Source organism: Pseudoalteromonas sp. Scap06, from assembly GCF_013394165.1.
GTDB lineage: Bacteria > Pseudomonadota > Gammaproteobacteria > Enterobacterales > Alteromonadaceae > Pseudoalteromonas.
The window spans coordinates 2,847,071-2,904,741 of sequence record NZ_CP041330.1; the positions used below are offsets into that span (position 1 = coordinate 2,847,071).

Below are 57,671 nucleotides of genomic sequence, written 5' to 3' on the forward strand. Positions count from 1 at the left end.
GTTGCCCAAAATGCTTTTTCTATTTTTTGGTTGTTTTGAAACTTTTCTTTTAGTTCACCGTCTTCAAAAGCTTTTTCATCTTTTACCGAATAGACCACAGGCTTGCGATAAATGGTATCGCAAACAAAATCACTAGTTACTACCGTCGCAACATTGTCGCTGTAGGGGTACGTCGGATGTCTTAAACCTAGCTCTTTCGCGATAAATTGAGTTTTTTCTACCTCAAGTAAAGGGTATTGCTCTTTGATTGAGGTAATACGAGAATCAAACAATAGAATAAGGTAATAAAAGCTTTCATTAAGCGATAGAAAATTTCTATCCTTATGCGGATTCTCAAAATCTGGTGAACGATTTTTGGAGCCTTCAGATTTTACATCTTGTGTTGTAAGGAAAGAGTAATATCCATTTCCCTGTGCATTTTTTTTCTTCCATTGGTCTACCCATCCATCTCTAATTTTTTCGGTTATTTCATTTCGCTTTTTCATTGCTTAGTCATCTCTAAAATTCGTTTATTTTTTAGAAATAGCAGTTAAACATGTGGTTTGCAATTAGGATTCTTAAATATAAACTATTGGTTTTTATATATATTTTTATGTTTATTAATTAATCAGTAGAGATTTCATCAACTGTAAAAAACATATAGTTTTAAATTTTTCAATGACATAAATAAGCATAATTAATATAACTAAAAATATCTATACTAGGTTTAGTATACAATAATTAGTTATATGCAAACCCAGTTATGTAACAAACAAATCTAAGCCAAAAGACGCACTGTCAGGCAAATACCCTTGCTTATTTATCTAATTTATATAAATTAGATAAATCACCATTAAAAGAAGAATAGTCTTATGAACGAGCAAGCGATCTTCGACCATATCAAACAAGCATTAGATGATGCGCCACGCAACCAGTACACCACTGAGTTGCATCTGCAAATGATCAAATACGCAGATAGCTTAAAAAGCATGACGGCAAAAGAGTTTTGCGAAGGCGTTAGCCTTAAGCCCAGCTTTGGCACTGAATTTTCTAAAATGCGTAATCTCACACACCGTTTAAAAGCCGCAGGCTTAAACACCGACTTGCTCTAACTTCACAAGCACAAGGATTTAAAGGAACAAACATGGCAATTAAAAAGACAGAACTTTATTCATCATTATGGGCAAGTTGTGACGAACTACGTGGTGGTATGGATGCCAGCCAATATAAAGACTACGTACTGACTATGCTTTTCATGAAGTACGTCAGTGATAAGTACAAAGGCGACCCATACGGCATGATTGTCGTGCCAGAAGGTGCTAGCTATGACGACATGATAGCCGCCAAAGGCGATAAGGAAATTGGCGATAAAATTAATAAGATCATCGCTGCGCTTGCAGAAGAAAACGACCTTAAAAGCGTGATAGACGTCGCCGACTTCAATAACGAAGATATGCTGGGTAAAGGTCAAGACATGGTAGACCGCCTCACTAAATTAGTCGGTATATTTCAAGACTTAGACTTATCTTCTAACCATGCTGGCGGTGACGATTTATTAGGTGATGCTTATGAATATTTGATGCGTCATTTCGCTACTGAATCTGGTAAATCAAAAGGCCAGTTCTACACGCCATCTGAGGTTTCTCAAATACTCGCTAAAGTGGTGGGCATTAAAGAAGATACGCCACAAGATGCAACTGCGTACGACCCTACCTGTGGTTCAGGTTCATTGTTATTAAAAGCCAGCGACCAAGCAGAGCGAGGTTTAACCCTTTACGGGCAAGAAAACGACAAGGCCACTAGCGCACTTGCCCGTATGAACATGATCTTGCATAACAACACCACTGCCAAAATATGGAAAGGCAACACACTTGCCAACCCACAGTGGAAAGATGCCCCTAACCAATTAAAAACTTTTGATTTTTCGGTTGCCAACCCTCCATTTTCAAATAAAAACTGGACCAGTGGCTTAACCCCAGAAAACGATTTATATAACCGTTTTACATGGGGCATTCCGCCTGAGAAAAATGGTGACTACACCTTCTTACTGCACATTATCAAAAGCTTAAAAAGCACAGGTAAAGGCGCGGTGATCTTACCGCACGGTGTATTATTCCGTGGTAATGCAGAAGCTACTATTCGTGAAAATCTCATCAAACAAGGTTATATCAAAGGCATTATTGGCCTACCCGCAAACTTGTTTTACGGAACTGGTATTCCTGCCTGTATTATCGTGATTGATAAAGAGCACGCGCAAAAAGCGGTGACGAGCTTCAACGAGGTTGATGCTGAGTTACCAACCGTATCAGGTCGCCCCATCTTTATGATTGATGCCAGCAAAGGCTTCATCAAAGATGGCAATAAAAACCGCCTGCGCAGCCAAGACATTCATAAAATTGTTGATGTGTTTAACAAAGGCATAGAGTTAGAGCGTTTTAGCCGTTTAGTGCCCATTGATGAAATTGCCGCTAACGACTACAACCTTAACATCCCGCGTTATATCGACTCATCTGAGCCAGAAGATTTACACGATTTAAGCGCTCACCTGCAAGGTGGCATTCCAAACCGTGACATTGATGCCCTTGAGCATTACTGGCAGGTATTCCCAAGCATTCGCGCTACCTTGTTCACTCATTTGCGTGACGGATACAGCCATGCACTGGTTGAAGCAAGCCAAGTAAAAAGCACTATTTTAGCACACCAAGAATTTAAAGACTTTGCTGCCCGTAGCCTATTGCCATTCAAACAGTGGATACCTGAAGCTAAGCTTAAAGAAATCAAAGTAGGCGATAACCCGAAAAACTTTATCTTTAACATTTCAGAGAACTTGTTAAATAGCTATGCCAATAGCGACCTATTAAGCAAATACGATATTTACCAAATCCTAATGGATTACTGGGCTGATACCATGCAAGACGATGTGTATGTACTGGTACAGGACGATTGGCAAGCAGGTAAAACCCTTCGTGAGTTAGTGGCTGCCAAGGGCGAAAAACTCAAAGAAACGCCAGATTTAATCATCAACAAGAAAAAGTACAAAGCCGAGCTTATTCCACCTAGCTTAATTGTTGCCCGTTATTTTGCAGATGAAAAAGCGCAAGTTGATGCCCTGCAAGCTAAACAAGACGAAGCTACTCAAACACTTGAAAGCTACCTAGAAGAACATGGTGGTGAAGATGGCTTATTGGTTGAGGCCCTCAACGATAAAGACAAAATCACCAAAGCCAGCGTTGCCGCTAGAACAAAGCTTGCTACTGATGCTGATGAAGTGAAAGCACTGAAACAAGCAACTAAATTGTTTAATGCCGAAGCGGCTGCGAAAAAAGCAGTGAAAGAAGCCCAAGAAGCGCTCGATTTAGCCGTATTCAATCAATATCCAAAACTCACGATTGATGAAATCAAAACCCTGATTGTCGATGACAAATGGCTAGCCACACTGCAAGCCAATATCATTGCTGAAATTGAGCGCGTTACCCAACAAATGGCAAACCGGGTTAAGCAACTGGAAGAGCGCTACAGCGCACCACTACCAACCCTTTCTAAATCGGTTGATGACCTTAACGATAAAGTCGCAGGCCATTTAAAAGCGATGGGCTTGGAGTGGTCGCTATGAGCGTAATAGATCAGAATATTCCCAAAGGATTTAAACAGACTGAGGTGGGTATTCTTCCTCAAGAATGGCAGATTTTAACTATTGATGAAGCAATATCATCTAAAATGATTCTTGATCAAATGGATGGCAATCATGGAGAACTTTACCCCAAAAGCCATGAATTTAAAGATGACGGTATTCCATACGTTGGTGCGACAGACTTTTACTCAGGTAAAATTGATTATAAACACTGCAAAAGACTTCCTATAAAAAGGGCTAAGTTATTTAAGAAAGGAGTGGCAAAGGATGGTGACGTTTTATTCGCTCACAATGCCACTGTAGGACCATCATCTTTAGTAGAAACGTATGAAGACTTCATAATTATTAGTACTACAGCCACTTATTATCGCTGTAACGGTGAAGAAATTAAAAATACGTATTTATTAAACTTTTTTAGGTCTAAGCTGTTTGAAAGTCAATATTCTTCCGTGATGTCGCAGTCTACGCGCAATCAAGTACCCATTCTGGCACAACGAAAGTTTTATTTGGCACTTCCTCACATAAAAGAACAAACCGCTATTGCCAATGCGTTGTCCGATGTCGATGCGCTATTAACGGAATTGGAAAAACTGATCGCGAAAAAACAAGCGATTAAAACCGCCACCATGCAGCAATTGCTGACAGGCAAAACCCGTTTACCTCAGTTCGCCACTTTCACCGAAGGCGAAAAACAGGGTCAACCAAAAGGCACAAAACCCAGCGAACTAGGCGAAATCCCTGAGGATTGGGAAGACTTAGCTCTGGGTGATGTTGTATGTTTTGTTGGTGGTGCGCAGCCAGAAAAAAATACATTTTCATATAAAGAACAAGAAGGCTATGTAAGATTAATACAGATTAGGGATTACAAGTCCGATAAACATAAAGTATACATCCCATCATCTTTAGCAAAGAAAACATGTAGTGCTGATGACATCATGATTGGTCGATATGGGCCTCCAATTTTTCAAATACTACGAGGAATTGAAGGGGCCTATAATGTTGCCTTAATCAAAGCGATTCCAAATGAAAAAATTCATAAAGAGTTTTTATATCATTTCTTAAAAAGTGATTCTTTATTTGAGTTGATGGACAACCTTTCACAAAGATCATCTGGGCAAACTGGTGTTGAGCTTTCCGCTTTAAAAGCTTACCCAATAGGTTTACCAAATATAGAAGAACAAGCTGCAATCGCCACCATCCTCTCGGATATGAATAACGAAATCCAAACCCTTAAACAGCGCTTAGCGAAAACCCGCCAAATCAAACAAGGTATGATGCAAGAGCTACTTACAGGCCGCACTCGTTTACCATTTGATAAAGAACAATAAGGAACATGGATGTCTGAATGTAACGAATTAGAATTAAAGCCCATTAACGATTTATTGGAACTGTCGTTTTTCATTCCCGCCTACCAACGTGGTTATCGTTGGTCTAAAAGGCAGGTTACTGAACTGCTCGATGACATTAAAGAGTTTCAGCAGCAAGCAGAAAATAGCAATAAGAACGCTTTTTATTGCTTACAGCCTATTGTGGTAAAAAAACATAATAGCGATTGGGAATTAGTCGATGGTCAACAGCGACTGACCACCATATATATCATTCTAACGTATTTAAAAGACATCCTAGCCTTACTTGGTAAATCTCGTTATCAATTGAGCTATGAAACACGAGAAGAAAGTGCTGAGTTTCTTCAGGATATTAATGAAGATCGTGGCGAAGAAAACATCGACTTCTTCCATATTGTACAAGCTAAAAAAGCAGTAGAAGAATGGTTTGATGCACAAGATGGCACATATAAAGTTAACTTCATTCAGACATTACTAGGCCCCCACGACTCAAAGAAAAGTGTTCAAGTCATATGGTATCAAATTGACGAAACTGAAAATGTAACCGAGGTGTTTACTCGGCTGAACATGGGTAAAATCCCACTAGTAAATGCCGAGCTTGTAAAAGCGCTATTTTTAAAGTCGAGTAACTTTGCCCTAGATGTCAATGATTCCGATATAAAAAAACCAATTCAAGATCTTCAGCAATTAAGAATTTCTCAAGAGTGGGATGCCATTGAAAAACGCTTACAAGATGACGCATTTTGGTATTTCATTAGCAACAAATCTATTACCACCAATCGTATCGAGTTTGTGCTGGATTTGGCATCTAGAAACCTTAATGATGAAGGCATTCTAGACACTGACAAGTTGAAAATATTTCTGACGTTCAACCGACTGCTTTCGAATAGCGGTGATAAAGATAAACCTGTCGATGTTGCTCGTGAATGGCTAAAGGTAAAGCAATGCTTTATGACGCTAGAAGAGTGGTATAACGACCGTGCTTTATTTCACTTGATTGGCTATTTAGTCTCGCAGAAAGTTTCTATCTCCCATATTTTCGAATTACATCAAGAGGCCCTCACAAAGTATGATTTTCGACAGTCATTGTTAAAGTTAGTCTTCAGTAAGACCTTTAACGGTAGAGAAATAGATACGTTATCTCAAGAATGGCTAGATGAGAGACTAAACTCACTCACTTATGAATCTGGAGCGCATAAACTCAGACCAATACTATTGCTATTCAACGTAGCTAGCTTACTTGCCAACCCTGCGACCAATGCGCGTTTTCAATTTGATAAATATAAATTAGACAGTTGGGATATTGAACATATCCGCTCAGTGGCATCCGATATGCCAAATAGTAAAGACAAGCAAAAGGCATGGCTTGAAAACGTTGTTGCATATATTTCCAGCGATGAATCCATAGAAGTTGAGGAGTCTGACACTGATGCAAATAATGAAGAGCTATCTATCAAGCTTGAAGCAAAAGAGTTACTGCTAGCAACCAACTTCAATAATGATCATTTTGAAGCTGTGTACGACAAGGTACGAGCGCATTACGACCCTGATGGTAATGAAGATGTAGATAACTCAATTGGCAATCTAACCTTGCTAGATAGCAGAACTAACCGTAGCTATCAAAATGCGGTATTTCCGATTAAACGAGCGAGGATTATCGCACTAGATAAAAAGGCAACCTTTGTTCCGCTATGCACTAAGAATGCGTTTCTTAAGTATTACAGCAAACAGGTAGATAAGATGCTGTATTGGGAAGCGAAAGATAGCGAGGATCATCAAAGGGCTATGGTAGAAATGTTACTCGGTTTCTTTCAAGGAGTAGGTGTTCATCAAAAGGAGTTAGGACATGAATAAGGGAAAAAGCTTAACATTTTACGGTCTATTTGATGTTGTTGAAGCGATAGAAATTCCAATATTACAGCGTGATTATGCACAGGGTCGAAAAGAAGAAGATGAAGTTAGAACACTGTTTTTAAATTCATTATACCAAGCGCTAAATAACAAAGATGACTCACGCCAGCCTTTAGATTTGGACTTTGTTTACGGAAATTTTGAAGAGGGACAAAGTAAGGCTTTCTCTGTTCTTGACGGGCAGCAGCGCTTAACGACTCTATTTTTATTGCATTGGTACTTAGCAATACAACATGGTCATATTGCAGAATTCAGAGAACGGTTTGTCACTGATGAACAACGATCTCGCTTTACTTATAAGACACGTCCAAGCACAACCGAGTTTTTTGATGCATTAACCTCCAAAGATATTGAAATATCGAATGCAACAATAAGTAAGCAGATTAAAAATAGTCAGTGGTTTTATTTATCGTGGCAACAAGATCCAACCGTACAAGCTTGTTTGAATATGCTTGATGCAATTCAAGCATTGTTTTCTCAAAGTGATGTCAATTTGTACGAACGAATCACCAATACAACTGAACCTTACATTACCTTTCAGTTTTTAGACCTTCATTATTTTGGTTTGTCAGATGAGCTTTATATAAAAATGAATGCTCGTGGTAAGCCGCTTACAATATTTGAAAATTTTAAAGCCAAGTTAGAACAAAAGATAAAGTCTTTTGAGAGTGATTGGCCTGAGTACACATTGCCTTTTCAAGACAGTGTTAGCGGTTATAATTACTTCATACATAAGATAGATACCGACTGGGCCGATTTGTTCTGGCCCTATAGAAATTTTTTCTCAATTGACGATACCTTTGATGATGAATTGATGAATTTCATTCGACTCGTTATCGCCTATCAATACCTTGTTGATCATAAAGATTCCCCTATGGACCTTCATGTAAATAGTGGCGAACTCTTTGGTCGAAACGGGAGATTAGAACCCCTTACACTGTCCCAATATGAAGAGTTAGGTTGTTTAAATAAAAAGTTCATTATCCGGCTAATTAGTTTCCTTGATCTCATCTATAGAGGTGGATTGGTCGAGAATAAAATAAACAGCTACTTAGACACTGATAACTACTACAACGAACACAAAACATTCAAGAACGTATTGAAAAACGATGCTAGCTACGATGATAAACTCAGATTTTATGCGTTTTACAACTATGTGGCAAAATCACCCACTGATGAAGAGTTGAAGGAATGGTTAAGAGTAATCTTTAATTTAACCGACAACACCATTATCAATACCGCAGATGAGTTTAATAAAGCACTGTTTGCAATAGACAACCTTTGCCAGCACGATAGCCCTATATTAGAAACACTAGCTAATGATGTTGAAATATCAGGTTTTACAGGTGCTCAGATAGTCGAAGAGAAGATCAAGGCTCATCTGCTGCTAAGGTCTAGTGAATGGAGAGAAGCAATTACCAGTGCAGAGCAACATTCATTTCTGACAGGCCAGATTGGCTGTATTTTAAATTTTGCTGAAATCCTAAGTTATTACCGTGAACACAATCATTGCAACTGGAGCGCTGAAGAAAATGTCGAGTATTTAAGTAGCTTCACACGATATTCTAATGCGATTCAACGTGTATTTGATCGAATTGAAAGCAGCTCAGCACCAATTGATTATTTGTGGGAAAGGTCGGTATTAAGTAAAGGTGAATACTTCACCGATAAACGAGGCGACAAATACAATATGCTGTCTTCTCGCGATACTAGAAACAATATTCCTCGTGATCATAGTTGGAAAAGGTTACTACGGTTCGGCACAGCTTCAATTGAGCAAAAACAAAGTTACGTTAAAGCAGTGCTAGATGACCCGTTATTTAATGTTGAAGAAATACAAACATCACTTTCTACTATTTGTTCCATTGCTATTAAGTCTGAAGAAATTGAGCCTTGGAGAAAAGCATTAATTCAACATAAAGAGTTACTCGCGTATTGCCAGCAAGGCTTTATTGAGAAAAATAACTCTGAATTTGTATTACTTGGACAATCACAGCGAAATCATACGCATATTGAACTTTTCACTAAAGTACTAGAACTAGAGCTATCTCAAGACAATAGCTTGATAGCACCTTTTTCATTGTTAAGGTACGAGCCAGTTAAGTCGCGTGAAGAAAGTGCGCATTTGAAATTAACCGGTTTTGTTCATAATGAACAGCGATATCAAATAGAGATCCATAAAACAGGTAGCTGCTTCGATATTAGAGTCAAAGGTGGTGAAATCGAAAATGCACCAGAGACTTTAATGGATTTACTAGAGAGTGAAGGATTTGAATTGAGTGGCAGGGCATTGCCTAGCCTCGACTTTTACAAATACTACAGTGATAAAAATCAGAAAAGTATTGAAGATGTAAAATTAAAGATTCAAAAACTATGCGCAAGTTTAAAGGATTTAGACGATGAGTAATGTTGGTCAATTAGAACGTAAAACCCAAAACCGCGTAGTTAAGTTTTTTAAAGAACAACTTGATTACGATTACCTAGGTAATTGGGAGTACCGTGAAGGTAACAGCAATATAGAAAAAGACTTGCTGACTAAATGGCTCAAAGGTCGCGGAACTTCTGATGCTCTGATTACCCGCACATTACGCCAACTTGATACTGCCGCAGCCCTCGGTGAAGGTAAAAAGCTCTTTGATGCGAACAAAGATGTTTATCGCCTTCTGCGTTATGGCGTAAAAGAAAAAGAAGGTACAGGTGAGCAAAACCAAACTGTTTGGCTAATAGACTGGAAAAACCCAGAAGCTAACGACTTTGCTATTGCTGAAGAAGTGACCGTAAAAGGTGAGCAGATCTCTCCTAAAACCAAGCGCCCTGATATCGTGATTTATGTTAATGGCATCGCGCTGGGCGTGATTGAATTAAAACGCTCTTCAGTGTCAGTTAGTGAGGGCATTCGCCAGAACTTAGACAACCAAAAGAAAGCGTTTATTCGTAACTTCTTTACCACTATGCAGCTAGTAATGGCAGGCAATGACACCCAAGGTGTCCGCTATGGTACGATTGAAACATCTGAAAAATACTATCTTGAATGGAAGGAACCGGAAGGCGCTGTTTGCTTGCCACTTGCGCAGGTAGCAACAGAAACACCGTTAGATAAACATGTCGCGCAGCTATGTGATAAAAAACGCTTCTTACAGCTTATTCACGATTTTATTGTTTTTGATGCAGGGGTGAAGAAGACCTGCCGACACAATCAATTCTTTGGTATTCAAGCCGCTAAAAAGCACGTTAAATCAAAACAAGACGGGATTATTTGGCATACCCAAGGCTCAGGCAAAAGCCTAACGATGGTGTGGTTAGCTAAATGGATTCGCGAGAACGTTACTGATTCTCGTGTGCTAATTATTACTGATAGAACAGAGTTAGACGAACAAATAGAAAAAGTATTCTCAGGTGTTGATGAAGAGATCTATCGCACAAAAAGCGGACGGGATTTAGTTGCCACGCTTAATCAACCGAACCCTTGGCTATTCTGCTCACTCGTGCATAAGTTTGGTCGAAATGGCGAAGCGCTAAGTGATAAAGAAAGTGAAGAAGACGATAATAAAGCGACAAAACACTATCTTGAAGCATTAACCAAAAACCTGCCAACTGAATTTGCAGCAAAAGGTAACTTGTTTGTGTTTGTTGATGAGTGTCATCGAACTCAATCAGGCAAGCTGCACGAAGCGATGAAAGCCATTTTACCAGAGGCCATGTTTGTTGGTTTTACTGGTACGCCATTAATGAAAAAAGATAAGAAAAAGTCCTTGGAGGTCTTTGGTCCATATATCCACACCTACAAGTTTGATGAAGCCGTTAGTGACGGTGTGGTACTCGATCTGCGTTATGAAGCAAGAGATATTGATCAACATTTAACTTCAGAGAAAGGCGTTGATACTTGGTTTGATGCAAATACTCAAGGCTTATCTAACCTAGCCAAAATGCAGCTCAAACAAAAATGGGGAACCATGCAAAAAGTACTCTCCAGTAAGTCTCGACTAGAACGCATTGTGATGGATATATGGCTGGATATGAAAAGAAAGCCTGCACTAATGTCTGGTAGAGGCAACGCTATGTTGGTGTGTGCCAGTGTCCATCAAGCCTGCATGGTTTATGAGATGTTTTCTAAAACAGATCTTGCTGGTAAATGTGCGGTAGTGACCAGTTATCAACCTGCTGCAAGTTCGATAAAAGGTGAAGAATCTGGTGAAGGGTTAACCGAAAAACTGTTTAAGTATGAAACTTATCGCAAGATGTTAGCTGATTACTTTGAGCAAAGTGAAGATGAGGCCGCTAAGCGTGTGGAGGAGTTTGAAAAAGCGGTTAAAAAGCGCTTTATCGAAGAACCGGGGCAAATGCGCCTACTCATTGTGGTCGATAAACTGCTAACTGGCTTTGATGCCCCCTCTGCCACTTACCTTTATATCGATAAAAAGATGACTGACCACAACCTATTTCAAGCAATCTGCCGTGTAAACCGTCTAGACGGTGAAGATAAAGACTACGGTTACGTTATCGACTACAAAGACTTATTCCGTTCACTTGATAAAGCCATTAAAGATTACACAGCCGAAGCGTTTGATGGCTACGATGCTGACGATGTTAAAGGGCTTTTAAAAGATCGATTGCAAGAATCTCGTACTGATTTAGATAATGCGCTGGAAGCAGTACGAGCGTTATGCGAGCCAGTAAAAGCACCAAGAGACATCAAAGACTTCCAACATTATTTTTGTGGTGAGTCTGGTGTTGAATCAAAGGATGAAAATGAGCGCACAGAAAAAGAAGCACTACGTTTAACTCTATATCAATCAGTAGCTAAGCTCATCCGAGCTTACACTAACCTTGCAAATGAAATGGAGCAAGCTGGTTACACCTTTGAAGAGGCTGAAAATATTAAGAAAGAAGTCGCGTACTTCGAGAAGGTTCGTGACGAAGTTAAGCTTTCCAGTGGCGACTTACTCGAAATGAAGCGGTTTGAGCCTGCTATGCGTCAGTTACTTGATATGTATATTCGAGCTGATGACAGTGAATTACTGATGGATTTTGAAGAGTTCGGCTTGATTGATCTAGTGGTAAACAACAACGGTAAAGACTTAGAAGATTTACCTGAAGGCTTGCGTAACAATGAAGATGCAATGGCAGAAGCCATTGAAAACAATGTTAGAAAAACCATCGTTGATGAAAATCCAGTAAACCCTAAATACTTTGACAGCATGGCAACCTTGCTGGATGAGTTAATTAAGCAGCGAAGAGAGCAAGCTATTAGCTATCAAGAGTATCTTGAACAGATACGAGCACTCGCTAAGAAAGTGGTAAACCCAACTGAAAATAGCAATCAAAGCTATCCCACTTCTGTTGATACACCAGCCAAACAAGCAATTTACAACAACTTCGGTAATGATGAAGTACTTACTACTAAAATTGATACTGCTGTTCGTTATACCAAGAAAGCTGATTGGCTTGGGGATCGATTTAAAGAGCGTGAGATAGCCAACGCGGTGCGAGAAGAGGCAGCAGGTTATGACATCAATATTATTGATATCATGAAGCTAATTAAAGCTCAGAAGGAATACCATTAGTGCGTCATACCAAAAGCAATGCAGAGAGTATTGAAGTAGTTCGTATTGGCGACATTGATGTAGAGCTAAACCGCAGAGCTATTAAAAACATTCACCTAAGTGTACTGCCGCCTAATGGCAAAGTGCGCTTGTCGATCCCTAATGATACGAGTGAACAAAAGGTAAGGCTGGCAATCGTAAATAAGCTTGCTTGGATTAAAAAACAGCAAGCTGACTTTGCAGGACAAGAGCGCCAATCTGTACGTGAAATGGTCAATGGTGAATGCCACTATTTATGGGGTAATAAATACCGTTTAAAGCTTATAGAGGCAAAAGGCGGATATAGTGTTACCGCTAGAGGCAACGGTAATTTAGTGCTAGCTGTCGCTGAAAATACGTCAACCGATAACAAACTCAAACTGCTTAACCGTTTCTATCGAGATGAAATGCAGCGCTCACTTGAAAAATTATTACCTCAATGGGAAAAAAAACTAGGTGTAAACGCTGGTTCTCTCAACATCAAAAAGATGAAAACCAAATGGGGAAGCTGCAATATTCAAGCTAAGCGAATTTGGCTTAACCTTGAACTAGCTAAAAAACCTCCTGAGTGCATGGAATTCATACTTGCCCACGAATTAGTTCATTTACTAGAGCGCCACCATAACGAAAAGTTCCGCTCACTCATGGACAATCATATGCCAAACTGGCGTGAACGCAGAGACTTGCTTAATAGCTTGCCTCTGGCCTATGAAGACTGGAGTTATTAGAAACTAATGAAAGCCAAATGTAAGGAAGCCTGAGTTGGAACCTGACAACTTAAATACCGCGAACATCATTTCCATAATTGCATTGATAGTCTCAATTCTTTCAGGGCTGGCGGTTGCTTTTTTCTCCGCATGGATTACGTCAAAATACCAAAGCAAAATAAAAGCGATGGACTCTAGAAAAAAATTAATTGAAGATTTTTATGGCCCTTTGCTATCAATTCTTACTGAAAATGAAATGCTATACAAAGAATTTGGTCCCAATAAGTTTATAGGACGAACTGCTGAAGTAGCTAATGCTAAAGGAGAAACATGGAATTCACTGAAAGATAAAGTAGTAAAACCTAACCTTATGCAAATTAGGCAACTAATTCAAAAACATTGGCTTCAGTCTGAGGCAGAAAATAAAAACCACCTCAAAGAGCTATTTTTTCACTGTTCCGCCTTCTGTGAATATGATGACTCTCCAAATGAGATGTACTCAAAATACAAATACAAGCCTGAATGGAATACATTAATCAAAAATGAATCTGACAGTTTAAAAAAGGAAACAAAATAATGAGTAGTAGTATTTACTGGCTTAGGAAGCAACTAGACCAAAGCTCAAAGTTTATAGTTATAGATGAAAATATTGGAGAGTTTGAATTTCAAGGTAAGACTTTAAAAGTTTATTGTCCTACAACAAGTGAATATGAAATTAACGTAGATGTTGTTTTGAGTGCATTAAGAAAAGGCGCTGACATCGTTACTTACCCGACAACATGGTGCAAAGCCACAAGAGAAGCTATTACTCACGGAAAATCTCTCAGCATAGAGGTGATACCCTTTGGTAAATTCTTAGAGGACTATAGAAATTAATAATACTGAATTTTATCTTTTTGGTTCCTTCCTAAAAACACCTAACTTTAAAGATATTGATGTTTTGATTGTTGTACCTGATGTTTGTGATCTAGAGGGAGCTAATAAATATATATCGTCACTAAAAGCAAAATACGCTTCTTCTATGGTCCATACTCATATCTATATAAAAAGTGAATTTTTAAACCCTAGAAACAAGTTTTCTTACAAAGATGTCAATCATCAAATAACGTCAGAGGAGTTCGTCGAATTGTTCAAAGTTAAACGTCCTCTATAATGGAATGGCTACTGAATCAATATGAGACAAACTAATCAACAATCTCACTTTTTATTAGATTGTTTCTTTTTCTATTAGAATGTCTCATTTTTTAATAGCAGAATACATTTTACGCGTATTGCCCAGCGGCAAATCCACAGCTCCACGCGTATTGGAAATTATAGCCTCCTAGCCAACCCGTTACATCGGTCACTTCACCAATAAAGTATAAACCTTTGGCTTTTTTAGCCTCAAATGTTTTTGAGCTTAGCTCATCGGTATCTACACCACCTAAAGTCACTTCTGCGGTTCTGTAACCCTCAGTACCATTTGGCTTAATTTGCCACGCATGAATATAATCAGCAAGCGCATCAATTTGGCTATGCGTTAGCTGATTAATATTGCAATCAGGAATAGCTTTACTGTTATGGAGTATTTCAACAAAACGCTTAGGAAGGATAGTAGCGAGGCTATTTTTTAACGATTTTTGCGCTTGCGTTTCTCGCCAATCGGCTAGCTGTTGCTTTAAATCGAGTTCAGGTAATAAATTGATCGTCACCGCCTGACCTGCTCGCCAAAATGAGCTTATTTGTAATATGGCAGGCCCGGATAAGCCGCGGTGAGTAAATAGAATATTCTCTTTAAATACAGTACCATCTTCGCTTGCAACTTCACAAGGAATACTAATGCCAGAAAGCCCTTCAAAACGCTCTTTATCGTGTTGATGTAAGGTAAAGGGAACTAAAGCAGCCATCGTCGGCAATACCTTTAAACCAAATTGCTCTGCAATTTTATAACCTATTGGCGTCGCGCCAAGTTTAGGCATAGTTAAACCGCCCGATGCGACAACTAACGACTCGCAGGTCAGAGTTTCTTGCTCAGTTGTGACACTGTAACCTGTTGCTGTTTTAGCTACATTTAACACTTCGCTGCGTAGTTTAATTGTAACGCCAGCCCACTCACATTCGGTTAGTAAAATATCAACAATGTCTTGTGCGCTATTGTCACAAAATAATTGTCCCAATGTTTTATGGTGATACGCCAAACCATGTCGGTCTACAAGCTCTACAAAGTCATGTTGGGTATAACGACTTAAGCACGACTTTACAAAATGGGGATTAGTGCATAAATAGTTATTAGGGCTCGCATTTTCGTTAGTAAAATTACATCGCCCGCCACCACTAATTAAAATTTTACGTCCTGGCTTTTTACCCATATCAAGCACTGTAACACTTCGGCCGCGATATCCTGCTTGTGCTGCACACATTAAACCTGCAGCTCCGGCACCGATCACTATCACATCAAGGTGAGTCATTTGGTCATCTCTTAAAAACTTTGGTGAATTATAACAAAGTTTCGGTAACAACAAGATAGCTGTTATATTGTTTTTAATTTATCAATAAAGATTAAATAATGATAAAAAACACCAAAAAAATCTAATACATTAGGATCGTCAACATAATAAAAACAAATACAAAACGACTGAAAGCTTACTAAATTCACGGTTATAACTAAATGAGATAGGCACATACGTATTTAATATTTCAAAATTATTAACAGATCATTTACCTTTGTACCCGCTTTGTGGCTTTCCACAAATAATAATAAAACTAAGGGTAATTATGACTTCTAATAATTCATTTAAAAAATGCGCTGTTGCGCTAACAATAAGTACACTATTTGCAGCCAGCTCAAGCATGGCAAATCCAGCACAAGCAATCGCACCATCAATGGCTGAAACCTCAGTTAAAATGCAAAATCAAAGTGGGTTTGAAACTCAGTTCATTATCAAATATAAAAATAATAGCGATATGATGAACGTATCAACAGCTGAAGCATCGCCTGCAATGATGAACAAAAAAGCGCAAAGCTTTGTAAAAAACTTCACCTCAAAAAAAGGTAAAGTTAAAGCTAAATATATCCGCGCAATGGCATTAAATGATCATCACGTAATGCGTGCCGACAAAAAGCTCAATGCTGAAGAAGCACAACAGTTTATGCAAGAAATGGTCAATTCAGGCAATGTTGAATACATTGAAGTCGATCAAATGTTAAAGCCATTTGCAACACCAAACGACCCTCGTTATGGCGACCAATGGCATTACTATGAGCAAGCCGGTGGCCTAAATCTACCAACAGCCTGGGATACTGCTACAGGTAGCGGCGTGGTTGTAGCTGTTCTTGATACTGGTTACCGCCCACATGTTGATTTAAACGCCAATATTTTACCTGGCTACGATATGATCTCTAATCTATCAGTCGCTAATGATGGCAATGGCCGTGATAACGATGCTCGCGATCCAGGGGATGCTGTTGCAGCCGGAGAATGTGGTGATAATGGAGCACAAGGCTCTAGCTGGCATGGTACTCACGTAGCAGGCACAGTCGCTGCTGTGACTAATAATGGTGAAGGCGTTGCTGGTGTTGCTTACGACGCCAAAGTAGTGCCAGTACGTGTATTAGGTAAATGTGGCGGCTTGACCTCAGATATTGCTGACGGCATTATTTGGGCTTCAGGCGGAAACGTATCAGGTACATCGACAAACCCAAACCCTGCAGATGTTATAAACATGAGTTTAGGTGGTGCAGGTACATGTAGCTCAACGACTCAAAATGCGATTAATACTGCACGTAACAACGGCTCTGTTGTTGTAATAGCTGCAGGTAACGATAACGATAATTCTGCAAACTACAACCCGGGTAACTGTAATGGAGTTGTTAATGTTGCATCAGTTGGTCGTAACGGTGGCCGCGCATATTACTCAAATTATGGTAGCAATATTGATGTAGCAGCACCGGGTGGCGCACAAAATTTTGCTAATGATTCTGAAGGTGTTTTATCTACTTACAACTCAGGCTCAACAACACCATCAAGCGACAGCTATGGTTTTTCGCAAGGTACATCAATGGCCGCCCCTCATGTTGCAGGTGTAGCAGCGTTAATCAAACAAGCAAAACCAAACGCGACACCTGATGAAATAGAAAATATTTTAAAAACAACAACTCGTGCATTCCCAGCAACTTGTACTAACTGTGGCACAGGCATTGTTGATGCTGCCGCTGCTGTTGCAGCAGCCTCTGGTGGTACACCACCGCCAACATCAGGTGATAATGAGCTTATTGATGGGCAAGCGAAAACAGGCTTAAGCGGTGCGACAAGTACACAAAACTTTTACACTATGACAGTCCCAAGCGGTGCTACTAATGTAACTTTCACAATGAGTGGTGGTACAGGTGATGCTGACTTGTATGTACGTGCTGGTAGTAAACCGACAACAAGCACTTATGATTGCCGTCCTTACAATGAAGGTAACAGTGAAGAGTGTTCTATCGATAACCCAACTTCAGGTACTTATCATATAATGCTAAACGGCTACTCAGCCTACACTGGCGTTAGTTTAGTCGGTAACATCACAGGCGGTTCAGACTCAGGCACACCACAAGCGGGTGGCGGTACAGTATCTGATGTTTCTGCAACAGCAGGTCAGTGGAAGCATTACACGCTAGAAGTTCCTGCTGGCATGGCTAACTTTACTGTAACAACATCAGGTGGCACTGGTGATGCTGACTTATTTGTAAAATTTGGTAGTCAGCCAACCAGCTCAAGCTATGATTGCCGCCCATTTAAAACTGGTAACGCCGAAACATGTACATTTAGCAACCCTCAAGCAGGCACATGGCATTTAAGTGTTAATGCGTATCAAACCTTCTCAGGTTTAACGCTAAGTGGTCAATACCAGCCATAGTCCATCTACTCTTTTAATAAAAAGCCGATATATATGTATCGGCTTTTTTACTGATAAACGCAGATTAGTTATAGTTTAGCTAAAACGACTTCAGCGCTACTTATTACAAATTCTTTTTCTTGCTCGACAAATAATTGGTTAACAACACCACTATCTACAACCATAGCGTAACGTTTCGAGCGCAAACCACCAAAGCCTGCGGTATCTTTTTCAAGACCTAAAGCACGAGTAAAACTGGCATCGCCGTCTGCCAGCATATCTATATGCTCTGCATTTTGTGACTCACCCCATGCTTTCATCACAAATGCATCATTTACCGATACACAGTAGATAGCGTTAATACCCTTAGCCTTAATTTTATCGGCTAGCGCGATATAACCAGGCAAATGAGCATTCGAACAAGTGGGTGTAAAAGCACCAGGCACCGCAAATAACACAACTTTTTTATCTGTAAATAATTCATTATTAGTGAGTGTTTGCATACCTTTATCACTAAGCTGAGATAAATTTACTGCAGGTATTGTCTGACCTAGCTCTATCATATTAATTCCTTAGGGTAATTAAATAGTCTTTTAGCATACAGATTAATATTTAATTCGTCTTCGATTAATCGCTGTTGTTATCTAAACCTAAACCTTCTTTAATAGATGTCATTTGCAACTCTAATTGCGAGCCTATATCAGCAACTAATTCACTCGACTCACTTACTTGGCTTTTCATATCATGCATTGATAGAGTAAAGTCACTAAGGAAATTACTTTGTTGTTTAGCCAATTCCATTGCATCAATCGCAACTTTATTAGCCTGCTGCGCATTATCTGCAACTCCTTCAGAGTTTGCTTTAAGCTCTTGAGCATTTGCAGTTTGTAACTGTGCATCCTCAGTTAATGCATTGATTTGTTTATAGACTTCTTGAGAGTTTTCGCTTAGTAGCGCCAATTGATCATTAATCTCTTTTAACGAACCTTGAGTCTGCATAGCTAATTGCCTTACCTCATCAGCAACCACGGCAAAACCTCGACCTTGCTCACCTGCTCTTGCTGATTCAATCGCAGCATTGAGCGCGAGTAAGTTTGTTTGCTCAGCGATGGTACGTATGACCGTAATAATATTGCTTACTCCCTGTACCCCGCTCAGTAATTCCTGAACACTATGCATACCTTGCTCAATTCGCTGCTGTGTATCAGAACTGGCATTAAGCATACTTTTGGCAAAACCAACACTTTGTTGCATTGCTTCATAAGTACTTTGAGCATTTTCAGCAGCTTGAGCATTGATATGATTAACCTGCTCGCCAAGTTGCTGAATATTAAGAAGCAGTTCTTCATTGTGATTTACCTGCTGATAACTCGCATTACTTTTTTGACCTATCGTGTATAAATGCCCACTCATCTGCTGCATGAAATCACTGACTACATTAAGCATATCTGCTCTTTCTTGCGCTTCCAAACGCTGGCGTTCAATTAACTGGTTAAAATACTGCGCTATTTCACCCACCTCTGTTTTAGGGTTATTCACTGTAATATTTTTTAACTCATTACTTTCGATTAAGAATGCAAACCCATCTCGCAGTTGTCGTAAAGGTTGTAAAACCTGTTTACGTTGCACCCAATAAACACCAAAAGCTAATATTACTAGTCCACCTATTGCTATTCCAAACACCCAGAACACTTGTTGCTTTACGGTATCTTGCTGCGCTTTTAATGTTTGCTCTGCCTCAATCACTGTATTTGATAGTAAGCTAATTTGTTCGCGTAACTCATTTGTTCCTGAACGACGTAGTTTTGATTGCGATAAAGTACTGCTTAAATCACGCAGATAACGTTTAGGCCAACTCACCAACTCTGCTTTTATTTCAGCAGCCAAATCTTCAGGTTCTTCATCTACAAATAAAGCAAATTCATCAACCTCAGTCATTACTCCTAAGTTAGGTAGCTGCTCAATTTTTACAGCTAGTAAGTTTAGGGTTTTTATACTTTGTTGCAGGTTTTTCTCTATCTCAGGTTGGTAATTATTTAGCAGCTGATAAGTCGATAGTGATAAATTAACCACTTCACTGTAATAATCACTCGCTAATTTATTGTAGCTAAGAGCGTTACTGGCTTGCGTTGATGCTTTTTGCGCATAATTCATAAGTGAAGAGGCTGAGCCGGCCATTTGTCTAAGCGCGTTATCTAACAGCGCAGTTTCATTGCCAGAGAGTTTTCCAAGTGATCTGTATTTACCATTAATATCTGTATCTAATAAAGTTAATTGTTCAGCTAAACGAGCTTCTAACTCATGAGGAAGCACCGTTAACTGTTGCGCTTTAAGTTGCTCAATCAAGGTAGATGATTGTTTTAAGTATTGGCTATTACCTTGCGCTAAGTAACTCTCTAATTGATTGGCAAGCTCAACCATTATGCTATTTTTTAAATGGCTGTATGCGCTATCTTGTTGCTGAAGCTTTAGTAATGTATGGCTTGCCCATAACAAGGTCGCGGCTAGAAGGATACTTGCAAATGTTAGTAAAATGGCTAGTAAACGGGTAAAAAATGATACACGCATAAATATATCTCAAAACTGAAATACACATAGAGTATTGAATTTTTATGACATATTTATGTAACAAGAGTAATAAGGATAAATACGTGAGGGAATTAGACTTAAAGGTAGTTAGACAGGATGTAAAATGACAATTTATCTAAGTAAATAAAAAACCGCGTTTAAACGCGGTTTTTTTATTAATTAAGCTTTTATTTAAAGGCCTGCACGGTCTTTAATAATAGGGATTAAAGGTGAGCCTGCATGATTTGCCTCAGCCCAAGCAATATCTGCACCGTCTTCAAGTGAGCTCTTAGATAAGTTTTTAACAATGTACTCGCCTGTATCAACTGCATTACTTGCAACAGCATGACGCAATAAGTTATTACCATTACAAAAAACTGCATCATAGATATTACGAACTTTCACACGTGAACTTTTTAATTTGCTACGTAGACGGTTTTTATCATCACCAGCAATGTATTCACAAACTGAAACAGCTAACTGGTCATTAGCGCTTGCAGGCGCAGTATAAGCAAACGAACCCGCTGCAATAGCAGCAATTACAACTAGTTTCGGTAATTTAATCATTGATTGGACACCCTATATTAATACTTTTTTCGTACTCGACTGTTTAATATTGTACCAACACGCTCAGATTTTGGCAATAATGTTAAGAGACTTTATTCAAAGTTACGAATTTATAACTATATTTATTTTTCTCATCAGGCGCCATCAACATTTCATCTTCAATTTGCCAATTTGCAACACTTTGGTAATCAGGAAACTGTGTATCCCCTTCTACATCTAAGTCTATAAAGGTTAGATATAAGCGATGTGCTTGCTCTAAGAACTGTTGATAGATGTTTCCACCACCAATAATCATCACTTCGGCAATATCATTAACAAGCTCAAGTGCAGCTTCAGGAGTAGTTACAGTTTCAATTCCTGGTGCTTGATATTCAGTATTGCGAGTAATAATAATATTACGACGCCCAGGTAGCGGCCTACCTATCGATTCAAATGTTTTACGCCCCATAATAACGGGCTTACCAGAAGTTACTTTTTTAAAGTGCTGAAGGTCGCCAGGTAAGTGCCATGGCATTTTATTATCTAAGCCAATGACACGATTGTTTGCCATTGCTGCAATCATTGAAATTATCACACTAAATACCCAATACTTTATTATTAATCAAAGAAAAAGGAGCGTTAGCTCCTTTTAAATATATACAATTATAGTTAACGCTCGTAGACAACTTCTACGTCGTAATCATCTTCATCCCAATCATCCCAGTCATCATCATCGCCTTTAGTGGCTTTTTGATGGTAGGTATCCCACTTAAATTCAACTTCTTCATCTGCAACTTCAACAAATTTTTCTTTAGGCATGTTATCAAGTAGCGTCATGATGTCGTGAATTAATGGCTGAGTATTTAATTTATTAATTGCAGCAATACTATAAGTATTTTCAGACTCACCTAACTCTTCTGCAATTTGCTCACATAGAGATTTGGCTTCATCTTCAGGCAATAAATCAATTTTATTAAATACCAACCAGCGCGGCTTTTCAGCAAGCTTAGGACTGTACTGATGTAGCTCATTGATAATTGCAAAAGCATTATCAACAGGGTTTGAGCCATCAACTGGCATAACATCAATAATGTGTAATAACACACGACAGCGCTCTAAATGCTTTAAGAAACGAATACCTAAGCCTGCGCCGTCCGATGCACCTTCAATTAAGCCAGGAATATCGGCGATGACAAATGACTTATTTGCTTCAGGACGAACAACACCTAAATTGGGGATAAGCGTAGTGAATGGATAATCTGCTACCTTTGGTTTTGCAGCCGATACACTGCGAATAAAGGTTGATTTACCGGCATTAGGTAAACCCAGTAAACCTACATCAGCGAGTAGCATTAGCTCTAATTTAAGGTTACGCACTTCACCAGGTGTTCCGAGTGTTTTTTGACGTGGGGCACGGTTAGTACTTGATTTAAAACGCGCATTCCCCAAGCCATGGAAACCGCCTTTTGCAACCACAATTCGTTGACCATCTTGGGTTAAATCCCCTAATGATTCTTGCGTATCAACATCAATGATACGTGTACCTACCGGCACTTTTACAATCAGATCTTCACCTTTTTTACCGGTACAATTACGGCTTTGACCGTTAGTACCACGTTCTGCTCTATGAAAACGCTCAAATTGATAGTCAATAAGGGTATTTAAGTTTTCATCAGCTTGTAGATAAACACTACCACCGTCTCCACCGTCACCGCCATCAGGTCCACCATCTGGAACATATTTCTCACGACGAAAAGACACGATGCCGCTGCCACCGTCACCAGCTTCTGCGCGAATTTCTACTTCATCTACAAACTTCATGATTACTCACTTTAGGGATTGGCTTGTTAATAACTCTATTATATACCTAAGTGGCCTATAGAGCACACTGAGCATAAAAACACTTAGGTATATATTTAGAGCTGCCTAAAACAAAAAACCCCGCAAAGGCGGGGTTTTTAACTACCTTACTGATTACTCAGCTACGATAGTTACGTATTTACGGTTTAAAGGACCTTTTTGTTCAAACTGAACTTTACCATCTGCTTTTGCGAAGATAGTGTGGTCTTTACCGATACCTACGTTTGCGCCTGGGTGGAAACGAGTTCCACGCTGACGAACAATGATGCTACCCGCTAGAACTGATTCGCCACCAAAACGCTTAACACCTAGGCGTTTGCTTTCTGAATCACGACCGTTACGAGTACTACCAGCTGCTTTTTTATGTGCCATTTCTAAGTACCTCTAATTAAGCGCTAATGCTAGTGATTTTAACTTCAGTGAACCATTGACGATGGCCCATTTGCTTACGAGAATGCTTACGGCGTCTAAATTTAACAACCTTAATTTTCTCACCGCGACCGTGTGAAACAACCTCAGCTGTTACTTTACCACCGTTTACGAACGGTACACCAATCTCGATCTTCTCACCATCAGCAACTAAAAGTACTGAATCAAATTCCACTGCCGCACCAGTTTCAACGTCTAATTTTTCAAGACGAATCGTTTGACCTTCAGTCACACGATGCTGTTTACCACCACTTTGGAAAACCGCGTACATAATTAACTCCGTCTGTGCACCCTCAAATCGGCGCAACTAAAATATTCTTCGATAGGGCGCGAAGTTTACGCTAACGCGAAATAACTAGCAAGCCTATTTTTATAATTAAATGAATAAAAAGTAGCTACATTGAGGGCAATTCAATATTTCCCCTATTTTATATGAAAATCCCCCTTTGCCAAGCGCTTTTTAACGGTTACAGAAAATAAATTTGTAATAACAAAGCAAGCCCATGTAGTTCAATTAACCGCCAGGGGTGATTCAAAATTAAACCACGCCGTTTAATCATTTATTCAGCTAGTTAATAGGTCATTTAACCTACTTAAGGGTGTTTTTTTAAGGAATCATCACAAAATATCGAGCTGATGCGTTTTTTGTTGTACAATCTGCGCCGTTCACACATTAAAATTGGCTCGGAGATCAATGGATATAAAAGCTATCCAGGCGTTAATCGAAAGCGATATGAATGACGTCAATCAACTAATACATGCGCAAATGCGCTCAGATGTGGCGTTAGTTAATCAACTTGGTTTGTATATTGTTAACAGCGGTGGCAAACGTGTTCGCCCCATGTTAGCTATTTTGGCGGCTAAAGCGCTAGGTTACCAAGGCAAAGATCACATTACGCTAGCAACAATTATTGAATTTATTCATACCGCAACGCTTTTACATGACGATGTGGTAGATGAATCTAACTTGCGCCGTGGCACACCCACAGCAAATGCCGAGTTTGGTAATGCCGCAAGTGTCCTCGTGGGAGACTTTATTTATACTCGCTCGTTTCAGCTAATGGTAGGCCTTGGTAAAATGCAGATAATGCAAGTGTTGGCCGATGCAACCAATATTATTGCTGAAGGCGAAGTGCTGCAATTAATGAACTGTAATGACCCAGATACTACTGAAGCCAGTTATATGCAGGTTATTTACTCTAAAACCGCTAAGTTATTTGAAGCTGCAACCGGGCTAGCTGCCATTATAACTGAGCAAGATGACAGTGTATTAAACGCACTCAATTTGTACGGTATGCATTTAGGCACTGCTTTTCAGTTGGTGGATGATGTTTTAGATTACAACGCCGATGCCGACCAACTGGGTAAAAACATTGGTGATGACTTAGCTGAAGGCAAACCTACATTACCACTAATTTATGCCATGAAACACGGTAGCGAGCATCAAACACAGTTAATAAGAGATGCAATAGAGCACTGTAATGGTATGGCGCATCTAGATGAGATACTCGCTGCACTTAAACATACCAATGCCCTTGAGTTCACTATGCAAAAAGCAGAGCAAGAAGCAGAGAAAGCGATTGCTTGTTTAGATTGCTTAGCTGAGTCGAATTACAAGCAAGCATTAATTAGCTTAGCTAGAATAGCGGTTGATCGCGACCACTAAGTTATACTGTGTAGATAATTCCGAGCAATAAAAAAGCCTGCAAATGCAGGCTTTTTTTATGGGTTAATTTTGGCTATTACGCCATAAAATCAACACCTTCTTTAATGTCTTTTTTCAGAGTTTCAAGCATGTCATTTTTTGCTTGCTCTTCAAATGCGCTTAGTGTGCCGTAAGAAAGAATTTCTTCTACGCCATTTTTACCTAAACGTACTGGATGTGCGAAGTACTCTGCATCACCATTTTCAACAGCAACGTATGCATAATCTACAACGTCTTCACCTTGTAAGCCTTTAACTAAAGACATACAAAAACGTGCAGCAGCAGCACCCATTGATAATGTTGCAGAACCACCGCCCGCTTTAGCATTAACTACTTCAGTACCCGCATTTTGGATACGTGGAGTCAGTGCAGCCACTTCTTCATCAGTGAAAGTAACACCTTCAACTTGAGAAAGTAACGGTAGAATAGTTGTACCTGAGTGACCACCAATTACTGGAACTTTAACGCTTGCTACGTCAACGCCTTTAAGCTCAGCAATGAACGCTTCTGAACGGATCACATCGAGTGTTGTAATACCAAATACACGCTTAGCATCGTAAGTTCCTGCTTTTTTAAATACTTCAGCAACAATTGGTACAGTACCGTTAACTGGGTTAGTAATAATACCCACAAGCGCTTTAGGACAGTTAGCAACAATGCCTTCTGCTAATGTTTTGATGATACCAGCGTTAACATTAAATAAATCAGCACGATCCATACCAGGCTTACGTGGCATACCCGCTGGAATAAGAACGATATCACAGCCTGTTAGTGCCTTATCTAAATCGTCTGCACCAAAACCTGCAACTTTAACATCTGTTGGGATGTGAGAAAGGTCAACAGCAACACCAGGAACTACTGGCGCAACATCATATAGTGATAATTCAGAGCCAGCTGGTAAGCCTGTTTTTAATAATAAAGACAACGCTTGACCGATACCGCCTGCAGCACCTAATACAGCAACTTTCATTGGAATTCTCCGTGATTTGAGGTAGGAAATATTTGTGGTTCATAAGATAAAGAAATTAACGACTAAAAACAAATTTATCCTGCTTATTTTAGCTATATTTTCGACCATAGTTGTAAACTTTGCTGTTTAAACGCAGCAAAATGGCAACTTAAGCAAACATCTGCTGCATAATTATGCATTTTTGTGTAGAATTTGCAGTATCTATTACATAACTAATTAGACACTATGCAACCACAAGATAAACAAGAAGCATTGGTTAAAGCCTTTAAAGCACTTTTAAAAGAAGAAAACTTTGGCTCACAAGGCGAAATAGTTGATGCGTTAAAAGAGCAAGGCTTTGATAATATTAGCCAGAGTAAAGTGTCGCGAATGTTAAGTAAGTTTGGCGCGGTACGCACCCGTAATGCAAAACAAGAAATGGTATACTGTTTACCCGCTGAAATGGGGGTACCAACCGCTAAGAGCCCGTTGCGCCAGCTCGTTATTGATATTATGCATAACGAAATGATGATTATTATTCGCACCAGCCCTGGAGCTGCTCAACTCATTGCGCGTTTACTTGACTCATTAGGCAAAGCTGATGGCGTATTAGGCACTATTGCCGGCGATGATACTATTTTTATAGCACCAGCTAAAATCTCAGAAATAGACCTCACACTAGAGCGTGTTCGTATTTTATTTGATACGGTTTAATCACTAACGCTGTAATAAAGACGGCTATGAATAATACATAGCCGTTTTGTAATTGTTATAACTGCTTTAAAAATCGTACTGAGGGGGCAAAAAATGCAGAGCCCATATCCGCCTGAGTAAAATCAAGCCAGTGATCATAATTCTCTCCCTGCCCTAGTCGGCTAGTTAGCACTTTTTCGAATGCATCCCCTTTAGCAGAGCACGTAATCACTAACATACCTTGCTCATACACATCGCCATAAGGCATGCTTTGGTTAAGTAACAGTGCCTGACCTTGGTCATCTTTTAATTCACTGCGGGTCGCATGGCTGCTCTCAAGTGCGGGGCTGAGTAAGGTATTATCAAGGCGTGTGCGACCCATTATTTGCTCTTGTTCATGTAATGACAAATGCTGCCACAAGCTCAAGTCATGTTTGAAGCGCTGCACATGAATGTAACTACCTTGGTCTTCAAAACTATCCGGTTTGTTTATTAATGCCGTTACACGCTTTTGACGGCCATGTGGGGTATCGCCCGCATAAATAAAGCCATTAAAATCACGGCCATCTAAAAAGCGAAAATTACGAATTTGCTCCACCAGCTCAACATCAGGGGTGAATAGTTTGAGTATTTGTAGTGCAAACAAATGATTCACGTCTTCTCTGTCTGAGCGGATTTGCACAAACAAATCACATGGCCTTGCACTCATAACAAAGTCGCTATGGGTAATATTAGGAAAGCTTTGCAGCTCACTTGGCATGAAGTCAGGTAAAATATGTGGCCAATATTGCGCACCAATTGCCACCATGCAAGAAAGCATAGATTCAGAAAACTGATCACTAAACTCATCTTCAATATCGCTCACTTTTTTAAGCTTAGCGCGAAGTGATTCGTCGTGACCGTCAAGTACATTAAAAAATAAGTGCAAACCGTGTAAGTTTGCTTCAGCACAAATCCCTGATTGCGCTTGCACCATTGTTATTCCTTACTTTTTAGAGCAAAACACAGTGATTAATTACGATTCAAAAAAATTCACAGTGTGCGGTTTTATTTTTATTATAACCTGTTCATTAATTTCAAATGACTGGCCATACTGAGCTGCAACTTCTATTTCTTGTTCAGCAATAACCACAGTGTATACATAGGCAGAGCCGATGAAACGACTACTTAGTATTGTAACGCACTCACACTGCAGCAGCTCGTTATTGTTATTAGTGGCAAGCTCAAGCTGGTGTGGACGCACATAAATAACCCCCTTTTCAGCCACTGCGTGTTGCTGTGGCAGTATTGACTTAACCACACCAAACTGCGTTTCATATTCAGTGGCTGTTAATGCAGTTGCGCTTAAGTATATGCCCTGACCCAGAAATTCTGCAACCTCCTTTGAACTTGGTTTAGCAAAAAGCTGTTCTGGGGTGCCTTGCTGCGCAATTTTACCTTGGTGCATAACCGCAAGTGTATCTGAAAATGCAAACGCCTCTTCTTTTGAGTGAGTAACAAATACTGCCGACACTTGTTGAGCTTTAATAATACGTCTTATATCAGCGATTAACTCAAATCGGACTTGGGTATCAATATTAGAAAACGGCTCATCTAACAATAGTAAGCTGGGTTTATAAGCTAATGCACGCGCAATCGCTACCCGCTGCTGTTGACCACCTGAGAGTTGATGTGGATATCTATCTGCGCAGCCAACCAAGTGCACAAGTTTTAACATTTCATCCACGCGAGCCTGTTTATCCGTTTTGCTCATACCGCTTAGACCAAAGCCAATATTATTCGCCACCGTTAAATGTGGGAACAATGCGTAGTCTTGAAACATCATGCCAATATTACGATGCTCTGGTGACACAAACGTATTGGCGTCACTGACTAACTTACCATCAATAAATACCTGTCCTTGTTTGGCTTCAATTAACCCTGCAATGGCTTTAAGCGTGGTGGTTTTGCCGCAGCCACTGGCACCGAGTAAACACACTATTTCGTCTTTACCTAAGGTTAAGTCTAAATCATCTACAACCTTAGTCCCGTTATATGCATAGCTCACACCTTGTAAAATCAAACTACTCATTTAACTACGTTGCTCCATTGAACGATTAATAAAATATAACGGAATAAAACCTACCACCACTATAAATAAAGCTGATATGGAGGCCAGCTCTAATTGTTCATCGCTAACATATTGAAACACGTGCGTAGCTAAACTTTCAAAATCAAAAGGCCTTAGCAGTAAGGCTGCGGGCAGCTCTTTCATACACTCAATAAATACCAATAAACCAGCGGTTAATAAGCCTCGGCGTAATAAAGGCAAATGCACTAAGCGTAATGTGTGGCCTTGGCTTTTCCCCATTGACTGACTTGCCATATCAAGCGAGGGGCTAATGCGTGAAAAGCTCGACTCTATAGCACCATGAGCCACGGCGTAAAACCGCACTATATAAGCAAAAATAATAGTGAGTAAGCTGCCAGTCAGTAATAGACCAATATCTAAATCATAAGGAGTCAGAATGCGGTTAATAGTATTTTCTAATAGGGTGAGTGGCAACAATACAGCAATCGCTAATACTGTCCCAGGGAGTGCATACCCGGTACTTGCTAAGCGCCCAGGTATAAGTGGGTTTGCTTGTTTTGCAATGCGCTGATAAAACACCACTAAAACACTCAAAACAATAGTCACTACACTCACTACTGCGGCCACTTTCAAACTTTGCCATGCATAGCTAAAAAATTCACTACTCCACGCTTGATCAAAATACGTGATTGCATACTTGAGCAAAACAACCATGGGAATAATAAATGAGATTATTAAAATAAGGCTACAAAACCCCGTTGCTAACCATGCAGACTTACCTTTAAGAATATAAAGTGCCTCACTGTTCACACTCGATTGACGTTCAAATACAGCTTGGTTACGACGGCTAAAACGCTCGGTGATCAATGCTAAGAATAGCAGTAACAACATCACCCCTGAAATTTTTGCTGCCGCAGTTAATGAGTAATAACCAAACCAAGTATCGTATACTGCGGTGGTTAATGTACTGACTGCAAAGTAGCTAACGGTAGCAAAATCAGCCATGGTTTCCATGCTGATCAAAGCCAGCGCAGCAACAATAGCACCACGAGAAAGCACCAAGCTTACTTTAAAAAAGCTTTTCCATGCACTTAATCCCATTAATTGGCTTGCTTGAACTAATTTAAAGGATTGTTCACGTAGTGCGGTTTTAAAAATTAAATATAAATACGGGTAGAGTACCAGCGCAATCATGATGATAGCCCCTGGCAAAGTGCGTATATCAAAAAACCAGTAATCATTGGGTGATTGCCAACCAAACCATTCTCTTAGTGTTATTTGTATCGGCCCCGCGTAGTCGAGTAAATCCGTGTACACATAAGCAATAATATAGGTAGGCATGGCAAGCGGCAGCATCAGTGCCCATTCAAACTGTTGTTTGCCAGGAAAACGGCAATAAGCGGTGAGCCAACCCAGTGGCAACGCAATCAGACAGCTAAGTAACCCTACACCTAAAACCAGCAATACGGTATTACTTATATAGTCCCACAGCACGGTATTCCACAGGTGAGTAAATACCTCTGAGTCGCCTTGTAAAGATTCTACTAGCAGAAAAAACAACGGGGTCGACAGTAATAACCCTGTCGACCACGCAATAAGCTGCCACTTCGACAGCTGAAATTTATAAGTCATTAAAGATCGAACTTCACCTCATCAATTAGCTTAAGGGCTAACGGACGATATTTGCTAATTTCATCAAGCGGTAAGCTGTCTTCCTTAAAGCTTCCCCATGATGCAACCAAACTTGAAAGCTTAACACCTGGCTTGACCGGGTACTCCATATTGAGCGAGGCATACATATTTTGCGCCTTATTGTCGGTCATATACTCTATAAGTTTCAAGGCATTTTCAGGGTTTTTAGCATACTTAGTAATTACCGCACCCGATACGTTAATATGCGAACCACGGTTAGTTTGGTTTGGAAAATTAATATTAACCGCATCTGCCCACGGTTTTTGCGCTTCATCTTGCAACATTTTACCTAAGTAGTAACTGTTACCTAAAGCTAAATTACATAAACCTTCTTTAACGGCTTTCACTTGCGCACGGTCATTTCCCTGCGGCTTACGCGCTAAATTCGCTTTTACACCCTCAAGCCATGTTTTAGTCTGTACTTCACCATGATGAGCAATCATAGAAGCCACTAACCCTAAATTATAAGGGTGTTTACCAGAGCGAGTACAAATTTGACCTTTATATTCAGGTTCGGCTAAATCTTCATAACTCAGCTCAGGTAATGGACCTAAACGCTCTTTTGAAGAGTAAACATTTCGCACTCGCTTAGTGAGCGCCACCCACTGACCATCGCCATCACGAAATGCAGCCGGCACATTATTATTAACCTGCTCACTATCAATTGTTTGCGTTAGCTTTAGCTCTTCTAACTGAATTAACGCACTAAAGTTAGAGGTTAATACTAAATCTGCTTTGCTGTGCTTGCCTTCACGCTTAACACGTTCTATTAAGCCTTTTTTAGCAAACACAACATTAGTTTTAATGCCTGTTTGCTGTGTAAAATCATCTAAAATAGGTTTAATTAAAAAAGGTTGTCTAAATGAGTAAATATTCACAACATCGGTTGCAACAGCAGGTGCTGAGACAATTAGTCCAACGACAAGCGCTAGTGTTTTTTTCATATTTTCTTACCTGACTAATAATTATTATCATTAATTTTACCGCGATGAACTAAAAAGTGCACACTTTATATAATTACTTAGTGATAAATACGCCCAAAAAAGAAAACCCTTGTAAGATATCTCTTACGCTTATGGCAGTAAATGAGTAAAAACACTCTGCATAACACTCCACAAACATAGCAAGCCATTGTATTTTAAGTGATTTATAAATATTTCATTTGTAAGAACATAAACCATAAGCGGTTTTATCCTACATTTACTGCAAATCACTCTCTATAATTAACCCATAAATAAGCAACGACGCTTACCGAGTAAATGGAAACGGATTAACTACTCGAATACCAAGGTTTGGTTTTTAGGATAACAGGGATTTAAGGACAGGCTCAGGATGAGTATCGCAATGGATTGTTGCACAAGGGATAGCATCAGGATGATGCATAATGGATAACAACATCGGAATAGTTGTTTATAAAGGATAGGGAACAAGAAGGACAGGCCCTTAGGGCAACACAACGGAATGGTAACAAAGGGAATGCACTCGGATGTGCAATAAGGATTGGTAATAGATTTTACCTTACAGGATGTTTTAGGGATTTATGGAGACAGGCCCGGATAGCCTATATTACATAGAACTAGAAAGTAATATTGTAATAACACGGATCGTAAAAATTGGAGTTGATTAGGTTCAATTGCAGGATGCAACAAAGTTAGAAGATTCCGCAAGCGCGACTAGAGATGGTTCGCGCTTTTCTTTTGCCTGAAAGTCAGCGGTCAGCCAAATTATATATGTTTAGGCTATACTCAAGCGTAAAATTCAGCTTTTTTGTATTAATACCCTGCACTTTATTCCGGCCTGCCTTTGTTACGCTTACCAAGTAAATAAGCGTCGCGAAACTTAATAAAATGCTGTTCTAATTTAGTGCTCGCATCAACTTCACCAGCCAATGCTAATACCATAATAGCCACTTCTGCCGTACCTAACTGATGAGCATGAGGCGCTACACGTAATCGGTAATCAGAGAGTTTTTCTGCGGTAATAGAAAGCACAGGTAAGTTATCTAAATAAGGACTCTTACGAATCATTTTTTTAGCTTCTCGCCATGTACCATCTAAAAATATAAACAATGGCTGTTTACCTGCATGCGTTTCAACCTGGGTTACCACCCTATCAGTTTCAACATCTTCAGCCGGAAAAATCACAAAAGGCTGATATTTATCATTATTCAACAATGCTAATAAAGCAGGATCTGGGGAGGTTCTATCCCAACGAAACGCATGATTATCAGGCACTATTTCCGCAATTAAACGCCCTGTATTAGACGGTTTAAAACTTTCATTGTGATACATAAGTAAGCATACTGCAGCGCTACAGCTTGCGTACTCAGCGCCCTCACAAATACAGTAATGCTTGGCAATTAAGCATTGATCACAACGATCCATTTTTCCACCACGGGCATTAAACTCACGTCGAGATTCACTTATTTGCTGAGCTCGTAATGCTAAAACTGAATTTTTTAAACTCTGGGTCACTGTGGTTAATTACCTATAAATTGATGGCTGCGCATTGTAGCTAAAATAAAAGGAAATAGATATCTGCGGGCTGCGGGCTGCGGGCTGCGGGCTGCGGGCTGCGGGCTGCGGGCTGCGGGCTGCGGGCGCTAGTAAAATAAAACACCGAGCTTTTTGCAAGCATAACTTTTATATTGCAGGCGTGAATTTATCTCACGCAGGTTTAATTTAGGGTTTTAAGCCCGTTGCCCGACACTCGCAGCTCGACATGCTTTAGTCTTTGTTTTTGCACCATAGAGACGCTGCGCTACACAGAACAATTTTTTGCTAAACGCTGAGGCTATAAAAACAAAAAACCCAAGCCGAGGCTTGGGTTTTTTATCGCGATTAACTAAAAGAAATTACTTCTTCTTTTTAACTGCTTTTTTGTTTGGTAAATCAGTGATTGAACCTTCAAAAATTTCAGCAGCAAGGCCGATTGATTCGTTCAATGTTGGGTGAGCATGAATTGTTAGCGCTAGGTCTTCACCATCTGCACCCATTTCAATACCTAGACCGATTTCGCCCAGCATTTCGCCTGCGTTAATACCAATCATAGCACCACCGATAATACGGCCGCTTTCTTTATCAAAAATAAGCTTAGTAGAACCTTCGGTACGTGAAGAAGCAATAGCACGACCCGATGCAGCCCAAGGGAATACAGCTGTTTCAATGCTTAAACCTTGCTCTTTCGCTTCTTTTTCAGTTACACCCGCCCATGCAATTTCAGGGTCAGTATAAGCAATTGAAGGAATACACTTAGGATCAAAGTAATGTTTTTGACCAGAGATAACTTCTGCTGCAACATGGCCTTCATGAACCGCTTTATGCGCAAGCATAGGTTGACCCACTAAGTCACCAATCGCAAAAATATGTTCTACGTTAGTACGTAATTGCTTATCAACGTTAATAAAACCACGCTCATCAACATTCACACCCGCTTTATCAGCGTCTAACATGTTACCATTTGGTGTACGACCTACAGCAACAAGTACTTTGTCGTAACGTACTGGCTCTGCCGGTGCATTTTTGCCTTCAAACGTAACATATAAACCGTCGTCTTTTGCTTCAACGCCAGTTACTTTAGTTGAAAGCATTACATTAAACTTGTCTTTAACATGCTTTTGGTAAATTTTAATGATGTCTTTATCAGCAGCAGGAACAAGTTGGTCTGCAAATTCTACAACATCAATTGCAGAACCTAGTGCACGGTAAACCGTACCCATTTCAAGACCGATAATACCACCACCTAAAACAAGTAGCTTTTCAGGAACATCTTTAAGCTCTAGCGCGCCCGTTGAATCAATAACGCGATCATCCTCAGGGATGAAAGGTAAGTTTACAGGTTTAGAACCCGCAGCAATAATTGCGTTATCAAAGGTAATGGTTGTTTTACCGTCAGCGCCTTCAACATCTAAAGTGTTGCTACCAGTAAATTTACCGTAACCAGATACAACTTTTACTTTACGCATTTTAGCCATGCCGTCTAAGCCACCTGTAAGCTGGCCAACAACAGAATCTTTCCAAGAACGAACTTCATCTAAGTCAATTTTTGGTGCGCCAAAAGTAACGCCGTGAGATGACATTTCTGCAGCATCATCAATCACTTTAGCTACGTGTAAAAGTGCTTTAGAAGGAATACAACCAACATTAAGACATACACCGCCTAATGTCTCGCGAGATTCTACTAATGTAACTTCTAAGCCCAAGTCAGCAGCGCGAAAAGCCGCAGAGTAACCACCAGGACCACCGCCTAGTACAACAACTTGAGTTTTTAATTCGTTGCTCATGCTATTACCTTTATTGTTTGAACGGGACACAGCCCCAAAATTTAACTGCCATGTTTCTGCAAGGCAGAAAAGGGCATTTGTGCAAATATTGTATCATTGCAAATGATAAAAATCCCAGCTAAAAACAACTGGCTGGGATTTGATTTTACTCACTCTGTAGTGATCACATCACTAACTGGCGTATATCACTCATGTAACTTGCAAGAGTAACAGTAAAGCGTGCAGCAAGTGCACCGTCAATCACTCTATGGTCGTAAGACATTGAAAGTGGAACCATTAGCTTAGGCTCAAACTCTTTACCATTCCACTTAGGCTTCATTTCAGATTTAGACACACCTAAAATTGCCACTTCAGGCGCATTCACAATCGGCGTAAATGCCGTACCGCCAATGCCACCTAGGCTTGAAATAGTAAAACAACCACCTTGCATATCTGATGAACTTAACTTGCCATCACGCGCTTTAACAGATACTTCCATTAGTTCACGAGATAGTTCAATAATGCCTTTTTTATCAACATCTTTAAACACTGGTACAACTAAGCCATTTGGCGTATCAACCGCTACACCAATATTAATGTACTTTTTAAGGATTAAGCTTTCGCCATCCTCTGAAAGCGATGAGTTAAATGTCGGGAACTCAGCAAGCGCTTTAGCTGCTGCTTTCATTACAAACACGAGTGGCGTAATTTTAACACCCAGCTTTTTCTTCTCGTTAAGGGCATTTTGCTCTTTACGGAACTGCTCAAGGCTCGTGATATCCGCTTCATCAAACTGGGTAACATGTGGGATTTGCACCCAGTTACGATGTAAGTTTTTACCTGACAGCTTTTGGATACGAGAGAGTTTTTTCTCTTCTATTTCACCAAACTTAGCAAAATCAACTTTTGGCCATGGAATTAAACCAAGCTCACCGCCACCCGCATTGCCTTTAGCTGCTGGTACTTGACCAGACTCAACTTGCTTAACCAGTTGCTTAACATAGTTTTGCACGTCTTCTTTAACAACACGGTTTTTACGGCCCGTGCCTTTAACGTTGGCAAGGTTAATACCAAACTCACGTGCTAAACGGCGAACCACTGGCGATGCATGTGCATAAGCGCTATTGTTTTCAAAGCTTTCAGGGCTTGCTTTAGCAGATGATGCTGCTGGTTTTGACTCAGCCTGAGCTGCCGGCTTAGATTCTGTTTTAGGCGCTGGTGCTGATTTTTCTGCAGGTGCTGCAGCTGGTGCACTACCCGCCACTTCAAATACAAAAATCAATGAGCCAGTTTTAACTTTATCGCCAGTCGCTACTTTAATCTCTTTAACAGTACCTGCAAACGGCGCCGGTACTTCCATAGCTGCTTTGTCGCCTTCAACGTTTAAGATAGATTGCTCTTCTTCTACGCTATCGCCAACCGCAACCATCACTTCTGTTACTTCAACTTCGTCATCACCAATATCAGGCACGCTAACTTCTTTAGTGCTTGATGCCGATGTTTGTTCAGCAGGCTTCTCTTGTGCTTTTGAATCAGCTGCTGGGGCACTTTGGTTATCACCACCTGACACTTCAAAAACAAATACTAATGAACCCGTTTTCACTTTGTCACCAGTATTTACTTTAATTTCTTTTACTGTACCGGCAAAGGGTGCTGGTACTTCCATTGCCGCTTTGTCGCCTTCAACGTTTAAGATAGATTGCTCTTCTTCTACGCTATCACCAACTGCAACCATAATTTCAGTTACTTCAACTTCGTCATCACCAATATCTGGCACAGTGACTTCTTTAGTTGATGAAGCCGATGACGCAGCAGGTGCTACTTCATCGGTTTTTTCAGCTTCTTTAGAGTCAGCAGCAGAGTCTTGCGCTTCACCTTCAAAGATGAACACTAAAGTGCCTGTGGTAACAGTGTCACCCACATTTACTTTAATTTCTTTTACCGTACCGGCTTGTTCAGCAGGTACTTCCATCGCAGCTTTATCACCTTCAACACTTAATAGTGATTGGTCAACTTCAACTTTATCGCCAACGCTCACTAGTATTTCGGTTACTTCTACTTCATCGCCACCGATATCAGGTACTTTAATTTCAATACTCATTGCAAACCTCTTATGCGTACAGTGGATTTAGTTTGTTAGTGTCGATGTTGAATTTTTTAATTGCTTCAACAACCACTGACTTTTCAACTTCACCACGTTTAGCAAGTTCAGATAATGTCGCAACTACCACGTAGCTTGCGTTAACTTCAAAGTGACGACGTAGGTTTTCACGGCTGTCTGAACGACCGTAACCATCTGTACCCAATACTTTGTAGTTATTGCTTGGAATAAATGAACGCGCTTGTTCTGCGTAGTTTTTCATGTAATCCGTTGCAGCAACAGTTACTGAATCGTTTAATACGCTAGTGATGTATGGCGTTTTTTGCTCGCTTTCTGGGTTAAGCATGTTGAAACGTTCAACATCTTGTCCATCACGGGTAAGTTCATTGAATGAAGTTACTGAGTAAACATCAGACGCAATACCAAACTCTTCGCTTAAAATTGCCGCAGCTTTACGCACTTCAGTCATGATAGTACCTGAGCTTAATAGCTGTACGTTGGCTTTTTTACCTTCGTAGCTTTCTAGCTTGTAGATACCTTTACGAATACCTTCTTCAGCGCCTTCTGGCATTGCTGGCTGATGGTAGTTTTCGTTCATTAGCGTTAGGTAGTAGTAAATGTTTTCTTGCTCTTCACCGTACATACGACGAATACCGTCTTGCACGATTACCGCTACTTCAAATGCATAAGTAGGATCGTAAGAAATACAGTTAGGTACCGTGTTTGCAAGAATGTGGCTGTGGCCATCTTCGTGCTGTAAGCCTTCGCCATTTAACGTTGTACGACCCGCTGTAGCACCTAATAAGAAACCACGTGCCTGTTGATCCCCTGCCATCCATGCCATGTCGCCAACACGTTGGAAACCAAACATAGAATAGTAAATGTAGAATGGGATCATCGGTAAGTCGTTGGTGCTGTAAGATGTTGCAGCAGCAACCCATGATGACATTGCACCTAGCTCGTTAATCCCTTCTTGTAGAACTTGTCCTGAAGTTGCTTCTTTGTAGTAAGAAACAATATCACGGTCTTGAGGGGTGTAATTTTGGCCATGTGGGTTGTAAATACCGATTTGACGGAATAAACCTTCCATACCAAAAGTACGTGCTTCATCGGCAATAATTGGCACAATATTTTTACCAATACCTTTATCTTTTAATAAGATATTAAGTGCACGTACAAAGCCCATAGTGGTTGAAATATCACGTTTTTGCTCTTCAAGTAATGGCTTGAACGCATCTACTTCTGGTAACTGTAACTTTTCAGAGAACTTAGCAATACGTGTTGGCGTGTAACCTTGAAGCGCCTCACGACGTGCATGAAGGTACTTGTACTCTGGAGAATCTTTTTCAAGCTCTAAGTATGGCAGCTCTTTTAATTGCTCTTCAGATACTAAATCATCTAAGCCTAAACGAGAGCGTAAGTGAGCCACATGCGACATGTCCATTTTCTTAACTTGGTGCGCAATGTTTTTACCTTCAGCTGCTTCACCCATGCCGTAACCTTTTACTGTTTTAGCAAGGATTACTGTTGGACGACCTTTCGTCTCTTCTGCTTTTTTAAATGCAGCAAACAGTTTTGAAGGCTCATGACCACCGCGCTTAAGGGCGAAAATTTCTTCATCTGTCATATCAGCAACAAGTGCTGCTGTTTCTGGGTAACGACCAAAGAAATGTTCACGTACGTACGCGCCATCTTTTGCTTTATATGTTTGGTAATCACCATCAACAGTTTCGTTCATTAACTGTAGTAATTTACCTGTGGTGTCTTTAGCAAGCAGAATATCCCAACCGCTGCCCCAAACAAGTTTAATAACATTCCAGCCAGCGCCTTTAAATAGGCCTTCTAGCTCTTGAATGATTTTACCGTTACCCATTACAGGGCCATCTAAGCGCTGTAGGTTACAGTTAATCAAGTAACATAGGTTATCTAGCTTTTCACGGGCAGCAAAAGAAATAGCACCACGTGATTCTGGCTCATCCATTTCACCATCACCTAAAAACGCATATACACGTTGGTTTTTAGTGTCTTTTAAGCCACGGCCATCTAAGTATTTTAAGAAGCGCGCTTGGTAAATTGAAGAAATTGGACCTAAACCCATAGATACCGTTGGGAACTGCCAAAACTCAGGCATTAATTTAGGATGAGGGTAAGAAGGTAGGCCTTTACCATCTACTTCCTGACGGAAATTATCAAGCTGTTCAGCACTTAAACGCCCTTCAACAAATGCACGCGCATAAATACCCGGAGAAATATGACCTTGGTAATAAACTAAATCGCCACCATCAACATCATTTGGCGCTTTAAAGAAATGGTTAAAACACACTTCGTAAAATGCAGCAGACGATTGGTAAGACGCCATATGGCCGCCTAAGTCGAGATCTTTTTTCGATGCACGCAATACAATCATAATCGCGTTCCAGCGAATAATTGAACGAATACGGCGCTCAAGATTTACATCACCAGGGTAGGCAGGTTCTTGATCAACCGGAATCGTATTAACGTAGTTTGTGTTAATGCCTGTTGGCATATCAACACCGTCTAAACGGGCTTGTTCTAACACTTGCTCAAGTAAAAACTGAGCTCGTTCAACACCTTCTTCGCGCACAACCGATTCAAGAGCTTGTAACCACTCTTGTGTTTCTAGCGCGTCTACGTCAATTTTATTGACTTCAGACATATGGAGGTTTCCTTATGTTTAAAATACTAATTTTATGTATTGAATACTTCACTGTTAACTCAAGTTAGCAGTAAATGTACTTGCTTAATTTTGTTTGGTGCGTCTTAAACTACGTTCAATTCGCGAATGCTCTTTACCCGCTTCAAGCAATGCTTCTTCAATATAGGCTAAATGCGCATTACTCGCTAAGCGAGCTTGTTCAGGATTACCGTCAATCACTGCATCCATTAATAAACGCCTGTGCTCAGCTAATTGGCTGCTTATATCTGACTTTTTAAGTAACACCGTTAAATTTTGTAAAACATTCTGCTCAAGTAAGCTTTGCATCCCTCTTACTAAGTGCAGTAACACTACGTTATGAGACGCCTCAGCGATGCAAAAATGAAAGTCATTAATCGCTTTGGCTTTTTGCTTTAATTCATCTTTAGCTAATGCAATCTGCTCAAAGCTCTGTTTTACTTTTGCAAAATCGTTGCTTGTTCCGCGAAGTGCTGCGTAATAAGCCGCAATTCCCTCTAGCGCATGACGAAATTCTAATAAATCAAATTGCGATTCGGGGTGTTTACTGATCAAATCAAACAACGGATCAGTCAGCCCCTCTTCCAATTGATTTTTTACATACGTTCCACCACCTTGACGACGGGTTACGAGCCCTTTTGCCTCAAGCTTTTGAATGGCTTCACGCAACGACGGACGCGACACTTCAAATTGCTTAGCGAGTTCACGCTCCGGTGGTAACTTTTCTCCTGGTGCTAACGACCCCTCAAGAATCATGTTCTCAAGTTGTTGTAAAATAACATCAGATAATTTTGCCGCTTTAATTTTTAAAGACATCAATCAACGTCCGCGTTGTATAAGTGCTAGCAGCCCATTAAATAAGGCTTTTAACTGAATGACCTGACCAAAAGGTAAATTGGTCATACCAAATTTTGCCATACGTTATCAAAAACCGTAATTACTGTCAATTTACAGCAGTTTTAAAGCCCTAAGGCCAGCGTAACGTAATTTAAACAAAGTTCAAATAATACACAGATTACAGAGGATAAAGAAAGGTTAATAATATGAAAAACAAATGGTCAGACCAGCTGGGGTTCGGGCTGTCTCTTATACACATCTCCGAAAAAAAAAAAAAAAACAAGTTCGGCACTAGGATAAAGCGTAGCGCCTCATACAAACATACCTTTACTTTATTGTAATCGAGAGTTTACCTCCCGCATATTTAGGGTCTAGGTTAAAGATCAAAGGTTTTAAGCTCGTTCCCGTTGCTCGCAGCCCGCCCACACTAAGCTAAACACGGTGTTTAGTTTCTACCTAAAACCTAACACCAAATATATTTATTTCTGAACCACAGAGGGAACAACCATTGATTGTCACTTCTTCTGTGTACTCAGCATTCTCTGTGGTAAATAAATTACTTAAAAACTATTCACAAAGAGAAGATAATGGGTGTAAATGAGAGGCCCAAAGTGAAGTAACCCCTAGTGCCTAGAACCTAAATCCAGAGATCTAATATTTATTTTTTGAACCACAGAGGACACAGAGGCGCTTCACGCTCCACAGAGGGAACAACCATTGATTGTCACTTCCTCTGTGTACTCAGCATTCTCTGCGGTAAGTAAATTACTTAAACACTATTACACAAAGAGAGGGTAAAGAAGTTTTAAGCCCGTTGCTCATTGCCCGCAACTCGTAGCCCTCCAACACCAAGCTAAACACAGTGCTTAGCTTAATTTCTACCTAACACCTATGACCTAACCCCTAGTCTTTAACTTAAACCACCAAATAAAGTCATTAAGGCAATTAACACTAAGTAAAAAAGTACATTACGCTTGACCAGTTTGATCATGCAGGTGGCTTCAAAGGTGCAGCCGTAATAACGCTTTTCAACTTGTTCGGCGGCCAATGCCGTATAAGTAACCACCTTGCGATTTGGGCTTGAAAAGTCAAATACGAAGCGCAGCCAGCAACTAGTGCCTTTGTTAAAGTTACCAATCACTAAATAACCAAAACTGGTAATACGCGCTGGGAGCCAATCTAACCAAAACAGCAAGCGGTGAATGAGCTTAAAATGCTTGGCAATGACTTCATCACGGTTACCACTCACTAAGTCAGCAAAGGTTCGTACTAATGCATAAAAAACAGCACCGGCAACACCCAATATCACAAACCAAAATATAACCGCACAATAAAACCGGAAATTAACCCACGCTAATGTTTGACCTAAGGTTTCACCACCTTGCTGCTCCTCTGTGCGCTTTTGCCCCAATTGCAAAGCATATAAAGTGGCGGCAGTTTGGTCACCTCGAGTTAATGCATTGAGGTACGACTTATATAAGGCACGCTGTTTAGCACAACCGAAGCACACCAATAACACCGCTACATTAAAAACCAGCTGCCACAATGCAAAATCAGATAAAAAAAACAAACAAGCAACCGCAATCACCGGCAGCAATAACCAAATTAAAAACCCAGAAGCCGTGCCAAATAAACCTTTATTCGTTAATAAATTAACACTGCGATTTAAGTAGCTGTTGGCATAATGGCTTATTTGCCAATGCGCAGAGCGAGCCCCTAAACGCTCAAGTATCAGTGCTATTATTATTGAAACCAAAATCATGTAGTTACTCGCTTAATTTAGGGTCTGTTGACCTTTGCGGATTATAATTTGTTCAAACTAGGGGCGATTTAATCGCGGCGCGAGGTTTGTAACCTAGTGGGCTAAGTCAAAACCGAGCAACAAAGAGTAAATCCTCCCTAGGCAGAACCCGAAGGGCAGCGCCTGTTTGGCATTGATGCTACGTTATCGCCTATTTATGGGGAATAACCACACCACATAGGCGCTGCCTTGCCTAAATACCAAACAGACTGCTGCAAATTTAACCTTGAAAGGTCAACAGACCCTAGTTATTTAATTAGGTTAAAAAACTTACGCCAGTTAAAACTCGCTCCGGGGTCAGTTTTTCGCCCAGGGGCAATATCGCAATGCCCCACTATATTACTGGCTGTTATTTTTGGGTAGCGCTGCATAATAGCCTGCGCCAATGCAGCTAAACTTTGATATTGACCATCGGTATAGTTAGTTGTATCTGTGCCCTCAAGCTCTATACCTATACTAAAATCATTACAATTTTGTTGCCCAGCAAAGCAGGAACGCCCCGCGTGCCATGCACGTTTTTCAAAAGGCACATATTGTATAACTTCGCCACAGCGCTTAATAAAACAATGCGCTGATACCCTAAGTCCTGCTAAATCACTGAAGCTAGAATGTGCATTGCAATCAATATTCCCCATAAATAAATCATCAACGTAGGGGGTGTTAAACTCCCCTGCTGGTAATGAAATATTATGAATAACCAGCAGCGAAATATCGCTGTGAGCAGGTCGCTCGTCAAAGTGGCTACACGCACGCTGGGTAATATTATTTATAACGCCTAAAGAATCTATTTTCATACTATTTGATTTAAACTTATATGCCCGATGTCAAATGCTCTTTGAGTAAAATGGTAGGGATTGGTGTCAAGTCCATTGCCCGTTGCCCGTTGCCCGTTGCCCGTTGCCGAAAAATTTAAAACACTATTGTAAATATATTCAACACAGTGTTTGCTCAAAATAGCAGCTTGAGATAGATTTATTATCTAGAGCTCAGGTTAATCAACCAAAATTGATGTATATCAAGATGCTAATAGATTTAACCACATAAAGATAGCGTAATACCAAACCATAAAATATGATTAGCGCGTTAATTTTTAGTTTAGTTGTTAGCGGCTTCTATTTAGTAATTAAACAGAGTAAAATTTAGTTAATTAATTATCTACTATGAGCTTTTTCATGTCTATTTCGCATACCCTAATTAGCCAACTTGTTACCTTAGCCCTGGATGAAGACCTAAATAACCAAAGCGCAGAACAAGGCGACATTACCGCACAGCTTATTCCTCAAGCAGAGCAAGCCAATGCGAAAGTGATCACCCGTGAAGACTGTGTTTTTTGTGGTAAAGACCTTATTATTGAAGTATTTAAACAAGTCGACCCAAGTGTAGTTGTAAATATATGCGTGAACGACGGCGACTTAGTTAGTGCCAATAGCACCCTATTTACTGCATCAGGCTCTGCACGCGCTATTTTAACGGCTGAGCGAACTGCACTTAATTTTGTACAAACGCTTTCAGGCACAGCCACCACCACAGCACATTATGTAAAAGAGCTCAGTGGCACTAGCACGCAACTACTCGATACCCGTAAAACCATTCCGGGGCTAAGAGCATTGCAAAAATATGCAGTTAAGTGTGGCGGCGGTGCAAACCACCGAATTGGATTGTTTGATGCGTTTTTAATTAAAGAAAACCACATAGCAGCCTGCGGAGGAATTAATAACGCAGTAGCTCAAGCTAAGCTAAATCATGCCGATAAACTTATAGAGGTTGAGGTTGAATCGTTTGATGAGCTAGAGCAAGCCATTGACGCAGGCGCCGACATTATAATGCTAGATAATTTTAATCCTGAGCAAATACGCCAAGCGGTTACCATTACAAATAAGCGCGCTAAATTAGAAGTATCAGGCAATATGACCTTGGAAACGCTCAAAGCCTACTCACAAGCTGGGGTCGACTTTATCTCAAGTGGAGCGCTTACAAAAAATTTACAATCAATCGATTTATCGATGCGATTTGAATAAATAATGTAAAAACTATTTATAGTTTCTTGCGCTAATTGATTGACAGCTTTTAAAAAAGAGCATTAAATAATCCTAAAGGACTATTTGTAACAAGTTATTAAATAAAGGCGTTTTTTATAAAGTTTTTAAATACAAAAGCGCAATAAACAGTGTTAGACTCATTCATATTGACTAGTTTTAAATACTTAATTAGTTAAAAAGAATGGAGAAGCATTTGTAAGGGACAGAATAAAAATAAACGACAAGGTTTATTTTTATAATTAACTTGTAACTTAAGCGGGTTATAACTAACTTTTAATGGTTAGGTTTATACTCAAATAAGGGACGAGAAACGAATAACCGCCATGCTGTGCATTACTTTTGGGTCATTGCTTTAAGGTAATAATTTTAAAATAGTGATTACCAATGGTGCTAAAATGCCACTTGGCAAAAATGATTTTATTTTTTGTAGTAACAGGTTAAGTAAACAACATAAGTTATATTTATAATTTATACCCGTTTGGCTTACCGCAACATTATCCTTTAGGAGAGGAAACATGCAAACAATGACACAACAAAACCAAAAGGGTTTCACCCTAATTGAATTAATGATTGTAGTAGCAATCATCGGTATTTTAGCAGCAGTTGCACTACCTGCTTATCAAGACTATACCATCAGAGCACGTGTAACTGATGGATTGTCATTGGCTTCAGCAGCTAAGACAGCTGTTGCTGAAAATTCTATGAATGGAAATGCATTAGATCAAGGTTGGACAGCACCAACAGCAACAGATAATGTTACAAGCGTAGCAATCGCAGGCGCAACAGGTTATGTAACAATAACATACACAGCTAGAGCAGGCGGCGGTACAATTATATTGAGACCGCAAGCTGGTGGTGCAGATTTAACAAGTGGAACTGTTCCTGCAAACTCTTTAAGTTGGGACTGTACTACAGGTACTTTAGCTGCGGCCTATAGACCATCAAGCTGTAGATAGCATCATTTCAAGGCTGAATACCTAGTACTCAGCCTTAATTAAAATAATACAAGTAAATTAAAATATGAAAAAAGAGCCAAACCAAAAAGATACTTTTCAATGGATCGGGGTTAGTGCTCGAGGAAAAAAGCTTGAGGGAGAACTAATTGGTTCTAGTATTGCTTTGGTCAAAGCCCAGTTACGCAAACAAGGCATTACCCCCTCAAAAGTAAAACGCAAAGCCAAACCCTTGTTTGGTTTGCAAAGTGTGCAAAAAATCACCCCAAAAGACATTGCTTTAGTTACTCGGCAAATAGCTACCATGCTGATGGCGGGTGTACCACTGATTCAATCAATTGAGATGATAGGCTCAGGTTCTACCAATAAAAGCGTGAGTAAACTCATGGAAACAATTGGTGATGAGGTTAAAGCAGGGCAACCATTATCAATGGCACTCAGAAAGCATCCCCGTTATTTTGATGATTTATATTGCGATTTAGTAGCATCAGGTGAGCAATCGGGCTCTTTGGATAAAATATTTGACCGCGTAGCCCTTTATAAAGAAAAATCAGAAGCGCTTAAATCAAAAATTAGAAAAGCCATGTTTTACCCTATTGCGGTATTGGTGGTGGCGTTGATTGTAACCTCCATATTACTTATTTTTGTAGTACCACAATTTCAAGATATTTTCGCTGGCTTTGGTGCTGAACTGCCTGCCTTTACCTTATTTGTGATTGGTATATCAGAATTTATGCAAACAAACTGGTGGATAGCGCTCATTGCAGTTGTTGCCTTTGGTTATCTATTTAAAGAAGCCCATTTAAGAAGCTTAAAGTTGCGTGATGCCACCGATCGCGCCATACTGAAGCTTCCGGTTGTCGGCATGATTTTAAATAAAGCGGCCGTGGCACGTTATGCGCGGACTTTATCGACCACTTTTGCTGCGGGTGTACCATTGGTGGATGCTTTGGATTCTGCAGCCGGTGCCTCAGGTAATGCGGTTTACCGTTATGCTATTTTAGAAATAAAAGCCGAGGTAAGTTCAGGTAATCAAATGAACTGGGCGATGCGAAATTCAAAAATATTCCCCGATATGGTAGTGCAAATGGTCGCCATTGGTGAAGAATCAGGTTCGCTTGATGGCATGCTGGCTAAAGTTGCCACTATCTACGAGCAAGAAGTAGATGACGCGGTAGATGGTCTATCGAGCTTACTTGAGCCGTTAATAATGGCAGTGCTCGGCGTATTAGTGGGTGGCTTAATTGTGGCCATGTACTTACCTATATTCCAACTAGGTTCAGTTATTTAACCCCGCGTCCTTTTAAGATTTTATTTCGGTTTTAGGTTCACGAGCAACGAGCTTCGGGTTATAGGCCTAAAACCTTACACCTTGAACCTTGAACCTTGAACCTCGAACCTAACATCCTAAACCCTAACTTTGCACTTATATAAAACCACTGTATTATCAACACAGAATTTAGTTTTAGGTAAAATAAATGCAAAGTTTTTTTATTGATATCACCGCCACGATGCAAAACCATTTATGGTTTTACTTAACCACGATTGGCCTAGTGAGTTTATGTATTGGTAGCTTTTTAAATGTGGTGATTTATCGCTTGCCGCTAATGATGCAAAAAGAATGGCAAACTGAATGCCGCTTATTATTAGCCGATGAACTAACCAGCCCAAAGGCTAAACAGACCACTGAACAAACGACTAACACGTTTAACTTAGTTAAACCCAATTCATGTTGCCCAAAGTGCAAAGCGGCGATTAAACCGTGGCAAAATATCCCCATTATTAGTTGGTTATTTTTAAAAGGTAAATGCGCAACCTGTGATAACCCAATTTCAATTCGTTACCCAATCGTTGAAGCCATTACCGCTATTTTAAGCCTAGTTGTTGCTTACACTTTTGGCGCAACTGAGCAGGCTTTATTGTACATTGTAGTGACTTGGGCATTGGTAGCACTGACTTTTATTGATATTGATCACATGCTACTGCCAGATCAGCTTACTTTGCCGCTTTTATGGCTAGCATTAATCGCATCAGTTATGGGTTATACCATAGCCCCTAGCGATGCTATTATTGGTGCAGCATGTGGTTATTTAAGCTTGTGGAGTGTGTTTTGGCTGTTTAAGCTAATTACTGGCAAAGAAGGTATGGGTTATGGCGACTTTAAATTACTGGCTGTATTTGGCGCACTGCTAGGTTGGCAATCGTTATTGACCATTATTTTACTCTCAAGCGTGGTAGGCGCAGTAATAGGCATTGCCCTGCTGAGTATTCAAGGTAAAGACAAAGCAACGCCTATTCCTTTTGGTCCTTATTTAGCAATAGCCGGTTGGATAACTATGCTGTGGGGTACACAACTACAAAACAGCTATTTTAATTTTATTGGTTACTAACTATGAGTAATACACAACACCATAAAAATAACTGGGTGCTGGGCCTAACCGGTGGGATTGGCTGTGGTAAAACCGCAGTTAGCGATATGTTGGCAGAGCTAGGCATTACTATTGTTGATGCTGATATTGTAGCTCGCCAAGTGGTTGAACCTGGCTCAGAAGGACTTAATGCCATTGTTAAGCATTTTGGCTCTGACATACTCGATGAACATGGCGCATTAAACCGTAGCGAGCTAAGAGCACGTATTTTTAGTAACCCTGAGCAAAAAACATGGCTCAATGCGCTGTTGCATCCTTTAATACGCACTCAGCTTATTATTGATTTAAAAAACGCGCAAAGCGACTATGTGGTTTTAGTTGCCCCGCTATTATTTGAAAATGAGCTTGATCGCTACTGTAATCGTACTTTACTAATTGATGTACCAGTAGAAATACAAATTACCCGCACCACAAAACGTGACAATATTAGCTCTGAACAAGCAAAACAAATTATTGACGCACAGATGTCTCGTGAGCATAAACAACAAAAAGCGGATGATATTTTAAATAATAACCGCGATTTAAACGATGTAAAACAAGACTTACTTAGGCTACATAGTTATTATTTACAGCAAGCAAAGTCTACAATATAAAGTGACTGACCCAATCACAGCGCAATAAACTGATATTTTTTATCGGTAAATTATCTGCTGCATTGGTACGATTAATGTATTCCTTTCTTTTTTCTGATAAATTGCTGAGTAAAGAAGGATTAAATCAGGTGCGCAATGAATATTAACTCACCGTTACTAAGAAAATTTATTACCCTCGGCCGTGTCGATACCGATACCGTAAAAGCCAGGCAGCAAGACTTTGCGTCAACCGCAGAACTTATTTCTAAATGCGGAAAAATAGATAGCAACGATTTAGCTGAGCAATGTATTGATTTGTTTAGAGTGCCTTTTTTTGATTTAAAAGATTTTAATGTTGCACAAATTCCTGCCGAGCTAGTTAAAGAAAAGCTGATCCGTAAGCATCATATTTTACCTTTGGTACAAAAAGGCAGAAAAGTATATATTGCCGCTTCAGATCCTACCGATTACGGCGCTTTTGAAAACTTTGAATTTAGCACCGGTTTATCGTGTGAAGTGGTGGTAGTTGACTACATTCAACTCGATAATAAAATTGAGCAACTACTGGATGCTGCAGGTAGCTTAAATTTAAGTGAGGATGAATTTAAAGAGTTTGCTGAACTAGATTCTGAGCCACAAAAAGACCATACGCCAAAAGACGATGACAAAGACGACGCCCCTATTATTGTCTACATTAATAAAATTTTAATGGACGCAATAAAAAAAGGCGCTTCGGATCTTCACTTTGAACCTTATGAACATAAATACCGTATTCGCTTTCGTATCGACGGAATTTTACATGAGGTAGCCAGCCCGCCAAACACCTTGGCCAGTAAGCTATCTGCCCGTATAAAAGTTATGTCGCGCCTTGATATCGCTGAAAAACGTAAGCCACAAGATGGCCGTATAAAACTCAAAGTGACAGAACGTAAAAGTATTGATTTTCGTGTTAGTACCATGCCTACCTTATGGGGCGAAAAAATTGTAATGCGTATCCTCGATTCATCAAGTGCCATGTTAGGTATTGATGTATTAGGTTATGAACCTGAGCAGAAAAAACTCTACCTCGATGCATTAGAGCAACCACAAGGGATGATTTTAGTTACCGGTCCAACTGGCTCAGGTAAAACCGTCTCCCTGTATACGGGTTTAAATATACTCAATCAGCCAGAGCGTAACATCAGTACCGCCGAAGATCCGGTAGAAATTAACCTCGAAGGGGTTAATCAGGTACAAATAAACATTAAAGCCGACATGACCTTTGCTAATGCTTTACGAGCGTTCTTACGCCAAGATCCCGATGTAGTAATGGTAGGTGAGATACGAGATTTAGAAACCGCTGAAATATCAATTAAAGCGGCACAAACCGGTCACTTAGTACTATCAACGCTACATACTAACTCTGCACCTGAAACCATAACTCGTTTATTAAACATGGGCGTACCCGCGTATAATGTGGCCAGTTCAATTAGCTTAATAATCGCTCAGCGATTAGCGCGCCGATTATGCTCTAAATGTAAAACACCAGAGCAGTTACCCCGTGAAGAGCTTATTCGCCAAGGCTTTAGTGAACAACAAATACAGGATATGGTTTTGTATGCCCCTAAAGGCTGTGAAAGCTGTACTGAGGGCTATAAAGGCCGTGTTGGTATTTACGAGGTTATGAAAATCACCCCCGAAATAGCGCAAATTATAATGCGTGGTGGTAACTCATTAGAAATTGCTGAGGTATCACTTAAAGCAGGGTATAACAATTTGCGTTTATCAGGTATTCGTAAAGCAGCAGAGGGTGTGACCTCGCTGGCTGAGATAAACCGCGTTACTAGTTTTTAAATAAAATGCTTAGTTGCTTAACGATAAATTGAGCAGCCAAGCCTATATTAATTTGAGAGTAAATTATGCCAACTATGGTTAACTGCCCAACCTGCAAAGTAAAAGTAGAATGGTCAGCACAAAGTCCGCACCGCCCTTTTTGTTCAAAGCGTTGCCAACTTATTGACTTAGGTGAGTGGTCGTTTGAAAATAATAAAATTTCAGCACCCATCACCTCTGCAGATGAATTCAATCAAGACATGATTGAAGACATTGAAGCAATGATGGCAAAAAATGAAGATGACTTTTTTAAATAATCACTCGTGTAATATAAAAAAGCCAGCATTTAGCTGGCTTTTTGCTTTGTGTTAAAACGCTATGCTTTATGCTTGCGGTGCTTTTTGGTCATTCGCTGCTGAATTTTAGCTAACTTCTCTTTTTGCTCAGCGTTAAGTAGTTGCATTACTTGATGCTGGGTTTTTAATTTAATTAACCCCAATTGCTGTTTCTTATCTTGGCGTGCAGTTAATAACTCTTTCGCTGCATTTTCGTCAAAATTTGGCGCTGACAATAACGCATCCATTTGTTCTTTATAGGCTTGGCGCTGTGCCTGGCGCGCGTCTTTGTCTTGGCTTCTTAGCGCTTTAATTTGCGTTTTTTGCGCTGTAAAAATCGCTTTTAGTTGTGTTTGTTGCTCTTGCGTAAGTGCCAGCTTATCTGCTGCTCGCTCAGAGAGTAAAAAGCGCGCCTGAGAGTGACCTTGTTTATAGCCATCGCCTTTTGCAAATACGCTGCCCGTAGTGAGCGTTGCCGCTGTTAAACCGCAAATGAGTACTAATTTTGATAACGTGTTTACTTTAGTCATAATCATCACCTTAATATTGGATTGGTTGTTGGCTGCTAACCAGTATGTTCACTATAACTGGTTCAATGAAAAGTAACGCAAAGCAGTGTAAAGGTTATGTAAAGACTAACTATTGATACATTAAACGCGTAAAATAAAACCATTAACAGCTCGTAAGGCTTTATATATGAAACTATTAATGATTGATGATGACACCGGTTTATGCGAATTATTAAGCGAATACCTAAGTGCACAAGGCTTTAGCATTCAAACCGCACATGATGGTCAACAAGGCTTAGAGCTTGCCTTGCAAAACGATTACGCGCTTATATTACTAGACGTCATGTTGCCCTCTATAGATGGCTTTGAAGTACTGAAACAACTCAGGCAAAGTAAATTAACACCGGTGATTATGCTGACCGCTAAAGGAGAAGACTTTGACCGTATTTTTGGTTTAGAACTCGGCGCTGACGACTACATACCAAAGCCTTTTAATCACAGAGAACTACTAGCCCGCGTAAAAGCAATTACTCGCCGCATTGAACATATTAATAGTGTAAGTAATAACACTAATAAAAAGCTCTCTTTAAATGGTATTACTATTAATTTTGCTGCGCGAGAGGCCAGTATTAATAACATCCCCCTCACATTAACGGGCACCGAATACGAAATACTCGCTTTATTGATAAAACACGCGCCTGATGTAATTAGCAAAGAGCAAATAAGCGAAGATGTATTAGGCAGACGCTTAGCATCTTTTGACCGCTCTATAGATATGCATGTGAGTAATATTCGTAAAAAAATAGCCGAGCATATTGAGGGCGATAAAATTAAAACAATGAGGGGAACGGGTTATGTCTTCATCCAAGGAGAATAAAGCTCTGCGCTTTAGTTGGCTACGCCACCCACGACATTATCTGTTTTTTAAAGTGTTTACGTGGTTTTGGCTGACCATTATTGGCACTTTTACAGCGCTCTTTTTCTTGAGTAATATTTCACTAATAAACGCCATTAGCCATGATCCACTACAAGGGCCGATGCAAAAAAATCTAGAATATTTGGCACGAGGTATAGAGCGTAGCGCACATAAACACAAGCGCTCTATTAATGACATTATTACTCATCCGCGTTTAACGAAACGTAAGTTGCTTTATTTAAATTCACAAAATAGCGATGAAGTGTTGATCAGTAAAAATGTTGAGAACAATATTGATTTAAGCTTACTTAACTTTAGTAAGGGCATGCCACCACAGGTTATTTTTACTGAATATTACCAAGCTTTTGGCCCTGTGCGCATTCGGGTTCCTGAAGGGGAATTTGAGTTATATGAAATCGATATCAATCAGCAGCGACCGCTCTTTATTCGCTTAAGATTATTACCCGTTTGGTTAAAAATTACCATGGCAATTATTGCCTCGCTTACGCTTAGCTTTTTATTTAGCCGTAACTTAATTGCCCCTATAAATAGCTTAAAACAAGCCGCTATCAGGCTCTCAAACGGCGATTTAAGTGCGCGTGCAACAATAAATAGTCAGCGAAAAGATGAACTTGGAGTTTTAGGGCGCGACTTTAACCGGATGGCCGATCAACTAGAGCAACTGCTTAGCGCTCAAAAACGTTTATTAGCCGATATATCCCATGAATTACGCTCCCCGCTAACCCGTTTAAAAATGGCTACAGGACTTGCACAAATGCAGGCAAGTGAGGAAAATCAATCTTATTTGTTGCGTATTGAAAAAGAAGCTAACCAACTGGATAAAATGATAGCCGATGTATTGCAGATATCGCGCTTAGAAGCCAATAGCCAACCTTTATCGCTGCAAACACAGTCGCTGCAAGTGATTGTTGACCATGTAATAAACGATGCTCAGTTTGAAGCAAAACAGCACAATAAAACCTTAATTGTACATGGTAATGTTGAAGTAAATATAGAGTGCGACGAAATGTTGATTGCCAGTGCCTTAGAGAACATTCTGCGCAACGCCATTAAATATGCACAACATACTATTAGTATTAGCTTAAAACACAGTGATACCATATACATACAAATATGTGATGACGGCCCAGGCGTACCTAAAGCGCAACTCGATAAGTTGTGTGAACCGTTTTTTAGGCAATCAGATGCCCGCGACCGACACAGTGGAGGGACAGGGTTAGGGTTAGCCATTGCAAAAAATGCGGTAATAGCGCATGGCGGAAATTTAGTTTTATCAAACAAAGGCGCTGGCGGATTATGCGTTGAAGTAAGCTTACCAATACAAAAGAGAGACCATGTTTTATAGCACTGAAAGCGAGCTTGAAAATAACCTGTCTGCAATTACTGAGTTTTATACTAATACGCTTAAAAAAGCGTATTTAAACACAGCAGCTGGGGAATTATTTTATGCTTATGCCAAACCTAAAAATGCTCATACAGCCATTGTTATTAGTTCAGGGCGTATTGAAGGACTCGATAAATACAAAGAGCTACTTTGGGAGCTTTATTGTAATAATTTTGCTGTGTTTATTGTTGATCACCAAGGCCAAGGTCGCTCTTATCGGTTATTAAAAAACCCCCACAAAGGTTACGTAAAACAATTTGAAGATTACAGTCACGATCTTAACCAGTTTAATGAAAAAGTGGTGCAGCAGCACTGGCAAGGTAAAAAACTACTACTTAGCCATTCAATGGGCGGCGCCATTGCGTTTGATTACTTAGCACGCTATTCACATGATTTTAGTGGAGCGTTTTTATCGGCGCCCATGTTTGATATTTATACCAAAGGAATACCCAAACCAATTGCACAGTTTATCGCTGCGAGTGCGTCATTATTAGGTTTCTCAGGATGTTATGCACTAGGGCAAAGCGATTATTCAGCTGAAGAGTTTGCGCTTAATACTTTAACCAGTAGTCAAATACGTTACGAGCAATTTAGGGCAACTTATCAGCAAACCCCACTATTACAATTAGGTGGTGTGACTTATGGTTGGCTGCATACCGTTTTTTCGTTCATTAAAGCACTCGATAAGCTATCTATAACCACCCCACTATTTATAGCCAGCGCAGAAAATGACGAAGTGGTTGATAATCAAGCCCAACATAAGCTCGCAAGTAGGCATAAAAATACCCTAATCAAGCAGTTTAAAGGAGCTAAGCACGAGCTGTTTTTTGAACGTGATGATATCCGCCAATCACTGCTAACTAGCCTGTATAAATTTTGCGAGTCTGTAAATTAACCTCAATTATAGATAATAAATCTATCTCAAGCAGAGTTCAGATTAGGTTAACGACTAAGCGAGAGCGGATCTAGATGAATCAATATATCCACTTGTGATTCAAACTGCTGAGTGATCATGGCTTCCACTTCGTCTGCTACTTTATGGGCACGAATAAGTGGTAAATTGTCATCAAGCTCTAAATGCAGCTGAATAAATTTAACTTTACCACCTTGTCGAGTACGAATACCGTGCACCCCATAAACGTCATTATGATTACGGGCTATTTCAAAAATACTTTGCTTTTCTTCATCGGGTAGCTCTTTATCCATTAAGTGTGAGGCACTCTCGGTTGCTATATCCCAGCTGTTATAAAGTAAATATCCTGCCACACCTATGGCAAATAACGGATCAGCATACAGCACCCCATAATAAGCAAGTAAAATAGCAAGTAGCACCGCTGCATTTAAAATTAAATCGCCTTTGTAGTGCACAGAATCTGCTTTTATAGCGATTGATTCTGTATACTTTACGACTTTATTTTGCACATACACAATCACTAATGTACACACTATGGCAAAAATACTCACCCATACACCTAATAATGAATGCGTCAGCTCTACGGGGTTAATGAGACGCTCAATACCATGAAACGCCAATAAACAACCCGAGCCTGCAATAAAAGCGGCCTGCCCTAACCCTGCAAGCGCCTCTGCTTTACCGTGGCCAAATCGGTGGTCGTCATCCGCAGGACGCAGCGCGTACGATAAAACCAAAAAGCTCATTAACGTTGCTGTGATATCCATTAATGAGTCGGTTAATGAGCCAAGCATTGACGCAGAACCCGACGCTAGCCACGCCCATGCCTTGGTCGCAATCATTAGGCTGACCATAACCATGGTCACTATGCTAGAGGCTTTAACCCAAAATTCATAACTGCGATTATGCACGTATCTTTCCGCTGTAAGCTGTATTTAATGTTTTCAGTATATCATTTTTTATTCATTGTTCGTGTATACTGAGCTCGTCAAATTAAAGATTTTATAGGGCTTATTGTGCTGGATATTGTTTTATACCAACCTGAAATTCCGCCTAACACCGGGAATATCATTCGTTTATGTGCCAATACAGGCTTTGCACTTCATTTAATTGAACCATTGGGGTTTGAGTGGGATGACAAACGTGTAAAACGCGCTGGCCTTGATTATCACGAATTTAGCCATGTGCAACGCCATGCTTCATTTGAAGCTTACTTAGAAAAGTGCCAGCCTAAAAAAGTGTATGCGTGCACTACTAAAGGTAGTCAATTTCATCACCAAGCACAGTATGAAGCGGGTGACTGTTTGGTATTTGGTCCTGAGACTCGAGGTTTGCCTGATGAAATGATCCAAGCATTACCCAATGAGCAACGTGTTCGTATTCCTATGCAAGCCGATAGTCGCAGTATGAACCTATCTAATGCAGTAGCTGTGTTTGTGTATGAATCTTGGCGCCAACTTGGTTTTCCTAACGCCCAATAAATTAAACTGGCGTTTAAATTTAGTAACTTTAAGCGCCACTAAGTATTAGGATCTGTTGACCTTTCAAAGTTGAATTTGCAGCAGTTTGTTTGGTATTTAGGCAAGGCAGAGCCTAGGTGGTGTGGTATTCCCCACAAATAGGCGATAACGCAGCATCAATAACAAACAGGCGCTGCCCAAAGGGTTCTGCCTAGGGACGATTTACTCTTTTTTGCTCGGTTTTTACTCATTCTTACATGGATGTAAGCCAGTAGAATAACGCAGGAGCAGTTATCAAGCCCACTAGGTTACAAACCTCGCGCCGCGATTAAACCGCTCCTAGTTTGAACAAATTTTAATCCACAAAGGTCAACAGACCCTTATCACTGACTATTTTTCAAAATCTATAAACTTGTACTAAGCTAATAATAATATTCCTTTTTAAAACGTTAAATTATGAAAAAATTATTACTTAGCTCATTCCTACTTTGCTCAACTTCATCACTTGCGGCAACTTCGGCAACAGTAACTGTTGTTTCTGATTATTTATTCAATGGTGTTAGCCAAACTCAAGAGGACCCCGCCCTACAGGCTAGTTTTGACTGGGCTGGAGACACTGGTTTTTATGCTGGTGTTTGGGGTTCAAATGTCGACTTTGGAGAAGGTACAGACATAGAAGCAGACGGTTATTTAGGTTATTTTACTAGACTAAACGATTCTATAAACCTTGACGTAGGCATAGCTCAATACACCTACCATGGCGAGGACTTTAGCTCAGACTATAACTATGCTGAAGCGTACGCTAAGTTCAATTATGGTAATACTAATCTAAACTTCTGGCATGCATGGGATTACTTTGGTACGGGTGCTGGCCACAGCATTGTAATGATCACGCACAACTTTCCCATTAATGATGCTTTTTCGATTGATATAGGTGCCGACTACTCACTCAGCCATGATGACGACAAATGGCAGTGGGAAGCTGATGATGATAACTATATTCATTGGCGTGTTGGTGCTAATTACACTATCAACGACTGGAACTTATCGGCCAGCTATGAAGACACAGACTTAGACACCTATGGTGACTCGACTATACTTCTTTCAGTATCAAGAACATTTAACTTTTAAGGTTACGCTATGAAAACATTATTACTATTAATATTATTAGGTTTTTCAAACTTAGTCTGTGCCGATACCGTTTACTTAACGTCATTAGCTTGGCCGCCTTATGCTGATAAATCACTCGATCAACAAGGTGCATCTGTTGCTGTAGCAAAAGCCGCATTTAAAGCTGAAGGGCACGAGCTTGTTGTAGACTTTTTCCCATGGTCTCGCGCAGTTAATTCTGCAGCTCAAGCAAATTCAAAGTATGTTGGTTATTTTCCTGAGTATATGCATGACACGTCTGATTTTGTATTTTCAAATCCAACAGGTACAGGTCCACTTGGGTTAGTACAAAACAATGTAAAACCTATCACTTTCTCTACTACCAGTGATTTAGCTGGTAAGCGTATAGGTGTGGTGCAAGATTATGTAAATACTAAAGAGCTTGACGATATGATTGCCGCGGGTTCGATAAAGGGTGATGCAGTCCCCTCCGATGTACTAAATATCAAAAAAGTTGCAGCTGGTAGAATTGATGCAGCAGTTATTGATGCCAATGTGCTTAATTATTTACTAAGTACTGATAAATCACTGGCAAGCATGAAAAGTAAAGTATCAATGAATGAAACATTACTTGAAGATAAAAGCCTTTATATTGCATTTAGAAACGATGCCGAAGGAAAAAAATGGCAACAAATCTACAACTCAGGGTTAGAGAAGATAGATGTTAATGCAATAATGTCAAACTACTTAAAGTAAGGACATCCTTTGACCCGTTCAATTTTATTTAGGCTTGTAGTTACCACGTTGAGCGCTATGATATTGGTGCTGTTGTGCTTTGGAATTTATGATTATACCACCCAAAGTAAGCAACTAAAGCAAAAACTTGATACTGAGATTAGCCTAGCTAAGGAACGTATTGGTTTATCGTTACCCAATGCAATGTGGAACTTTCAAGACGAGCTCGCAAATAAGTTAATAAAAGCTGAAGTAGCTTCTG

Annotated in this window: 49 protein-coding genes (2 of these 49 running past the window's edge); 26 read left to right on the top strand and 23 right to left on the bottom strand. The window is 40.0% G+C overall.

The annotated features are described in order from the left end of the window. Nucleotides 1–485: the 5' portion of a TnsA endonuclease N-terminal domain-containing protein gene (locus tag FLM47_RS13190; protein WP_178956597.1), read on the bottom strand. Its footprint begins 337 nt before the window's first position; the window shows 485 of its 822 coding nt (coding positions 1–485); the start codon lies at nucleotides 483–485; its stop codon lies off the left edge, out of view. A gap of 366 nt (nucleotides 486–851) precedes the next feature. On the opposite strand from FLM47_RS13190, the gene FLM47_RS13195 reads away from it, so the two are divergent. The 9 genes from FLM47_RS13195 to FLM47_RS13235 are packed head-to-tail and all read left to right on the top strand — an operon-like array spanning nucleotide 852 to nucleotide 14,032. Continuing rightward, nucleotides 852–1,091, top strand: a complete 240-nt coding sequence (locus FLM47_RS13195; RefSeq protein ID WP_178956598.1) for a transcription factor — start codon at nucleotides 852–854, stop codon at nucleotides 1,089–1,091. 32 nt (nucleotides 1,092–1,123) lie between these two features. Continuing rightward, on the top strand, nucleotides 1,124–3,592 hold the full coding sequence (locus FLM47_RS13200; RefSeq protein WP_178956599.1) for a type I restriction-modification system subunit M: 2,469 nt from the start codon (nucleotides 1,124–1,126) through the stop codon (nucleotides 3,590–3,592). After that, on the top strand, nucleotides 3,589–4,938 hold the full coding sequence (locus FLM47_RS13205) for a restriction endonuclease subunit S (RefSeq protein WP_178956600.1): 1,350 nt from the start codon (nucleotides 3,589–3,591) through the stop codon (nucleotides 4,936–4,938). The genes FLM47_RS13200 and FLM47_RS13205 overlap by 4 nt, the downstream gene beginning before the upstream one ends. Nucleotides 4,939–4,947: 9 nt before the next feature. Next, the gene (locus FLM47_RS13210) at nucleotides 4,948–6,810 is read left to right on the top strand and encodes a DUF262 domain-containing protein (protein WP_178956601.1); all 1,863 of its coding nucleotides are present in this window, start codon (nucleotides 4,948–4,950) and stop codon (nucleotides 6,808–6,810) included. Continuing rightward, nucleotides 6,803–9,274 carry a DUF262 domain-containing protein gene (locus tag FLM47_RS13215; RefSeq protein WP_178956602.1) on the top strand — a complete coding sequence of 824 codons (2,472 nt, stop codon included), beginning with the start codon at nucleotides 6,803–6,805 and terminating at the stop codon, nucleotides 9,272–9,274. Before FLM47_RS13210 ends, FLM47_RS13215 begins: the two co-directional genes overlap by 8 nt. Beyond that, on the top strand, nucleotides 9,267–12,431 hold the full coding sequence (locus FLM47_RS13220) for a type I restriction endonuclease subunit R (protein WP_178956603.1): 3,165 nt from the start codon (nucleotides 9,267–9,269) through the stop codon (nucleotides 12,429–12,431). Before FLM47_RS13215 ends, FLM47_RS13220 begins: the two co-directional genes overlap by 8 nt. After that, nucleotides 12,431–13,177: a M48 family metallopeptidase gene (locus tag FLM47_RS13225; RefSeq protein ID WP_178956604.1), complete on the top strand. Its 747-nt coding sequence runs from the start codon at nucleotides 12,431–12,433 to the stop codon at nucleotides 13,175–13,177. Before FLM47_RS13220 ends, FLM47_RS13225 begins: the two co-directional genes overlap by 1 nt. Nucleotides 13,178–13,211: 34 nt before the next feature. Further along, nucleotides 13,212–13,733, top strand: coding sequence for a hypothetical protein (locus tag FLM47_RS13230; protein ID WP_178956605.1), 522 nt, complete (start codon nucleotides 13,212–13,214; stop codon nucleotides 13,731–13,733). Then, a complete protein-coding gene (locus FLM47_RS13235; RefSeq protein ID WP_178956606.1) occupies nucleotides 13,733–14,032 on the top strand; it encodes a hypothetical protein in 300 nt (99 codons plus the stop codon). Before FLM47_RS13230 ends, FLM47_RS13235 begins: the two co-directional genes overlap by 1 nt. A 386-nt stretch (nucleotides 14,033–14,418) precedes the next feature. Here the strand turns inward: FLM47_RS13235 and FLM47_RS13240 are convergent, their stop codons facing one another. Continuing rightward, nucleotides 14,419–15,603: an NAD(P)/FAD-dependent oxidoreductase gene (locus FLM47_RS13240; RefSeq protein ID WP_178956607.1), complete on the bottom strand. Its 1,185-nt coding sequence runs from the start codon at nucleotides 15,601–15,603 to the stop codon at nucleotides 14,419–14,421. A gap of 307 nt (nucleotides 15,604–15,910) precedes the next feature. Between FLM47_RS13240 and FLM47_RS13245 the strand changes: the two genes are divergently transcribed. Further along, a complete protein-coding gene (locus tag FLM47_RS13245) occupies nucleotides 15,911–18,034 on the top strand; it encodes a S8 family peptidase (protein WP_178956608.1) in 2,124 nt (707 codons plus the stop codon). A 68-nt stretch (nucleotides 18,035–18,102) separates the two neighbouring features. On the opposite strand, the gene FLM47_RS13250 is transcribed toward FLM47_RS13245, so the two are convergent. From FLM47_RS13250 to rplU, 7 genes are all read right to left on the bottom strand, one after another. Continuing rightward, nucleotides 18,103–18,576: a peroxiredoxin gene (locus FLM47_RS13250; protein WP_178956609.1), complete on the bottom strand. Its 474-nt coding sequence runs from the start codon at nucleotides 18,574–18,576 to the stop codon at nucleotides 18,103–18,105. 64 nt (nucleotides 18,577–18,640) lie between these two features. Continuing rightward, on the bottom strand, nucleotides 18,641–20,581 hold the full coding sequence (locus tag FLM47_RS13255) for a methyl-accepting chemotaxis protein (protein ID WP_178956610.1): 1,941 nt from the start codon (nucleotides 20,579–20,581) through the stop codon (nucleotides 18,641–18,643). Between the two features lie 192 nt (nucleotides 20,582–20,773). Then, the gene (locus FLM47_RS13260; RefSeq protein WP_010391650.1) at nucleotides 20,774–21,148 is read right to left on the bottom strand and encodes a DUF3718 domain-containing protein; all 375 of its coding nucleotides are present in this window, start codon (nucleotides 21,146–21,148) and stop codon (nucleotides 20,774–20,776) included. An 82-nt stretch (nucleotides 21,149–21,230) separates the two neighbouring features. Next, the gene (gene folA / locus FLM47_RS13265; protein WP_171039647.1) at nucleotides 21,231–21,722 is read right to left on the bottom strand and encodes a type 3 dihydrofolate reductase; all 492 of its coding nucleotides are present in this window, start codon (nucleotides 21,720–21,722) and stop codon (nucleotides 21,231–21,233) included. Between the two features lie 74 nt (nucleotides 21,723–21,796). Beyond that, nucleotides 21,797–22,948, bottom strand: coding sequence for an Obg family GTPase CgtA (cgtA, locus tag FLM47_RS13270; protein ID WP_178956611.1), 1,152 nt, complete (start codon nucleotides 22,946–22,948; stop codon nucleotides 21,797–21,799). A 153-nt stretch (nucleotides 22,949–23,101) separates the two neighbouring features. After that, nucleotides 23,102–23,359, bottom strand: a complete 258-nt coding sequence (rpmA, locus tag FLM47_RS13275) for a 50S ribosomal protein L27 (RefSeq protein ID WP_008114963.1) — start codon at nucleotides 23,357–23,359, stop codon at nucleotides 23,102–23,104. Between the two features lie 16 nt (nucleotides 23,360–23,375). Further along, nucleotides 23,376–23,687 carry a 50S ribosomal protein L21 gene (gene rplU / locus FLM47_RS13280; RefSeq protein ID WP_138609006.1) on the bottom strand — a complete coding sequence of 104 codons (312 nt, stop codon included), beginning with the start codon at nucleotides 23,685–23,687 and terminating at the stop codon, nucleotides 23,376–23,378. A 423-nt stretch (nucleotides 23,688–24,110) separates the two neighbouring features. Between rplU and ispB the strand changes: the two genes are divergently transcribed. Beyond that, complete coding sequence (gene ispB, locus FLM47_RS13285) at nucleotides 24,111–25,082, top strand: octaprenyl diphosphate synthase (RefSeq protein WP_138764886.1); 972 nt, start codon at nucleotides 24,111–24,113, stop codon at nucleotides 25,080–25,082. 76 nt (nucleotides 25,083–25,158) lie between these two features. Here the strand turns inward: ispB and mdh are convergent, their stop codons facing one another. Further along, on the bottom strand, nucleotides 25,159–26,091 hold the full coding sequence (mdh, locus tag FLM47_RS13290; protein WP_008466462.1) for a malate dehydrogenase: 933 nt from the start codon (nucleotides 26,089–26,091) through the stop codon (nucleotides 25,159–25,161). 225 nt (nucleotides 26,092–26,316) lie between these two features. Here mdh and argR point away from each other — a divergent pair, with 225 nt between their 5' ends. Beyond that, nucleotides 26,317–26,784 (top strand): transcriptional regulator ArgR, encoded by a 468-nt coding sequence (gene argR, locus FLM47_RS13295; RefSeq protein ID WP_008466460.1) that lies wholly within the window; start codon nucleotides 26,317–26,319, stop codon nucleotides 26,782–26,784. 55 nt (nucleotides 26,785–26,839) lie between these two features. On the opposite strand, the gene FLM47_RS13300 is transcribed toward argR, so the two are convergent. The 11 genes from FLM47_RS13300 to ampD form a co-directional block, all read right to left on the bottom strand. Further along, nucleotides 26,840–27,739, bottom strand: coding sequence for a Dyp-type peroxidase (locus tag FLM47_RS13300; RefSeq protein WP_138764887.1), 900 nt, complete (start codon nucleotides 27,737–27,739; stop codon nucleotides 26,840–26,842). A gap of 39 nt (nucleotides 27,740–27,778) precedes the next feature. Continuing rightward, entirely contained in the window at nucleotides 27,779–28,834 is a 1,056-nt protein-coding gene (locus FLM47_RS13305; RefSeq protein WP_138764888.1) for an ABC transporter ATP-binding protein, read from the bottom strand. Next, nucleotides 28,835–30,466: an iron ABC transporter permease gene (locus FLM47_RS13310; protein WP_178956612.1), complete on the bottom strand. Its 1,632-nt coding sequence runs from the start codon at nucleotides 30,464–30,466 to the stop codon at nucleotides 28,835–28,837. Continuing rightward, nucleotides 30,466–31,470 (bottom strand): Fe(3+) ABC transporter substrate-binding protein, encoded by a 1,005-nt coding sequence (locus FLM47_RS13315; protein ID WP_178956613.1) that lies wholly within the window; start codon nucleotides 31,468–31,470, stop codon nucleotides 30,466–30,468. The genes FLM47_RS13310 and FLM47_RS13315 overlap by 1 nt, the downstream gene beginning before the upstream one ends. Nucleotides 31,471–32,313: 843 nt before the next feature. Next, nucleotides 32,314–33,000 carry a tRNA-uridine aminocarboxypropyltransferase gene (locus tag FLM47_RS13320; RefSeq protein WP_178956614.1) on the bottom strand — a complete coding sequence of 229 codons (687 nt, stop codon included), beginning with the start codon at nucleotides 32,998–33,000 and terminating at the stop codon, nucleotides 32,314–32,316. 380 nt (nucleotides 33,001–33,380) lie between these two features. Beyond that, complete coding sequence (lpdA, locus tag FLM47_RS13325) at nucleotides 33,381–34,808, bottom strand: dihydrolipoyl dehydrogenase (protein ID WP_008114944.1); 1,428 nt, start codon at nucleotides 34,806–34,808, stop codon at nucleotides 33,381–33,383. Nucleotides 34,809–34,971: 163 nt separating this feature from the next. After that, entirely contained in the window at nucleotides 34,972–36,888 is a 1,917-nt protein-coding gene (aceF, locus tag FLM47_RS13330) for a pyruvate dehydrogenase complex dihydrolipoyllysine-residue acetyltransferase (RefSeq protein WP_178956615.1), read from the bottom strand. A gap of 10 nt (nucleotides 36,889–36,898) precedes the next feature. Continuing rightward, a complete protein-coding gene (gene aceE, locus FLM47_RS13335) occupies nucleotides 36,899–39,565 on the bottom strand; it encodes a pyruvate dehydrogenase (acetyl-transferring), homodimeric type (RefSeq protein WP_064663819.1) in 2,667 nt (888 codons plus the stop codon). A gap of 84 nt (nucleotides 39,566–39,649) precedes the next feature. Next, complete coding sequence (pdhR, locus tag FLM47_RS13340; protein ID WP_138608204.1) at nucleotides 39,650–40,399, bottom strand: pyruvate dehydrogenase complex transcriptional repressor PdhR; 750 nt, start codon at nucleotides 40,397–40,399, stop codon at nucleotides 39,650–39,652. 931 nt (nucleotides 40,400–41,330) lie between these two features. After that, nucleotides 41,331–42,182 (bottom strand): beta-lactamase regulator AmpE, encoded by an 852-nt coding sequence (gene ampE, locus FLM47_RS13345; RefSeq protein ID WP_138609465.1) that lies wholly within the window; start codon nucleotides 42,180–42,182, stop codon nucleotides 41,331–41,333. 287 nt (nucleotides 42,183–42,469) lie between these two features. Then, nucleotides 42,470–43,015, bottom strand: coding sequence for a 1,6-anhydro-N-acetylmuramyl-L-alanine amidase AmpD (ampD, locus tag FLM47_RS13350; protein WP_178956616.1), 546 nt, complete (start codon nucleotides 43,013–43,015; stop codon nucleotides 42,470–42,472). Between the two features lie 378 nt (nucleotides 43,016–43,393). On the opposite strand from ampD, the gene nadC reads away from it, so the two are divergent. From nadC to yacG, 7 genes are all read left to right on the top strand, one after another. Then, nucleotides 43,394–44,239, top strand: a complete 846-nt coding sequence (nadC, locus tag FLM47_RS13355; protein WP_178956617.1) for a carboxylating nicotinate-nucleotide diphosphorylase — start codon at nucleotides 43,394–43,396, stop codon at nucleotides 44,237–44,239. Between the two features lie 536 nt (nucleotides 44,240–44,775). After that, on the top strand, nucleotides 44,776–45,216 hold the full coding sequence (locus FLM47_RS13360; RefSeq protein ID WP_178956618.1) for a pilin: 441 nt from the start codon (nucleotides 44,776–44,778) through the stop codon (nucleotides 45,214–45,216). Nucleotides 45,217–45,280: 64 nt separating this feature from the next. Next, complete coding sequence (locus tag FLM47_RS13365) at nucleotides 45,281–46,504, top strand: type II secretion system F family protein (RefSeq protein WP_178956619.1); 1,224 nt, start codon at nucleotides 45,281–45,283, stop codon at nucleotides 46,502–46,504. Between the two features lie 187 nt (nucleotides 46,505–46,691). Continuing rightward, complete coding sequence (locus tag FLM47_RS13370) at nucleotides 46,692–47,603, top strand: A24 family peptidase (protein WP_178956620.1); 912 nt, start codon at nucleotides 46,692–46,694, stop codon at nucleotides 47,601–47,603. Between the two features lie 2 nt (nucleotides 47,604–47,605). Next, entirely contained in the window at nucleotides 47,606–48,235 is a 630-nt protein-coding gene (gene coaE / locus FLM47_RS13375; protein ID WP_178956621.1) for a dephospho-CoA kinase, read from the top strand. Nucleotides 48,236–48,370: 135 nt separating this feature from the next. Further along, complete coding sequence (gene pilB / locus FLM47_RS13380) at nucleotides 48,371–50,047, top strand: type IV-A pilus assembly ATPase PilB (RefSeq protein WP_178956622.1); 1,677 nt, start codon at nucleotides 48,371–48,373, stop codon at nucleotides 50,045–50,047. Nucleotides 50,048–50,112: 65 nt separating this feature from the next. Then, nucleotides 50,113–50,343, top strand: a complete 231-nt coding sequence (yacG, locus tag FLM47_RS13385) for a DNA gyrase inhibitor YacG (RefSeq protein WP_054202591.1) — start codon at nucleotides 50,113–50,115, stop codon at nucleotides 50,341–50,343. 59 nt (nucleotides 50,344–50,402) lie between these two features. On the opposite strand, the gene FLM47_RS13390 is transcribed toward yacG, so the two are convergent. Then, nucleotides 50,403–50,891 carry a periplasmic heavy metal sensor gene (locus FLM47_RS13390; RefSeq protein WP_138605552.1) on the bottom strand — a complete coding sequence of 163 codons (489 nt, stop codon included), beginning with the start codon at nucleotides 50,889–50,891 and terminating at the stop codon, nucleotides 50,403–50,405. A gap of 166 nt (nucleotides 50,892–51,057) precedes the next feature. Between FLM47_RS13390 and FLM47_RS13395 the strand changes: the two genes are divergently transcribed. Genes FLM47_RS13395 through FLM47_RS13405 form a run of 3 tightly spaced genes read left to right on the top strand, consistent with a single transcriptional unit; the run spans nucleotide 51,058 to nucleotide 54,086 of the window. Further along, complete coding sequence (locus tag FLM47_RS13395) at nucleotides 51,058–51,747, top strand: response regulator (RefSeq protein WP_178956623.1); 690 nt, start codon at nucleotides 51,058–51,060, stop codon at nucleotides 51,745–51,747. Continuing rightward, a complete protein-coding gene (locus FLM47_RS13400) occupies nucleotides 51,725–53,152 on the top strand; it encodes an ATP-binding protein (protein ID WP_178956624.1) in 1,428 nt (475 codons plus the stop codon). Before FLM47_RS13395 ends, FLM47_RS13400 begins: the two co-directional genes overlap by 23 nt. Further along, nucleotides 53,142–54,086, top strand: coding sequence for an alpha/beta fold hydrolase (locus tag FLM47_RS13405; RefSeq protein ID WP_178956625.1), 945 nt, complete (start codon nucleotides 53,142–53,144; stop codon nucleotides 54,084–54,086). Before FLM47_RS13400 ends, FLM47_RS13405 begins: the two co-directional genes overlap by 11 nt. A gap of 47 nt (nucleotides 54,087–54,133) precedes the next feature. Here the strand turns inward: FLM47_RS13405 and FLM47_RS13410 are convergent, their stop codons facing one another. Continuing rightward, nucleotides 54,134–54,964, bottom strand: coding sequence for a cation diffusion facilitator family transporter (locus tag FLM47_RS13410; RefSeq protein WP_178956870.1), 831 nt, complete (start codon nucleotides 54,962–54,964; stop codon nucleotides 54,134–54,136). Nucleotides 54,965–55,120: 156 nt separating this feature from the next. On the opposite strand from FLM47_RS13410, the gene trmL reads away from it, so the two are divergent. The 4 genes from trmL to FLM47_RS13430 form a co-directional block, all read left to right on the top strand. After that, a complete protein-coding gene (trmL, locus tag FLM47_RS13415; RefSeq protein ID WP_178956626.1) occupies nucleotides 55,121–55,585 on the top strand; it encodes a tRNA (uridine(34)/cytosine(34)/5-carboxymethylaminomethyluridine(34)-2'-O)-methyltransferase TrmL in 465 nt (154 codons plus the stop codon). Between the two features lie 435 nt (nucleotides 55,586–56,020). Continuing rightward, nucleotides 56,021–56,695: a TorF family putative porin gene (locus tag FLM47_RS13420; RefSeq protein ID WP_178956627.1), complete on the top strand. Its 675-nt coding sequence runs from the start codon at nucleotides 56,021–56,023 to the stop codon at nucleotides 56,693–56,695. A 9-nt stretch (nucleotides 56,696–56,704) separates the two neighbouring features. Next, nucleotides 56,705–57,430 (top strand): ABC transporter substrate-binding protein, encoded by a 726-nt coding sequence (locus FLM47_RS13425; RefSeq protein ID WP_138609611.1) that lies wholly within the window; start codon nucleotides 56,705–56,707, stop codon nucleotides 57,428–57,430. Nucleotides 57,431–57,439: 9 nt separating this feature from the next. After that, nucleotides 57,440–57,671, top strand: the beginning of a protein-coding gene (locus FLM47_RS13430; protein ID WP_178956628.1) for a methyl-accepting chemotaxis protein. The gene runs 1,256 nt beyond the window's last position; 232 of the gene's 1,488 nt are visible here — the first part of the coding sequence; the start codon lies at nucleotides 57,440–57,442; the stop codon falls past the right edge of the window.

Coding starts and splice junctions, on each gene's coding strand:
- FLM47_RS13195 (WP_178956598.1), top strand. CDS start 852: ATGAACGAGCAAGCGATCTTCGACCATATCAAACAAGCATTAGATGAT.
- FLM47_RS13200 (WP_178956599.1), top strand. CDS start 1,124: ATGGCAATTAAAAAGACAGAACTTTATTCATCATTATGGGCAAGTTGT.
- FLM47_RS13205 (WP_178956600.1), top strand. CDS start 3,589: ATGAGCGTAATAGATCAGAATATTCCCAAAGGATTTAAACAGACTGAG.
- FLM47_RS13210 (WP_178956601.1), top strand. CDS start 4,948: ATGTCTGAATGTAACGAATTAGAATTAAAGCCCATTAACGATTTATTG.
- FLM47_RS13215 (WP_178956602.1), top strand. CDS start 6,803: ATGAATAAGGGAAAAAGCTTAACATTTTACGGTCTATTTGATGTTGTT.
- FLM47_RS13220 (WP_178956603.1), top strand. CDS start 9,267: ATGAGTAATGTTGGTCAATTAGAACGTAAAACCCAAAACCGCGTAGTT.
- FLM47_RS13235 (WP_178956606.1), top strand. CDS start 13,733: ATGAGTAGTAGTATTTACTGGCTTAGGAAGCAACTAGACCAAAGCTCA.
- FLM47_RS13240 (WP_178956607.1), bottom strand. CDS start 15,603: ATGACTCACCTTGATGTGATAGTGATCGGTGCCGGAGCTGCAGGTTTA.
- FLM47_RS13245 (WP_178956608.1), top strand. CDS start 15,911: ATGACTTCTAATAATTCATTTAAAAAATGCGCTGTTGCGCTAACAATA.
- FLM47_RS13250 (WP_178956609.1), bottom strand. CDS start 18,576: ATGATAGAGCTAGGTCAGACAATACCTGCAGTAAATTTATCTCAGCTT.
- FLM47_RS13255 (WP_178956610.1), bottom strand. CDS start 20,581: ATGCGTGTATCATTTTTTACCCGTTTACTAGCCATTTTACTAACATTT.
- FLM47_RS13260 (WP_010391650.1), bottom strand. CDS start 21,148: ATGATTAAATTACCGAAACTAGTTGTAATTGCTGCTATTGCAGCGGGT.
- cgtA (WP_178956611.1), bottom strand. CDS start 22,948: ATGAAGTTTGTAGATGAAGTAGAAATTCGCGCAGAAGCTGGTGACGGT.
- rpmA (WP_008114963.1), bottom strand. CDS start 23,359: ATGGCACATAAAAAAGCAGCTGGTAGTACTCGTAACGGTCGTGATTCA.
- rplU (WP_138609006.1), bottom strand. CDS start 23,687: ATGTACGCGGTTTTCCAAAGTGGTGGTAAACAGCATCGTGTGACTGAA.
- ispB (WP_138764886.1), top strand. CDS start 24,111: ATGGATATAAAAGCTATCCAGGCGTTAATCGAAAGCGATATGAATGAC.
- mdh (WP_008466462.1), bottom strand. CDS start 26,091: ATGAAAGTTGCTGTATTAGGTGCTGCAGGCGGTATCGGTCAAGCGTTG.
- argR (WP_008466460.1), top strand. CDS start 26,317: ATGCAACCACAAGATAAACAAGAAGCATTGGTTAAAGCCTTTAAAGCA.
- FLM47_RS13300 (WP_138764887.1), bottom strand. CDS start 27,739: ATGGTGCAAGCGCAATCAGGGATTTGTGCTGAAGCAAACTTACACGGT.
- FLM47_RS13305 (WP_138764888.1), bottom strand. CDS start 28,834: ATGAGTAGTTTGATTTTACAAGGTGTGAGCTATGCATATAACGGGACT.
- FLM47_RS13310 (WP_178956612.1), bottom strand. CDS start 30,466: ATGACTTATAAATTTCAGCTGTCGAAGTGGCAGCTTATTGCGTGGTCG.
- FLM47_RS13315 (WP_178956613.1), bottom strand. CDS start 31,470: ATGAAAAAAACACTAGCGCTTGTCGTTGGACTAATTGTCTCAGCACCT.
- lpdA (WP_008114944.1), bottom strand. CDS start 34,808: ATGAGCAACGAATTAAAAACTCAAGTTGTTGTACTAGGCGGTGGTCCT.
- aceF (WP_178956615.1), bottom strand. CDS start 36,888: ATGAGTATTGAAATTAAAGTACCTGATATCGGTGGCGATGAAGTAGAA.
- aceE (WP_064663819.1), bottom strand. CDS start 39,565: ATGTCTGAAGTCAATAAAATTGACGTAGACGCGCTAGAAACACAAGAG.
- pdhR (WP_138608204.1), bottom strand. CDS start 40,399: ATGTCTTTAAAAATTAAAGCGGCAAAATTATCTGATGTTATTTTACAA.
- ampE (WP_138609465.1), bottom strand. CDS start 42,182: ATGATTTTGGTTTCAATAATAATAGCACTGATACTTGAGCGTTTAGGG.
- ampD (WP_178956616.1), bottom strand. CDS start 43,015: ATGAAAATAGATTCTTTAGGCGTTATAAATAATATTACCCAGCGTGCG.
- nadC (WP_178956617.1), top strand. CDS start 43,394: ATGTCTATTTCGCATACCCTAATTAGCCAACTTGTTACCTTAGCCCTG.
- FLM47_RS13360 (WP_178956618.1), top strand. CDS start 44,776: ATGCAAACAATGACACAACAAAACCAAAAGGGTTTCACCCTAATTGAA.
- FLM47_RS13365 (WP_178956619.1), top strand. CDS start 45,281: ATGAAAAAAGAGCCAAACCAAAAAGATACTTTTCAATGGATCGGGGTT.
- FLM47_RS13370 (WP_178956620.1), top strand. CDS start 46,692: ATGCAAAGTTTTTTTATTGATATCACCGCCACGATGCAAAACCATTTA.
- coaE (WP_178956621.1), top strand. CDS start 47,606: ATGAGTAATACACAACACCATAAAAATAACTGGGTGCTGGGCCTAACC.
- pilB (WP_178956622.1), top strand. CDS start 48,371: ATGAATATTAACTCACCGTTACTAAGAAAATTTATTACCCTCGGCCGT.
- yacG (WP_054202591.1), top strand. CDS start 50,113: ATGCCAACTATGGTTAACTGCCCAACCTGCAAAGTAAAAGTAGAATGG.
- FLM47_RS13390 (WP_138605552.1), bottom strand. CDS start 50,891: ATGACTAAAGTAAACACGTTATCAAAATTAGTACTCATTTGCGGTTTA.
- FLM47_RS13395 (WP_178956623.1), top strand. CDS start 51,058: ATGAAACTATTAATGATTGATGATGACACCGGTTTATGCGAATTATTA.
- FLM47_RS13400 (WP_178956624.1), top strand. CDS start 51,725: ATGTCTTCATCCAAGGAGAATAAAGCTCTGCGCTTTAGTTGGCTACGC.
- FLM47_RS13405 (WP_178956625.1), top strand. CDS start 53,142: ATGTTTTATAGCACTGAAAGCGAGCTTGAAAATAACCTGTCTGCAATT.
- FLM47_RS13410 (WP_178956870.1), bottom strand. CDS start 54,964: ATGGTTATGGTCAGCCTAATGATTGCGACCAAGGCATGGGCGTGGCTA.
- FLM47_RS13420 (WP_178956627.1), top strand. CDS start 56,021: ATGAAAAAATTATTACTTAGCTCATTCCTACTTTGCTCAACTTCATCA.
- FLM47_RS13425 (WP_138609611.1), top strand. CDS start 56,705: ATGAAAACATTATTACTATTAATATTATTAGGTTTTTCAAACTTAGTC.